The following is a 53,840-nucleotide window of genomic DNA, read 5'->3' as shown; positions in this document are numbered from 1 at the left end:
GCGCAGCAATTGGCGCAGGGCAAGGCTGAACAGGCGTAACAGCGGCAGACGTGCCATCAAGGCTCCAGGGGCTCGACCATCAGGCCGGCTTCAAGGCGGATCAGGCGTCGGCAGCGGTGGGCCAGGCGCTCGTCGTGGGTCACCAGCACCAGAGTGGTGCCGTTTTCTTTATTGAGTTCGAACAGCAAGTCGCTGATGCGCTCGCCGGTATGGCTGTCGAGGTTGCCGGTGGGTTCATCGGCAAACAGCACGTCCGGCTCGGCGGCGAACGCCCGGGCAATCGCCACTCGTTGCTGCTCGCCACCGGAGAGCTGGCGGGGCGAATGGGTCAGGCGCTGGCCCAGGCCGACCCGTTCGAGCAAGTGCCGGGCGCGTTCGCGGGCGTCCTTGCGCCCGTCCAGCTCCAGGGGCAGCATGACGTTTTCCAGGGCGTTGAGGCTGTCGAGCAATTGGAACGACTGGAACACAAAACCGACGTGTTCGGCGCGGATGCGTGCCCGCTGGTCTTCATCCAGGAGGCTCAGGGCCTGGCCGGCGAGGGTGACTTCACCGCTGCTGGGCAGGTCGAGCCCGGCCAGCAGGCCAAGGAGCGTGGATTTTCCGGAGCCGGAGCTGCCGACGATAGCCAGGCTATCGCCCTTGTTCAGTTCCAGGCTCAGTTCGTGCAGGATGGTCAGTTCACCTTCCGCGCTGGGAACCACTTTGCTAAGGTTCTGCGCGGTGAGAATGCATGCGCCCATGGAGAATCCGATGCGAATATGGTTTTTGAGTGCTGGCCTGGCCCTGATGTGCATGGCCCAGAACGCAGCGGCGGGTACTGTCCTGATCGTTGGCGATAGTATCAGTGCCGGTTTCGGCCTGGATACCAGCAAAGGGTGGGTGGCGCTGCTGGAGCAACAGCTCAAGAAGGAGGGTTTTGACGACAAAGTGGTCAACGCCTCCATCAGCGGCGACACCAGTGCTGGAGGCCTCGCGCGGCTGCCGGCGGCGCTTGCAGAGCATAAGCCAGACGTGGTGGTTATCGAGTTGGGTGGTAACGACGGCTTGCGCGGGCAGCCCCCGGCGCAATTGCAACAAAATCTTGCGTCGATGATTGACCAGTCCAAGGCCGGCGGTGCCAAGGTGCTGCTGCTGGGGATGCAGTTACCGCCCAATTATGGCCCGCGATACACCAAGGCATTTGCCGAGGTCTATGGCGTGTTGGCCAAGGAAAAAAACGTTCCCCTGGTGCCGTTTTTCCTTGAAGGCGTAGGTGGTCATCCGGACATGATGCAGGCTGATCAACTGCACCCGGCAGTCGGCGCCCAGGCCAAGTTGCTGGAAAATGTCTGGCCGACGCTAAAACCGCTGTTATGACGCTTTTCTAGCAGCGGTCTTTCGGCTAAGGTGGCGCCCCCGATTTGGAGCCCCCGATGTCGTCGCGTCCTGCCTGGTCCCTGTTTGCCTACCAACTGATCGAGCCCGACGAGCAGTTGGATCTGTTCGCCTGCCAGGAAGTGAAGGTGCATCTGGTGACGCGCCAATTGGAGCTGGGCGGCACCATCGACCGCACGCTCTGTGGCACATTGCTGCCTGCCCAGCCACGCTGGTCCTCGGTGGATCGCTCGATCTTCCAGGATCAGCGCCTGTGCCCCCTGTGCCGGGCGATTCTTGAATCGCAAAAACGCGGCACACCGCCTATCTGGCCTGAGCTGCGCTTCGAGCTTTAAGGGCCGCTACACGCTACAATCGCCATTTTACCCCCCGTCGATCTGCGAAGGATTTCCCGGATGTTGTCGCGCCTCCCTGTCGTCACCCGTTGCCTGTCTCTCGCTGCCTTGTGTGCAGCCGGTCCTGTTGCAGCCCTGCAACTGCCCCTGCCACCGCCGGGTGAAGACATTGTCGGCCAGGTCCAGGTGATCAAGGCCAAGTACGAAGACACCTTTGCCGACCTGGGGGTGACATATGACCTGGGCTATTCGGAGATGGTCGCGGCCAATCCGGGTGTCGATGCCTGGCTGCCGGGGACCGGCGCCGAGATTGTATTGCCGACCCGTTTCATCCTGCCGCCGGGCCCCCGGGAAGGCATCGTGATCAACCTGGCCGAGTACCGCCTGTACTACTACCCCAAGGGTCAGGACGTGGTGTACACCTTCCCGCTCGGTATCGGTCGCGAAGGCTGGGGCTCGCCGATTGCCCATACCAGCATCATCGCCAAGACCCCCAACCCGACCTGGACCCCGCCTGCGTCGATCAAGGCCGAGCACGCGGCTGACGGTGACCCGCTGCCCAACGTGGTGCCGGCAGGTCCCGACAACCCCCTGGGGCCATTCAAGTTCACCCTGGGTACGCCGGGCTACCTGATTCATGGCTCCAACAAGAAGTTTGGCATTGGTACCCGTACCAGCCATGGCTGCTTCCGCATGTTCAACAACAACGTGCTGGAGATGGCCAAGATGGTTCCGGTGGGTACGCCTGTGCGGATCATCAATGACGCCTACAAGTTTGGCATCAGCGGCGGCAAGGTTTACCTGGAGGCGCATGCGCCATTGAACGACGATGGCACGCCGTCGGTGGTCGACAAGCACACGGCCGTCATCAACGCGATGCTCAAGCGCGAAGACCTGGCCAACAACCTGCGGGTCAATTGGGATGAGGTGCGTGATGTCGTGGCGGCCGAAGATGGCTTGCCGGCGCAAATCGGCGAGCCAGGCGAGGCACCTATGGTCACCAGCGCGCCGGGCGACTTGCTGCAATAACGTCACCCAATAGAAGCCCGCCACGGATTATTCCCTGGCGGGCTTTTTATTGCCTGGGATCCGGTGCCGAATTACGGGCAATAAAAAGCCGATCCAAAAATGGATCGGCTTGATAACAATCCCGAGGGATTATTACTTGCGGCTAGCTTTTTCAAGCATGCGCAGAGCGCGCTCGTTAGCTTCATCAGCAGTCTGTTGTGCTTTTTGAGCAGCAGCCAGAGCTTCATCAGCTTTACGGTAGGCTTCGTCTGCACGGGCCTGGGAGCGAGCTGCTGCGTCTTCAGTTGCAGTCAGACGAGCTTCGGTTTCTTTGGAGACGCTGCTGCAACCGGTAGCCAGAACTGCGGCCAGAGCCAGAGCAGAGAATTTCAGAACGTTGTTCATCGTGTTCCCCTTCAAGGACTTTCTATTTAATGGCTACTATCTCAGAGTGAGCTAATAGCCGGCGTACATACTACCCATTACTTGTAGTAAGTAAACTGACGTAGCGCAAGAAGCAAAAAAAATTCTTGTACCGCATCTATTTTGGCTAATCTTTAGCGAGTTTGTATAAAAAACGTCCAGTCTTTGATGCGCAGTCAAAGATTGGATCCAGGCTGAAAGCGCCAGCTGGCAAGTGTTAAACGTTGTAAGCGCAAGTCAATTTATATATCAAGGCGAACACTATTGTTCAGAATTTCCTGGCGTTGACGGGCATCTTTTGCGCATGTAGAGGTGACTTTAAGAGCCGCTGTTCGTCTCAAGCTTCAACTGCCGGCAATGTTCAGGCTATCGACCAGCGGATGCTCGATCAGCCCTTTCTATGTCCGCCAGCCCCATGGATGACAAGCGTCCCTTGAGCAATGACAGGATTGGTGCCTACTATTCCTGGGTGCGGGGCGTGAGTGCTGTAGGGCTTTTCTCGTTGTCGAAACCGGCACGGGGTGGCGTAGATGTTCCTTCGCCGGAAAAACATCGGTAAGGTAGGGGTCAGAAACCAAGACCCGCGAGGAGTAGTGATGAGCGAGGCGTTGTCCATCCACCATGACCAGGCTGGTCATCAGTTCGAGACCAATGTGGACGGTCATCGTGCCTATCTGACCTACATGGACCTGGGGAAACAGACCCTGGATATTTATCGCACGTTTGTGCCCAATGCCTTGCGTGGACGCGGCATTGCTGCTGCGCTGACCGAAGAGGCACTGCAATACGCCGAGAGCATGGGCTACACGGTGATCCCGTCCTGTTCCTACGTCGAGCGCTACATGGAGCGCCACCAGCGCCATGCCGCGAAGCTGTGAAAGCCGATAGACACGCATAAAAAAACGCCGGGCTTAGCCCGGCGTTTTTGTGTGCGTCAGGTACGTTTGCGTTTGGGCAATACGTCCTTGAGCTTGGCGTGCATGCTGCGCAGGGTAGTCTCGGTGGCGGACCAGTCGATGCAGGCATCGGTGATCGACACGCCGTACTGCAGGTCGGCCAGATCCTTGGGGATCGCCTGGCAGCCCCAGTTCAGGTGACTCTCGACCATCAGGCCGATAATCGACTGGTTGCCTTCCAGGATCTGGTTGGCCACGTTCTCCATCACCAGCGGTTGCAGGGCTGGGTCCTTGTTGGAGTTGGCGTGGCTGCAATCGACCATGATGTTCGGCTTGATCTTCGCCTTGGTCAGCGCCTGTTCGCACAGGGCCACGCTGACCGAATCATAGTTGGGCTTGCCATTGCCGCCACGCAGTACCACGTGGCCATAGGCGTTGCCCTTGGTGGTGACGATGGACACGCCACCTTCCTGGTTGATCCCCAGGAAGCGGTGTGGGCTGGAAACCGACTGCAAGGCATTGATCGCCACGGTCAGGCCGCCATCGGTACCGTTCTTGAAACCCACGGCCGAAGACAGGCCGGAGGCCATTTCGCGGTGGGTTTGCGATTCGGTGGTACGCGCACCGATCGCCGACCAACTGATCAGGTCCTGCAAGTACTGCGGGGAAATCGGGTCCAGGGCTTCAGTGGCCGTGGGCAGGCCCATTTCAGCCAGGTCCAGCAGCAGCTTGCGGCCGATATGCAAGCCGTCCTGGATCTTGAACGAGTCGTCCAGGTATGGGTCGTTGATCAGGCCTTTCCAGCCGACGGTGGTCCGTGGCTTCTCGAAATACACGCGCATCACCAGATACAAGGTGTCAGACACTTCTGCAGCCAGCACTTTTAGGCGCTCGGCGTACTCGTGGGCTGCCTTGAGGTCGTGGATCGAGCAAGGGCCGATCACCACGAACAAGCGGTGGTCAGTGCCGTCGAGGATGTCACGAATGACTTCGCGGCCCTTGGTGACGGTCTGCAGTGCAGCGTCGCTCAAAGGGATTTCGCGTTTGAGCTGATCGGGCGTGATCAGGGTCTCGTTGGATTCGACGTTTAGGTCGTTGATCGGTAAATCAGCCATCGTGTTACTCGTCAGGGTCACGGGTGCCGGCCGCCAGCGAACCCCGTGCGGCGGAGCACAGCATGATTTAAATGCAGCGGGGAGCCGAACCTTAGCGCGTACACGCCGGCTCGACAATGGGCAATTGCGCGCAGTGGCGTACGGCCTGATAGTGTGTTGCCTGGTTAAAGGGCGTGGTGTGGATCGAGTGAAAGCGTTTGAATTGACGGATTTGGATATCGACCAGCAGTTACTGACGTTACCGGGCACTTCGCTGCTGGTGTTTACCAGCGTCGGCTGTTCCAGTTGTCGTTGGGCACGCCAGCAGATACCGGGTTGGAACCTGCCGGTGGCGCGCATCTGCTGGGTCGACGCTGGGCACAATGGTGGTGCGGTGGAGCGCTACGGGATCTTTCATTTGCCGGCTTTATTTGTAGTGTGCGAGGGTCAACTCCACGGTGCACTGCAGGTGGGCCTGAACCCCAGCGACCTCAGCGACGCTATAAATGAGGCGCTCAAACAAGAACCAGAGGAGTTGCCATGACGAGTGCAGTTGAGCCTGGCCCGCGCATTGGGATTATCGGCACCGGTGCCATCGGTGGTTTTTACGGGTTGATGCTGGCGCGCGCCGGTTTCGACGTGCATTTCCTGCTGCGCAGTGAATACGCGGCGGTCAGTGAGCGTGGCTTGCAACTCAATAGTGCGGTGCATGGGGCCTTGAGCCTGCACCCGGTCCAGGCCTACGCCAATGCGGCCGACATGCCGCCTTGCGACTGGCTGCTGGTGGGCACCAAAACCACTGGTAACGTTGAGTTGGCGCCGACGATTGCCCAGGTGGCGGCGCCGGGTGCCAAGGTCGTGCTGTTGCAAAATGGCCTCGGTATCGAGGATGACCTGCGCGAACATTTGCCTGAGTCCCTGCATTTGCTCGGTGGGCTTTGTTATATCTGCGTACACCGTTCCGGGCCGGGGATTGTCGAGCATCAGGCCATGGGCCGGGTCAGTCTTGGCTATCACAGTGGCAGTGCCACTCATGATGCTGCACGCCGCCAGGCGATTGTCGAAGAGGGCGCCGGGCTGTTCCGCGAGGCCGGGATCGACTCCCAGGCCATGCCCGACCTCGACCAGGCACGCTGGCACAAACTGGTGTGGAATGTGCCGTACAACGGCCTGTCGGTGCTGCTCGGTGCGAACACCTCGACGTTGATGGCCGACGAATCCAGCCGGGAGTTGATCCAGGGGTTGATGGCTGAAGTGGTGCAGGGCGCCCGGGCGTGCGGTCATGAGGTCGCGCCTGGCTACGCCGAGCAGATGTTCAACATGACCGAGCGTTTGACGGACTACTGGCCAAGCATGTATCACGATCATCAGCACCAGCGCCCGCTGGAACTGGCCGCGATCTACGCCCGCCCGCTGGCCGCTGCCAGGGCCGCAGGCTGTGAGTTGCCGCGGATGCAGGCGCTGTACCAGGCCCTGAGCTTTATCGATCGACGCAACGGCTGAGGAACTGACATGGCCAAAGGGATAAGCGACAAACTGGTGCTGGCGATTTCCTCGCGAGCGCTGTTCGACCTGAGCGAAAGCCACAAGATCTACCTGGCCCAAGGCGTCGAGGCGTACCGCAAATACCAGATTGAGCACGAGGAAGAAATCCTTGAGCCGGGAGAAGCCTTTGCCTTGGTCAAGAAGCTCCTGAGCCTGAACGCCAGCCTCGGGCGGGCTCGGGTCGAAGTGGTACTGGTGTCGCGCAACAGTGCCGACACCGGTTTGCGTGTGTTCAATTCGATCCAGCATTACGGTCTGGATATTTCCCGTGCCGCGTTTGTCGGTGGGCGTAACCCGCACCCTTACCTGGCCGCGTTTGGCAGTCACTTGTTCCTTTCGACCCACGCCGAAGATGTGCGCAGTGCGCTGGACGAAGGTTTTGCCGCCGCGACTATTTTGTCTGGAGGCGCGCGGCGGGCCTCCAGCGCCGAACTGCGGATAGCCTTCGATGGCGACGCGGTGCTGTTTTCCGATGAGTCCGAGCGTGTCTACCAAACCGGTGGCCTGGAAGCGTTCCAGGCCAGCGAGCGGCAGTCGGCCCGCGAGCCTCTGCGCGGCGGTCCCTTCAAAGGCTTCCTGGCGGCGCTCAATCTGCTGCAGCGCGAATTTTCCGACGAGTCATGCCCGATCCGCACGGCGCTGGTGACGGCGCGTTCGGCGCCGTCCCACGAACGGGTGATCCGCACCTTGCGTGAGTGGGATATCCGCCTGGACGAGTCGCTGTTTCTGGGTGGCCTGGAGAAATCAGCGTTCCTTGAGGCGTTTGCTGCCGATGTGTTTTTCGACGATCAGGCCGGTCATTGCGAAAAAGCCAGGGCGGTGGTGGCCACCGGGCATGTGCCCCATGGCATCAGCAATGAACCAAAAATCCAGGTCGAAAGCTAAGTCCATCGCAGTCGCCAAGGCGCTGCTAAGCTGAAGCAATCCCCGCCATCCTGGCAGTCCAGGAGGTTTTATGATCGGTTCGATGTTGTACGCCACTGACTTGGGTGTTTATGCGCCTTATGTGATGCAACATGCGCTGGCGATGGCGCGAACGTTCAAGGCTGATCTTTATGTGATTCATGTTGTAGAGCCTATCGGGCTGTTCGCCGAGTCGGTGCTGCAAAGCTACCTTGATGAGCATGCACTGAGTGAATGGCAGACCCAGGGATTGGACACAGTGATGGCGAGTATTGAGCAGCGGGTACTGGACAGCTTTCGCGAAGAGCTGGACGACGACGCCCAGGATTTGAAACTGATTCGCTCGGTGCGGGTGATCCAGGGGGATCCCGCCCAAGTGATTCTCGACCAGGCGCAGAAACTCTCGGTGGATTTGTTGATCGTAGGAAGTCATAGCCAGGGCACGGGGGCCTCCACGCCACTGGGACGTACGGCGGCGCGGGTGTTGCAGTTGTCCCAGGTACCGGTGTATCTGGTGCCTTTACTGCAGCGTCGGCGCAGTGATGATGTGTGATGGGGCGTAAACGATAAAAAGTTCTAGATTTATCACTAAAACCTTTAATATAGTTATATACCGTCGCTGATATCCGTGGCGTCTATCTGCTTTGAGGGACACATATGAAGCTTCAACAACTGCGCTACATCTGGGAAGTGGCGCACCACGACCTCAACGTTTCCGCCACGGCTCAAAGCCTCTACACCTCGCAACCGGGTATCAGTAAACAGATCCGCCTGCTGGAAGACGAACTGGGCGTCGAAGTGTTCGCCCGCAGCGGCAAACACCTGACCCGCGTTACGCCAGCCGGTGAGCGCATCATTACCACGGCCGGCGAAATCCTGCGCAAGGTAGAAAGCATCAAGCAGATCGCCCAGGAGTTCTCCAACGAGAAAAAAGGCACCCTGTCGATCGCCACCACCCACACCCAGGCGCGTTATGCGCTGCCGCCGGTGATCAGCTCGTTCATCAAGCAGTACCCGGACGTGGCCTTGCACATGCACCAGGGCTCGCCGATGCAGATCGCCGAAATGGCGGCTGACGGCACCGTCGACTTCGCCATCGCCACCGAAGCCCTGGAGCTGTTCGGTGACCTGGTGATGATGCCGTGCTATCGCTGGAACCGCTGTGTAGTGGTCCCTCAGGGGCACCCATTGGCCAAACTGCCGAAGCTGACCCTTGAAGCCCTGGCCGAATACCCGATTGTCACCTACGTGTTCGGCTTCACCGGCCGCTCCAAACTCGACGAAGCCTTCAGCCATCGCGGCCTCACGCCCAAAGTGGTGTTCACCGCGGCTGACGCTGACGTGATCAAGACTTACGTGCGCCTGGGCCTGGGCGTCGGCATCGTGGCCAAGATGGCTGTCGATACCAAGCTCGACAGCGACCTGGTGGTGCTCGATGCCAGCGAACTGTTCGAGTCCAGCGTGACCAAGATAGGCTTTCGTCGTGGCACGTTCCTGCGCGGCTTCATGTGCGATTTCATCGAGAAGTTCGCCCCGCACCTGACCCGTGAAGTCATGGCCAAGGCGATCCAGTGCCACAACAAGCAGGAACTGGAAGAACTGTTCGACGGCGTTGAACTGCCGGTTCACTGATCGGCTCAGCGGGCCTCGGTCACGGTGAACTGTTGCCGGGCGCCCGCCACCAGAATCTCCACCTCATCCCCTTCGAACTTGCCCGGCAGGCTTTTGCCCAGCGGCGAGCGAGGGGTGATGACGGTCACCAACTGCCCCACCACGTAGACTTTCAAGCCTGCCGCATCCGGTGCGAGGAACAGCCATTGCTGGCGACCATTGTCGTCTTCCAGGCCGAGCAGGGCGCCCACTTCGATACCTCGTTGCTCATCGTAGGGCCGCAGGTTGAGGTTCTGGCACAGCACCAGTGACTGTTTGATCTCCTCGACGCGCTTGGCCTGTCCGGCGGCAAGGTAAGACGCCTCCAGGCCCAGGGTGTCGTATTTGTTCTCGGCGATATTTTCTTCGTGGGTCGCGGTTTCGTACGCGGTTTGCGCGGCGCGTTGGGCCACATCCAGATCGGCGGCGAGTTTTTCCAGGATCAACTGGAGGACGGCGTGTTTATTCATGGGGGCTTGCGGCTCAATCACACAATTGCAGGACGTTGGCCCGGCTCTTGTCGCTGGGGGCGTTCTGGTCCTGCTGGAGCCAGAACTGGCATTTGGGGTTGGACAGGTTGCGCGGGTTGGCGCGCGCCTGCTCCATCGCCTGTTGTTGCTCCTGCTTGTGCAGGTTTTGCTGGTATTGCTCGAACATTTGGTTCGGCGGTTCAGGCGTCACGGCAGGCGGCTTGCCCAACTGTTGCACGACCTGGGCCACGGGCTGTTCAAACAGGTAGCGCGAGGCCAGCCAGCCTGTCAGCACGATGGCGACAAAGCCCAGCCACAGGCCCAGGGCCACGGCAATACTGAGTTTGAACATCGACAGCGGGCGATCGGACATGGCGGCCTCCTGGCGGGCGGTTGCGGTGAGTTGCGGATTGTCGCACAGCCGGCGTGCAGAATAATCGCGATCAACCCTTCTGCATGGCGGCATTTATGCGGACAATCGAGCCTTTCAATGATGGAGCCCGGAATGAAAGCCCGCTGGGATATTTTTTGCAGCGTCGTCGATAACTACGGCGACATCGGCGTGACCTGGCGCCTGGCCCGGCAATTGGCAGCGGAACACGCCTGCGTGGTGCGCTTGTGGGTCGATGATTTACGGGCGTTCGAACGCATGTGCCCAGAGGTGGATGTGCGGTTGGACCAGCAGTGGCAAGAGGGTGTCGATGTCCGTCACTGGTCGCAGGAGTGGGTTGCGACGCCGGCAGCCGATGTGGTGATCGCCGCCTTTGCCTGCCAATTGCCCCATGACTACATGGAGGCCATGGCTGGGCGTGAGCTCCCGCCACTGTGGATGAACCTCGACTATTTGAGTGCCGAAGAATGGGTAGTCGGTTGCCACGGCCTGCCGTCGGTGAAGTTCAAGGGCGTGCAAAAGTATTTCTTCTTTCCCGGATTTCGTCCTGGTACGGGCGGCTTGCTGCGTGAGGCCGGGCTGATCGAACAGCGGCAGGCCTTTGGGCGTGATCGGCAGGCTCAGCAACAATTCCTACAAGCGCTGGGCGTCTTTCCCGCAAAGGGCGCGCGTTTGATGTCGTTGTTTGCCTATGAAAACGCCGGCTTGGCCAGTTGGCTGGACGTGTTGGCGTCTGATGGGCAAGCCACTCATCTGCTGGTGCCGGAAGGGCGCATCCTTGGCGACGTGCAACGCTGGTTGAGTATCGAGACGTTGGCAGCGGGGGATGTTCATCTGCGCGGTACCCTGACGGTACAGGTGCTGCCGTTCGTGCGGCAGGAACAATACGACCGCTTGCTGTGGTGCTGTGACTTCAACGCCGTACGCGGCGAAGACTCCTTTGTGCGGGCGCAGTGGGCAGGACGTCCGTTGCTATGGCATATCTACCGACAGGATGACGACATTCACCTGGACAAGCTCGATGCCTTCCTCACGCTCTACACCCAGGATCTGTCTGCACTGGCGAAAACTGCGCTGATTGCCCTATGGCAAGCCTGGAACACAGACAGCGATATGGCCTCAAGCTGGAAAATGCTGCTTGAACATTGGCCGGAACTGACCACACACGCCGAAAAATGGTGTCTGGAACAGGCCTTGCAAGCCGATCTTGCGACGGCGCTGGTACAGTTTTATGAAAATTGGATATGATACGCGACCTTGATTTTTGTAAATCCCATCCAAATTTCGGATATTCGTAATGAAAACTGGTAAAGAACTGAAACCCGGTACCGTGATCCGTATCGACAACGACCCTTGGTTGGTTCAGAAAGCTGAGTTCACCAAGTCTGGTCGTAACAGCGCAATCATGAAGACCAAGCTGAAGAACCTGCTGACCGGTTACAAGACCGAAACCGTATACAGCGCCGATGACAAACTGGACGACGTGATCCTCGACCGCAAGGAAGCGACCCTGTCCTTCATCAGCGGCGACACCTACACGTTCATGGACACCACCGACTACACCATGTACGAGCTGAACGCTGAAGACATCGAAGCCGTTCTGCCGTTCGTGGAAGAAGGCATGACCGACGTTTGCGAAGCCATCTTCTTCGAAGATCGCCTGGTTTCCGTAGAGCTGCCGACCACCATCGTGCGTAAGGTTGCCTACACCGAAGGTTCCGCTCGCGGCGACACTTCGGGCAAAGTGATGAAGCCTGCCAAGCTGGCTAACGGTACCGAGCTGCAAGTGGCTGATTTCATCGAAATCGACGACATGATCGAGATCGACACCCGCGAAGGTGGTTCGTACAAAGGTCGCGCCAAGAAGTAATTCTGGCGTTACTGACAAAAACCCGACCAAGAGTCGGGTTTTTTTATGCCTGTTTCCCGTCACACAGTGATATGCAAGCGCACATCGACATTGCCACGAGTGGCATTGGAGTACGGGCAGACCTGGTGTGCGGCATCCACCAGGCTTTGTGCCTCATCCGCGGCCAGGCCGGGCAGGGATACGTGAAGGTCGATGTCCAGGCCAAAACCACCGAGGATCTGGCCGATGCCTACATGGGCAGTGATCGAGGCGTCATCGGGGATTTTGCGTTTGCTCTGGCTGGCGACGAATTTCAGGGCACCGATAAAGCAGGCCGAGTAGCCAGCGGCGAACAGTTGTTCCGGGTTGGTGGCTTGGCCGCCGGCGCCGCCCAGCTCTTTTGGGGTGGCGAGCTTGACGTCGAGGATGTTGTCGCTGGAAACGGCGCGACCATCACGGCCGCCGGTGGCGGTGGCTACTGCGGTATAGAGGGTTTGCATGGGTTTTTCCTCGCTTCTTCTACACTAAAAGTTAGTGCGATAAATAGTTGGCGAGATAAATCTATCGTGCAAATATTTTGCGCGCAATATATTTTTTAAATGACCACGATTACCTGTAGGAGCCAGCTTGCTGGCGAAAAACCTGAGCGCGACGCGGGGCACCTGGCCCCCCGCATTATCGTTGGCGATTTTCGCCGGCAAGCCGGCCCCTATAGGGGCCTATGTTCGGTCGAAAACAGTGAGAGGGTCAGACGCTACCCTGCAAGTTCCTGCGCAATTGCAGCAAGTCCGCCTGCAGCTTCTGCAGTTGCTCCACCTGCAACCCGCTGGCGCCGAAGATGCATGGAGGAACATCCATAGCCTTGTCTCGCAACGCTCGACCTGCCTCGGTCAACTCCACCACGACCACGCGCTCATCGGCACGGCTGCGCGTACGGCTCAACAGGCCTTCGGCCTCCAGGCGCTTGAGCAGTGGCGTCAGCGAGCCCGGGTCGGTGAGTAGGCGGTTGCTGATTTCGCCCACGGTCAAACCATCCTTTTCCCACAACACCATCATGGCCAGGTACTGCGGGTAGGTCAGGCCAAGGGCTTGCAGCAGGGGTTTGTAGACCTTGGTCATCAACAACGACGTGGAGTGCAGGGCGAAGCACAGTTGGTTGTTCAGAAGCAGGGCGTCGCAAGAGTCTTTCATGGCAGTGCCTTAAAGCGTATTTGATCTGGAATCTAGCGGCCAAATCTTTAACGCGCCAGATAATTCTGTGGCAGTTGTCAGCCCCAGCCGCTTTGCAGTGCCAGATCCCAAGGCGGGACGGGGCTGAAACGGCTCTTGAGGTACTCCAGCAGCAGGCGGCTGCGGGCGTTGGCCTGCTGCTCCAGGCGCAGGGCGTAAATACCCGCGCTTTCGGCGGTAGGCAGGCCGTTTTCGCAGAACAACGGTACCAGTTCGCCGCGCACAAGGTATTCACTGGCCAGCCAGGTCGGCAGGTGAGCGATGCCCAGGCCGGCCAGGGCACCGGACAGCAGGGCTTCGGCATTGTTGGCGCTCATGCGGATACGCTGTGGGCGGTAAGTGTTCTTGCGCCCATCGAGTTCAAAGCGCCAGGCGAACATCGGCGCCAGTCCTTCCCAATCCAGGCCATCGTGTTCGTTGAGTTGGCTGGGGTGGGTCGGTGTACCACGGTTTTTCAGGTAGGCCGGACTGGCACAGGCGATTCGCACGATGCTGGCCAATGGCGTGGCGATCAGCCGGGTGTCGACGATATGTCCCGCGCGCAGCACCAGATCCACCTTGCCCAGGTGTTCGCCTTGCATGTCGACAAAGCTGTCGATCAGGTGCAGGTGCACGTCCAGGCCCGGGTAGACGGTCAGAAAGTCCGCAATGGCCGGCGCCAGGTGTCGCCGGCCAAAGGCGGCGGGCGCGTCCACGCGAATCAGGCCCTCGGGCGCATGGCTCAGCGACACGGCTTCGGCCCGCGCCAATTGCAACTCCCGGACAATCCGCCGCGCGCGCTCGGCAAACGCCAGGCCGGCGGGGGTGGGCAGCACCGCATGGGTACTGCGCAGGAATAACTGGCTGCCCAGGGCGCCCTCCAGGCTGTCAATCCTACGGGCAACAGCGGAAGGGGTCAGCGGATGGCGGCGCGCGGCTGCGGAAAAGCTGCCGGCCTCCAGCACATCGAGGAACAGGCCCAGCTGGTCAGTCAAGGTCGTGGGGTTCATGGGGGATTCGCTTGTGCGTATTTGGCATAGCCATTGTGCGTTGCTATGCGTTTCCATGCCAGAGTGGACTGCGTAGCATGCAGAGCTTGAGTCAGTGCGGGAGTGTAGCTGTGGTGGATATGGCGATGTATGTGGTGCTGGGCATAGCCCTGGGTACCGTCGGCGGTCTGTTTGGCATTGGTGGCGGGCTGATCGCGATTCCGGTGCTGGGCGTGCTGTTTGGCCTCGATCAGCAAATCGCCCAAGGCACGGCGCTGGTGATGGTGGTGCCGAATGTGATGCTGGCCTTGTGGCGTTATCACCAGCGTAATCGCATTGAGCTGCGCCATGCCTTGCCCCTTGGCGTCACGGGTTTCTGCTTTGCCTGGCTGGGTTCGATCTGGGCGGTAGGCATCGATGCGGGCGTCATGCGTATTGGCTTTATTGCGTTTTTGGTGGCCCTGTCGGCGTACAACTTGTTGCGTATGGTCACCAGCAATGCGCCACCCAGTGCGCAGATGCGTTACTCCTGGCCGTGGCTGGGGGTGTTGGGAGCGGCGTCGGGTTCCATGGGTGGCCTGTTCGGTGTCGGCGGCGCGGTGGTTGCGACGCCGGTCTTGACCAGTGTGTTCGGCACCACCCAGGTGGTCGCCCAGGGCCTTTCCCTGGCATTGGCCTTGCCTAGTACAGGCGTCACGCTGGTGACCTATGCCTGGCACCACGAAGTGGATTGGCTGATCGGCGTACCCCTGGCCGTCGGCGGGTTGCTCAGCATCAGTTGGGGCGTGAAAATCGCCCACGCATTGCCGGAGCGCCTGTTGCGCGGTTTGTTCTGCGGCTTCCTGGTGATGTGCGCGGTGATGTTGACCTTTAAAGTCTGAAACCCTCCAGGATGTATTCCGCCAGGCATTCGGTGATGGGGGAGGACATGCTCGGGTTGCGCAGCAGTCGCAGGTTGACCGTGTGCAGGGGGCCGAAACCTTCGTCACTGCCGAGTATGCGCAGATCTTCGGTGACCAGGCTTTCCATCATGACCGTCACCGCCAGCCCCGCACCGACCACCGCCTGGATCGCCGCGCCGTTGGAGCTGTGATAGGCCAGGCGATACTCGCGCCCTACGGCATCCAGCGAAGCGCGGGCCCATTGGGTGCAGAAGCTGTCCATGCCGGAAATCGCCAGGGGCAGGGCTTCGTGTTCATCCACGCAGAAGCAGGGGGAGGCCACCCAGACCATGCGTTCATTACGCAACAGCTCGCCGATTTCATTACCCGCCTCGCGGCTGACCACCGTGAGTGCCAGGTCGCGTCGCTGCATCAGGATGGGTGTTCCTTCGCAGTGCATCTCGATCTGGATCAGCGGGTATGCCTTGGAAAACCGCTTGAGAATGCCCGGCAGGTAGCGCATCACATAGTCATCCGGGGTGCCGATCCTCACCAGCCCGACCATGTGCGGTTCGCGCAGGGTGTTGAACACCTCGCTGTGCAGTTTCAGGATGCGCCGCGCATACCCCAGCAACACCTGGCCCTCGGGTGTGAGCCTGACCTGCCGCCCATCGCGCTCGAACAGCTTGCGTTGCAGCACGTCTTCTTCCAGGCGCTTCATCTGCATGCTCACGGCGGACTGGGTGCGATTGACCAACTCGCCGGCGCGGGTGAAACCGCCCTGGTCGGCGATGGCGACGAAGGTGCGCAGCACGTCGGTGTCGATGCTCGGGTAGTTGGACAATTGATCAATCTCCGAGATGTATAACATAAGAAACATTCGTTGGATTGATCATAGCCGCAGGCACAGACTTCAGTCATCCCCACTGGAGGGCGAGATGATGAAAGGTCAGAAAGGTTTTGTGTTGATGGTAAGGCGGCCGTTTTCCGGGCTGTTTCAACGAGTTTCTCGTTGGTATGCCCTGCATTGCGAACGTCAGTTGCTGGCAAGCATGAGTGATGAGTCGCTCAAGGATATCGGTTTGACGCGTGCCGATGTGGAGCAGGAGCGCCACCGGCATTTCTGGAATGATCCGTTGGGTAAATGACGGGCATCGCGCTACAGTTCGCGGGCGTAATCAGGAGATGCACATGCCCGCAGAACTGAGTTTTTCCCTCAAGCAGGCGCGCCGTCTGGCGCTGGCGGCCCAAGGTTTCAGCGGGCGCCAGCCGCCGGCGCAGGTCAAGGCCGCGCAGGTCAATCGCCTGATCGAGCGCCTGGGCGTATTGCAGATCGATTCGGTCAACGCAGTGGTGCGCTCCCACTATCTGCCGCTGTTTTCCCGCCTGGGCAATTATTCCCCGCTGCTGCTCGAACAGGCCGCCTGGAGCCAGGGCCGACGGCGCACGCTGTTTGAATATTGGGGGCATGAAGCCTCCCTGCTGCCCATGGCACTGTATCCGTTGATGCGCTGGCGCATGCAGCGCGCGTCCGAGGGGCAGGGGATCTATCAGCAGATGGCGCGTTTTGGCCGCGAGCAGCAGGCCACCATCCGCCGCGTGCTGGCTATCGTCGAACAACAGGGCGCGCTGGGAGCTGGCAGCCTGTCGACCCGTGAAGAGCGCGCCGGGCCCTGGTGGGACTGGAGTAATGAAAAGCACGCCTTGGAGTGGTTGTTCGCCGCGGGCTGGGTGACGGTGGCCGGGCGGCGGGGTTTCGAGCGGTTGTACGACTTGCCGGAGCGAGTCATTCCAGCGGCCATTCTGCAACAGGCGCCCTTGAGCGAAGCCAGCGCCCAGCGTGGTCTGATAGTGCATGCCGCAACGGCGTTGGGTGTCGCTACGGAAAAGGACCTGCGCGATTACTTCCGCCTGGAACCCGCGCAGAGTCGCGGGCGCCTCGCCGAATTGGTCGAGGATGGGCAATTGCAGGTCTGCCAGGTTCAGGGTTGGAAGCAGCCGGCTTATTGCCTGCCCGAGCCAAGCGTCCCGCGCAAGGTGGTGGCCAGTGCCTTGCTGTCGCCCTTCGATTCACTGATTTGGGAGCGTAGCCGCACCGAACGATTATTCGACTTTCGCTATCGACTGGAAATCTACACCCCGCAGGATAAACGGGTGTATGGCTATTACGTGCTGCCGTTTCTGCACAACGAACGGATTGCTGCGCGGGTGGACTTGCGGGCCGAGCGGGCCAATGGCCGGCTGGCGGTGCATGCCGTGCACGAGGAAGAACCGGGGTTGGACGAGGCGGGGATGCTGGCGTTGGCGTTGAACTTGCGGCAGATGGCCGATTGGCTGGGGTTGGCGCAGGTGCAGATCAACTGTCAGCGGCACAGTGCGGCCCGGTTGCGGGTGGCGATGCTGGCGATGGAAGTTGCCAGGTAGGGCGCTATCGCGGGCTTACCCGCGATAGCGGTGGATCAGGCCACCACCGCTCTAGCGTTTGACCTGTTTCAATGTCTCGGCAATCAGGAACGCCAATTCCAGCGACTGATCGGCGTTCATCCGCGGGTCGCAATGGGTGTGGTAGCGGTCCGACAAGCCATCCTCGGTAATCGGCCGCGCGCCACCAATGCATTCGGTAACATTCTGTCCGGTCATTTCGATATGAATCCCTCCGGCATAAGTGCCTTCGGCTTCATGAACCTGGAAGAATTCCTTCACTTCGCTGAGGATCTGCGCAAAGTCCCGGGTCTTGTAGCCGCTGCTGGCCTTGATGGTGTTGCCATGCATCGGGTCGCTGCTCCACAGCACCTGCTTGCCTTCACGCTGTACGGCGCGGATCAGGTTGGGCAGATGGTCGCCGACCTTGTTGGCGCCCATGCGCGCGATCAGGTTCAGGCGGCCGGGGTCGTTGTCCGGGTTGAGGATATCGATCAAGCGAATCAGGTCGTCGGGGTTCATGCTCGGGCCGACCTTGACCCCGATCGGGTTGTTCACCCCGCGCAGGAACTCGACGTGGGCGCCATCGAGCTGGCGCGTGCGGTCGCCGATCCACAGCATATGGGCCGAACAGTCGTAGTAGTCGTTGGTCAGGCTGTCGCGGCGCACGAAGGCTTGCTCGTAGTTGAGCAGCAGGGCTTCGTGGGCGGTGAAAAAGCTGGTCTCGCGCAATTGGGGCGAGGTGTCCATGCCGCAGGCACGCATGAAGGCCAGGGTCTCGTCGATGCGGTCTGCCAGTTGGCTGTACTTGTCGGCCAGGGCGGAGTTGGCAATAAAGTCCAGGTTCCACTTGTGCACCTGGTGCAGGTCGGCAAAACCGCCCTGGGCGAAGGCCCGTAGCAGGTTCAGGGTGGCGGTGGACTGGTGGTAGGACTGCAGCAGGCGGTCGGGATCCGGGACGCGGCTTTTCTCGTCGAAACCGATGCCGTTGACGATGTCGCCACGGTAGGCGGGCAGGGTGATGCCGTCGATGGTTTCATCATTGGCCGAGCGCGGCTTGGCGAATTGGCCGGCCATGCGCCCGACTTTTACCACTGGGCAGCCGGCGGCGAAGGTCATGACAATGGCCATCTGCAGCAGCACTTTGAAGGTGTCACGGATCTTTGCGGCGGAGAATTCGGCAAAGCTCTCGGCGCAATCGCCACCTTGCAGCAGGAACGCGCGACCCTGGGTCACCTCGGCAAACTGGCGGCGCAGCTCCCGGGCTTCGCCGGCGAAGACCAGCGGCGGGTAACTGGCCAGGCTCTGCTCGACCTGCAACAAGTGTGCGGCGTCAGGGTAGCGGGGTTGTTGCTGGATCGGCAGGGCGCGCCAGCTGTCAGGGCTCCAGGGTTGGCTCATCGTGAACTCGAATGAATGTCGGGGACGTGCATGTTATCAGCAATTAGTGCGTGACCTGCTGGCGCTGCTTGGCCGACAATCGCGCCTTTCCCGCCTGGTACCAGGCGGCTTGCACCCGTGCCGGGGCCATTAGGAGATGAAATGTCTGAGGAGCGCGTCGAGCGCCTGCTGGCTGAGGTCCATGACGACTTCGGCATGATCCGTGTGCTGGAAGTGGCCGATTACCGCTTTCTTGAGTTTGGCGATGCCATCGAGCAGAGCTGTGTGTTTACTGCCGATCCGAGCTGGCTGGAGTATGACTACACCCGTGCCATGCTGATTGGTGCCCTGTGCCATGAGCAGCCCGAAAGTGCGCTGTTCCTCGGCCTGGGTGCCGGGACCCTGACCCAGGCTTGCCTCAAATTCCTGCCCCTGGAAGATGTCGAGGCCATTGAGTTGCGCCCGGACGTGCCGCGCCTGGCTATCGAGTATTTAGGGCTCGATGATGACCCGCGGTTGTACATCCGCGTGGGCGATGCACTGGAGTTGCTGGAGACGGCAGAGCCGGCAGACCTGATTTTCGTCGACCTGTATACCGATGTGGGGCCGGGGGTTGGCCATCTGGCCTGGACCTTCCTGGAAAATTGCCAGAAAAAACTCAACCCCGGTGGATGGCTGGTGATCAACCAGTGGGCGACCGATGATGGCAAGCCGCTGGGTGCTGCACTGTTGCGCGGGCTTTATCATCGGCACTACTGGGAGTTGCCGGTGAAGGAGGGCAACGTGATCCTGCTGGTGCCGGCGGATCTGGAGCAGACGCTGGACCTGGCGGCGGTTTCAGCGCGGGCCGAGGCGCTGGCGCCGCGCCTGGGGTATTCGTTGCAGGCGTTGATCAAGGCTGTTCGTCCGGCGACCTAGTTGCCTGTACTGGCCTCATCGCGGTCAAGATGACCGCGTACACCTGTGGGAGCGGGCTTGCCCGCGATGAGGCCATCACATCTGCTCACAATCCCTTGAACACCCCCGGCCGCTTCTCCAGCATCGCCCGCACCCCTTCCTTAGCATCCTCGCTGTTAAGCAGTTTCTCGACCAGCACTGGCAGCCCGGCCGCCGCAGCGGTCTCGCCTTCATCCCGCGCCTGGCGTGCCGATGTCAAAGTCGCCTGCACCCCCAGCGGCGCCTGGCTGGCGATCCGATTGGCCAGGGCCAGCGCCCGGGGCAGCAGGTCTTCGCTGGCCATGACCTCCTGCACCAGCCCCAGTCGCAGCGCTTCATGGGCATCGAACTCATCGCCCGTCAGCAACCAGCGCATGGCATTGCCCCAGCCGGCGATCTGGTGCAGGCGCAGGGTGGCGCCGCCAAAAGGAAAGATCCCACGCTGTACTTCCATCTGCGCAAAGCGCGTATTGCTGGCGCACAGGTTGATGTCCGCCGCGAGCATCAATTCGATACCGATGGTCAGGCAATAGCCCTGCGCGGCAACGATCACTGGTTTGCTGACCCTGGGCCCGGCGAACACGCCCCATGGGTCGCAGCCTCCCAGCGGCGGTTGCCAGCCTTGCGCCATGGTGTGGGCGACGTTGATCAGGTCCAGCCCGGCGGTGAAGTGGTCGCCATGCCCGAACACCACGGCCACGCGCGCTTCTTCATTGCGATCGAACTCGCCATAGGCCAGGCTCAGTTCGTTGAGCAGGTCGAGGTCAAAAGCGTTGCGCTTGGCGACCCGATCAAGTCCCAGCAGCAGGACATGCCCTTGTAGTTCACGGCTGACGCGGCTACTGCTGGCTTGTTTCATGGGTGGATCCTCGGGCGCGAAAGGCAGTTTCGGACCGAAGGGCCCACTGCAAAAGGTGAAGCGTTTAAGCGCAATGACCAACAGGGCCGGGCCTTTGAAAAATAGACGTTCCTGCGAGGATGCGCAAAGCCTGTGACACAGAGCAGTTGAATGGCCTTTTCCGATAAAAAAAGCTCCCTTTTTCAGGGATTTCCGGTATAGTGCGCGCCGGCCTTTAACCGGGCCGCGTTTAGGTAGCGCAATTCCCCGAAGTCAGCTTCGGCTGCACGTCCGCACAGCGGACTCTTCCTTGACGAATCTTTTTCATTCATTCGTTTTCGCAAATCCCCGCCGACAAAGCAGCCAGGGCGACTCTTGAGTCTCAACACGGCATGCGCAGCTTTGGAGCATGGGTCTTTGCGGATGCACTTAGAGGCAGACCCATGACCCAGGAAACCGGCGGCTTCGCCGCTTTTAATCTTAACCCGAACATTCTTGCTGCCGTCATCGCGACTGGCTACGAAGAACCTTCGGCTATTCAGCAGCAATCGATCCCGATCATCATGGCCGGCCAGGACATGATTGGCCAGGCGCAAACCGGTACCGGTAAAACCGCCGCGTTCGCCCTGCCTATCCTGCACTGCATCGATCCTGCCAAGCGCGAGCCGCAAGCCCTGATCCTGGCGCCAACCCGTGAGTTGGCGCTGCAAGTAGCAACCGCTTTCGAAACCTACGCCAAGCAAATGCCGGGCGTTACCGTTGTGGCCGTTTACGGCGGCGCCCCTATGGGCCCACAACTGAAAGCCATCCGTAATGGCGCACAGATCGTTGTCGCCACTCCGGGCCGTCTGTGCGACCACCTGCGTCGTGACGAAAAAGTGCTGTCGACCGTGAACCACCTGGTTCTCGACGAAGCTGACGAAATGTTGAAGCTGGGCTTCATGGATGACCTGGAAGTCATCTTCAAGGCGCTGCCACCGACCCGTCAGACCGTATTGTTCTCGGCCACCCTGCCGCAGTCGATCCGTGCTATTGCCGAACGCCATCTGCGCGATCCGCAACACGTGAAGATCCAGACCAAGACCCAGACCGTTACCGCGATCGAACAGGCTCACCTGTTGGTTCACGCTGACCAGAAGACCTCGGCTGTATTGAGCCTGCTGGAAGTCGAAGACTTCGATGCCCTGATCATGTTCGTGCGCACCAAGCAAGCGACCCTGGACCTGGCCAGTGCCCTGGAAGCCAAAGGCTACAAAGCCGCTGCGCTGAACGGTGACATCGCCCAGAACCAGCGTGAGCGTGTGATCGACTCCCTCAAGGATGGCCGTCTGGACATCGTTGTGGCGACCGACGTTGCTGCTCGTGGCCTCGACGTTCCACGTATCACCCACGTGTTCAACGTTGACATGCCGTACGACCCAGAGTCCTACGTTCACCGTATCGGCCGTACCGGTCGTGCGGGTCGCGAAGGTCGTGCATTGCTGCTGGTGACTCCGCGTGAGCGCCGCATGCTGCAAGTGATCGAGCGTGTAACCGGTCAGAAAGTTGCCGAAGTCCGCCTGCCGGATGCCCAGGCCGTTCTCGATGCGCGCATCAAGAAACTGACCAACAGCCTGTCGCCGCTGGTGGCTGATGCTGAATCGACCCACGGTGATCTGCTGGACCGCCTGACTGCCGATATCGGTTGCACCCCGCGTGCCCTGGCTGCAGCCCTGCTGCGCAAGGCTACCAACGGTCAGGCCCTGACCCTGGCTGCGATCGAGAAAGAACGTCCACTGGTGCCGAACAACGCTCCACGCGGTGATCGTCCAGAGCGTACCGGCGACCGTCCGGACCGTGGTGATCGCGAGCGTCGTGCTCCGGTTGCATTGGCTGAAGGCCGTGCTCGTTGCCGTACCGCGCTGGGCGCACGTGACGGTATCGCCGCCAAAAACCTGCTGGGCGCTATCCTCAACGAGGGTGGCCTGGCACGTGAAGCAATCGGTCGTATCCAGGTGCGTGACAGCTTCTCCCTGGTGGAGCTGCCGGAAGATGGCCTGGAGAAGTTGCTGGCCAAGCTCAAGGACACCCGCGTTGCCGGCAAGCAGCTCAAGCTGCGTCGCTATCGCGAAGATTGATCGACCTTAGGGTTGATTGATCGAACATAAAAAATCCCCGACTGGTTCGGGGATTTTTTTTTGCCTGGGATTTGGGCCAGGACTGTAGGCGCGAAGTTATCCGAAGCGGTAGATGTCCATCCCCAATGCGCCCAGGGTGAAGCCTTGGTGCGCGATGCTGAACTCGCCTCCGGCCCCGCGCGCGAAATACAACGGTAACAAGTGCTCATCGCTGGGGTGGCTGCGCACCGCAAAAGGCGCTTGCTTGCGGTAGTCGTGCAGCGCGGTCTCATCCTGTGCCGACAGTTTGTCGACCACCCAATCGCGAAAGTCCCCCGCCCAGGGCTCAATGCTTTCCGGCCCGGCTCGCCAATCCAGCTCACCGAGGTTATGGGTGATGCTGCCGGAGCCGATCAACAGCACGCCTTGTTCACGCAAACTGCGCAGTGCCTGCCCGATCCGGGTTTGCAACGCAGGGCCCATATGGCTAGGTAGCGAGACCTGTACCACTGGGATATCGGCCGCCGGATACATCAGCGACAGCGGCACCCAGGTGCCATGGTCAAACGGGCGCTGGTTATCGAGGCGGGCAGGCAAGCCATCGGCTGCGAGCAGTTCGACGATCTGTTGCGCCAGTGCTGGGTCGCCGGGCGCTGGATATTGCACCGCAAACAGTTCGCGGGGGAAGCCGCCGAAGTCGTGCCAGGTTTCTGGGGCAGGGCTGCCACTGACCAGTAGCTCGCGACTTTCCCAATGCGCGGACATCACCACGATTGCCCTGGGGCGTGGCAAGTCAGCGGCCAGGCGCTGGAGTGCCGGGCCGCTGGCGCCGGGTTGCAGGGCAAGCATGGGGGAGCCGTGGGAAATAAACAGGCTGGGGAGCATGAGCAGGGCCCTCAAGGTTAAGATGGCACCATCTTCAATCAGATCATTGATCTAAATCTAATATAAGTTTTAGCGCTATTTGATCAAGTTTTCAGGGGTATTCATGGATTCCACTTTTTGGCATGACCGCTGGGCACGCAATCAGATCGGCTTTCATCTGCCAGAGGTCAATCCCTATTTGCAGCGACACTGGCCGGGTTTGGGGTTGGCCAGTGGGGCCAGGGTGTTGGTGCCGCTGTGTGGCAAAAGCCTGGACCTGCTGTGGCTGGTGCAGCAGGGGTATCGGGTCCTGGGTGTGGAGTTGTCGCAAAAGGCTGTTGAAGAGTTCTTCCAGGAGCAACACCTGACTGCGCAAGTCAGCCAGCGGGGGGATTTCAAGGTTTATCAGGCGGACGCTATCGAGTTGTGGTGCGGTGATTTCTTCCAATTGAGCGGTGCTGATGTGGCGGGATGCACTGCACTGTACGACCGTGCGGCGCTGATAGCCTTGCCGCCGCCGATGCGTGAGCGTTATGTCGCGCATTTGCAGGCGATTGCACCTCAGGTGCAGGACGGCCTGTTGATCAGCCTGGATTATGAGCAGGCCCTGAAGGCAGGGCCGCCATTTGCAGTGAGCGACGATGAGGTTCGGGGGCTGCTGGGAGTGCACTGGCGCCTGAGTGTCCTGGAGCAGCGGGATATCCTGGCCGAGAGCCCGAAGTTCGCCCAGGAAGGCGTCGCGCGGCTGGAGGAGCGGGTTTACCAACTGACGGGGCGGTAAAACACGCGAGCACAAAAAAGGGGCGATTCAATCGCCCCTTTTTGACCTGCTTGGCTGTCAGCCGCGACGACGCAGTGCGTCGATCCGCTCTTCCAGCGGCGGGTGGCTCATGAACATCCGCGCCAGGCCTTGCTTGACGCCACCGTTGATGCCGAAGGCATTCAGGGTGTCAGGCATATGCACCGGCAGGCCCTGTTCGGAGCGCAGGCGTTGCAGGGCGCCGATCATGGCGGCAGTACCGGCCAACTGGGCACCGGCTTCGTCGGCGCGGAATTCGCGTTTGCGCGAGAACCACATCACGATGGAGCTGGCGAGGAAGCCCAGGACCAGTTCGGCAAAGATCGTCGCCACGTAGTAGGCGATACCCTGGCCGCCTTCGTTCTTGAAGATCACCTTGTCGACAAAGTTGCCGATGATCCGTGCGAAGAACATCACGAAGGTGTTCACCACGCCCTGGACCAGTGCCAGGGTCACCATGTCACCGTTGGCGACGTGGCCGATTTCGTGGGCCAGCACGGCCTTCACTTCGTCGGGCGAGAAACGCTCCAGCAAACCCTGGCTGACGGCAACAAGAGCATCGTTCTTGTTCCAGCCGGTGGCAAAGGCGTTGGCCTCGTAGGCCGGGAAGATCCCGACTTCGGGCATCTTGATCCCGGCTTCGCGGGACAGTTGCTCGACGGTCTGCAGCAGCCATTGCTCATGCCGGGTGCGCGGCTGGGTGATGATCTGGGTGCTGGTGCTCATCTTCGCCATCCACTTGGAGATGAACAGCGAGAAGATCGAGCCGGCAAAACCAAAGACGGCACAGAAAACCAGCAGCTGATTGAGGTTCAGATCAACCCCGTTGGCCGCCATGAACCCGTTGAAGCCGAAAAGGCTCAGGGTGATGCTGGCAATCAGCACGACCGCCAGGTTAGTGGCCAAGAACAGCAGGATGCGCATCATGGTTGTAGAATTCTCCTCATGCTTAATATGTCGCGTACTGCGGGGTATATAAGGTGCGGCACTGGGCTATTCAACCGGGCGACTATTTCAAACTGTGTCCTACAGCTTGAATGTAGAGCCTTGAAGGTTTTTTCTGACTCTGAATGCCGAGGGAAATTCCCGTTCGACAGCCTTGGGGCCCTGTGATTGTTGGGGACTACAGAGTCGATGGGGCGTGGGGCGGGGCAAGAAGGTGTTTCTGCCTGGCGTGGGCACAGATGTGTTGCCAGATACTCGCTGTACGACCTGTGCCGGGTCGTACAGCGAAAGCAGGGTTACTGGCGATAGGACTTCAGGAAGTTGCCGATGCGGCCGATGGCCATGTCCAGGTCGTCCACACGCGGCAAGGTCACCACGCGGAAGTGATCAGGCCACGGCCAGTTGAACGCGGTGCCTTGCACCACCAGCAGCTTTTCCGACAGCAGCAGGTCGAGGACGAACTTCTCGTCGTTGTGGATCGGGCAGACTTTCGGGTCGATCCGTGGGAACGCATACAAGGCGCCCATGGGTTTGACACAACTGACGCCAGGAATATCGTTGAGCAGCTCCCAGGTGCGGTTGCGCTGTTCCAGCAGGCGGCCGGCTGGCAGCACCAGGTCGTTGATGCTCTGGTAGCCGCCCAGCGCGGTCTGGATCGCGTGCTGGCTGGGTACGTTGGCGCACAGGCGCATATTGGCCAGCATGTCGATGCCTTCGATGTAGCTCTGGGCATTGTGCTTGGGGCCGGAGATGGCCACCCAGCCGGAGCGGAAACCCGCCACCCGGTAGGACTTGGACAGGCCGTTGAACGTCAGGCACAGCAGGTCCGGGGCCAGGGAGGCGGTGCAGATGTGCACGGCATCGTCATAGAGGATCTTGTCGTAGATCTCGTCGGAGAACACCACCAGGTTGTGCTGGCGCGCCAGCTCCAGCATGCCCAGCAGCACTTCTTTGGAATACACCGCGCCGGTCGGGTTGTTCGGGTTGATGATCACCAGCGCCTTGGTGTTGGGCGTGATCTTGGCCTTGATATCGGCCAGGTCCGGCCACCAGTTGGCTTGCTCGTCACACAGGTAGTGCACCGGGTGACCGCCGGCCAGGGTCACGGCGGCGGTCCACAGCGGGTAGTCAGGCGCTGGCACCAGCACTTCGTCGCCGTTGTTGAGCAAGGCCTGCATGGCCATCACGATCAGCTCGGAGACGCCGTTGCCCAGGTAGATGTCCTCGATGCCGACACCTTCCACCTGTTTTTGCTGGTAGTACTGCATCACCGCCTTGCGTGCGCTGAACAAACCTTTGGAGTCGCTGTAGCCCTGGGCGGTGGGCAAGTTGCGGATCACGTCCTGGAGGATTTCGTCCGGCGCTTCGAAACCAAAGGGCGCCGGGTTGCCAATGTTCAGCTTGAGGATGCGATGGCCTTCCTCTTCCAGGCGTTTGGCGTGCTTGAGCACTGGGCCGCGAATGTCGTAGCAGACGTTGGCGAGCTTGTTCGATTTGCTGACCTGCATGGCGATGTGATCCTGAAAATGAACGATCCAGACGATGTGAAGACTACCGTGCTGGGAATCCGGCGTTTGGCTTGACCCATAAATACGTTTGAATGCCGATAACGCGGGTGCCAGACTGGCGCTTTGAAGAGGCGCAATCATACGTGCCGCCTGATCCATGGAAAAGACACAGATCAGGCTTTTTCAGTTGTCGAGGTGTATTGATGGAAAAGTTGGATAAAACCCTGGATGAATGGCGGGAAATGCTCGACCCGGCGCAGTATCAAGTGTGTCGCCTCAAGGGCACCGAGCGGCCGTTTTCCGGTAAGTACAACGCCACCACCACAGACGGTGTGTACCACTGCATCTGCTGCAATGAGCCGCTGTTCGACTCCAGTACCAAGTTCGATGCCGGTTGTGGCTGGCCCAGTTTCTATGAGCCGATTGCCGATAGCGCGATGATCGAGATTCGCGATGTCAGCCACGGAATGATTCGCACCGAAGTGACCTGTGCCAAGTGCGATGCGCATCTGGGCCATGTGTTCCCTGATGGGCCGCCGCCTACTGGCTTGCGCTATTGCATCAACTCGGTGTGCCTGGACCTGGTTCCCCGCGAAGATCGTTAACGGTGACGCGGGTTGCTTGGGTGAACGCGGCGTCTGGGCGTTTTTCGCGGGCAAGCCCGCTCCTACAGGGGAGAATGTTGGGGTATCAGTTTGGTCAATTACATTGTGTGCAATTGAATTGCTCGCTATGTTTATCTTGTCTTCCCTACTTCTTGAGGCCTTGTCATGAACGACAACCTGCTGACCATCCCCTGCACCACCATCAAGGGCGAGCAAAAGACCCTGGCGGACTACGCCGGCAAGGCGATCCTTGTGGTCAACACTGCCAGCAAGTGCGGGTTCACCCCACAGTACAAAGGCCTTGAACAGCTCTGGCAGCAGTACAAGGACCAGGGCCTGGTGGTCTTGGGTTTTCCGTGCAACCAGTTCGGCAAGCAGGAGCCGGGCAACGAGGGGGCCATTTCCGAGTTTTGCGAACTGAATTTCGGCGTCAGCTTTCCCTTGTTCAAGAAGGTTGATGTCAACGGTGGCGAGGCCCACCCGTTGTTTGTGCAATTGAAGCAGCGGGCGCCGGGGCTGCTGGGTTCCAAGGGCATCAAGTGGAACTTCACCAAGTTCCTGATCGGGCGCGACGGTCAGGTGGTCAAGCGTTTTGCCCCGACCACCAAACCCCAGGAACTGACTCAAGAGATTGAAGCGCTGCTCAAATGACGGACTTGCCTGCCACATCCCTGGCCCTGGATGACCAGCTGTGTTTCAAGCTCTACGCCGCCTCTCGAGCGGTGACGCGGGCCTATAAACCCATGCTTGATCAGTTGGGCCTGACGTATCCGCAATACCTGGTCATGTTGGTGTTGTGGGAGTGGCATACCGCCGCGCCGCTCCAGCCGACGCTCAAGGCGCTGGGGGAGCGCTTGCTGCTTGATTCCGGCACGTTGACGCCGCTGCTCAAGCGCCTGGAACACCTGGCGCTGATCACGCGCCGTCGTAGCGCGGTCGATGAGCGTGAAGTGCACCTGCGCCTTACCGACGCGGGCCAGGCGTTGCGTGAGCGCGTCCAGCCACTGAAGGCCCGCCTGCTGTGTGACAGCGGAGTCGATCTGGGCCAGGCCGACGTTTTGCGTCAGGGCCTGGACCAGTTGCTCCAGCAGGTCAGAGGGTTGTCGTAGTCGGCACCCAGAGGTCGAGCAGGGCGTTGAGCTCTTCGCGGCGAAAGGGCTTGGCCAGGTAGTCGTTCATGCCGGCCGCCCGGCAGCGTTCGCGCTCTTCGGCCAGGGCATTGGCGGTCAGCGCGACAATCGGCAGCTCTGGCCAGCGTCCGCTGCGGCGGATCTGCCGGCTCGCCTCGTAGCCATCCATGACCGGCATGTTGCAGTCCATCAGCACCATATCGAAACGTTGTTCGTCCAACTGTTTCAGTGCCTCTGCGCCATGGGCCGCTACAACGACCTCGCAGCCGAGCTTGCCGAGCATGCCTTTGGCCACCAGTTGATTGACCAGATTGTCCTCTACCAGAAGGATGCGCGCGCGATGCGCAACCGGGCTGGTTTCCAACTGGACAAGGTCGAGGACGATTTCGCTGTCGGCGCGCAGGGTACGGTGCAGCACCTGATACAGCGCGGCGCGACTCAGTGGGCGCGCCTGTTGTTGCAAGGGGGCCAGGGCGACCACTTCTTCGCTGGGCATGAAGTTGCCGTAGGCGGTGACCAGCAGGATCGGTGCGCTGACGGTCGGGCGCAGGCGGAACAGGCATTCGGGGCAATCGGTGATCAGGATGTCGGGTGCCAGGCCACTCAAGTCATCGTCGATCGTTTTGCAGTACGGCGTCAGTCCCCAGTGCGGTAGCAGGGTGAGCAGCAGTTCTGCCAGGCCACTGCTGGCCCCGGTAATGACAGCAACCTCGCCCTTCAACGGCCCCAGCCGCGCCGCCGGTGTGTGGGCGGGCAGTGGCAGTTCGGCACAGAATTGGCTGCCGAAGCCGGTTTCCGAGCTGATGGTCAGCCGGCCGCGCATGGCCTCGCAAAGATTGTGGGTCAGTGCCAGGCCCAGGCCGGTCCCGCCAAATTGGCGGGTAATGCCGGCACCCGCCTGGGTGAAGGGGTTGAAAATCCGCGCCTGGGCCTCCAGGGCAATGCCGATCCCGGTGTCGCACACTTCGATCCGCACGCCATCGGGGTGCGCACTGAGGCGTACATCAACGCGGCCGAAACGGGTGAACTTCAAGGCATTGGACAACAGGTTGCTGACAATCTGCCGGACCCGGGTTGGATCACCCACGACCTGGGCAGGAAACTGCGGATCGATCAGGCAGGTCAATTCGACGCTGGGCGCGGCGTTTTGCGACAGCAGGTTGGCAGTATCTTCCACCAGGGAGCCGAGGTCGAAGGGAATGCTCTCCAGTTCCAGTTGCCCGGCATCGAACTTGGACAGGTCGAGAATATCGTTGAGCAGTTCCACCAGGACTTTGCCGGAGTCATGGGCAATCGACAATTGTTGGCGCTGCTCGGCATTCAACGCGCTGTCCAGGGACAGGGCAATCATGCCGAGCAGGCCATTGAGCGGGGTGCGGATTTCATGGCTCATGTTGGCTAGGAAGGCCGCGCGTGCCTGGGCCATGCCCAAAGCGGTCATTTTCGAGGCTTCCAGTTCTTCGTTGGATTGGCTCAGTTGCTGGTTGATCGCCTTGAGTTCGGTGGTACGGCTCGAAACAATGCTCTCCAACTGGCCAAGGTACTCGGTCAGGCGGTCCTCGGCGTGGCGCCGTTGCTGGATCTCGGTCTCCATATTCTCGAATTGCTGGTTGGTGACGTTGACCAGCACGCCGATCTCGTCGTGTTCGTGCCCGGGTGGGCAATCCAGGCGAGTCAGGGGTGCACTGCCGGGGTTGCGGGTGCTCAGTTCGCGGATGATCCGGATCAGCGGCTGGGTCAGCATCACATAGAACAGGCCCAGCAGGATGGCGGTCAGGATCAGGCTGCGGGCAAAGCCATTAAGCAGCGTGATCTCTGCACGGCGCAGGAAACGGCTGCCAAATGCGTAGGTATCGACGTCAAGGCGTAAGACGCCCAGGGATTCACCGGGCATGTGCGTGAGGTAGAGGCGGTCTTCGAACTGGCGGTTGGCGCCAAACAAAAAGTCGCTGACAGGGCGGTAGGGGCTCTCCTTGCGAGAGCGGCCAACGTCAGCCAGCACCAGGCCATTGTTGTCGACCAACTGTGCCCGGATGATGGCGGGGGAGTGCAGCAGGCCCAAGGTCAGTTCCTGGGCCAGTTCAGCGTCGATGTTGTAGGCGATACGTGAGGCAGGGTTGTGACTGATTTCAAGCAGCGCGTGTATTTCACGGTTGATGGACGTGTCTTCGCTGGCATAATCAATGCCGATTTGGATCAGGCTGAGCAAGGTTCCCAAGACGAAACCGACCAGCACAGTCAGTCTGGCTTGTTTATAAGACAAGCGGTGGGCGAACTTGATATCCATTGGGTGCTGAACCACTTTACGTTTCCCTTCGCCCGGCAAGCATAGCTGAACATCCTCTGCGCCAGCCTTGCCCGGTATGAATGGTTTTTCAGGTGCAGTTGTCTGGCAACTGCGTCAGGGTTGCCAATACGCCATTTTTTATAAGAACTTGCCACAGGAATAGTCATGGATTCTCGATTGAATGCCTTTCTTGAACGGGCCGATGCGGTGCTCGCTCGTCTGGAACCCCTGTTGCCAGCGCCTCGCGAGGTCATTGACTGGAACCACTGCCTGGCGGCCCGCTGGCAGCGCGAGGGCCGCAGCGGGTTTTTGATGCCGCTGGAGGTCAGCCTGGATATGCGTCTGTCCGACTTGATCGGTGTCGACAAGCAGCGCGAGCAATTGGCACGCAATACCCAGCAGTTTATCGATGGCCTGCCTGCCAACCATGCATTGCTCTGGGGCTCGCGTGGCACGGGCAAATCGTCCATGGTCCGCGCCTTGCTGGCCCAGCATGCCAAGGCCGGCTTGCGCCTGATCGAAATCGAGCGTGATCACCTGGCCGATCTGCCGCGTGTGGTCGAGCAACTGCTCAAGTTGCCGCAGCGTTTTATCCTGTTCTGCGACGACCTCTCGTTTGAGGCCGGCGAAGGCGATTACCGTGTGCTCAAGAGCGTGCTGGACGGCTCGCTGGAGCAGGCCCCGGAAAACGTGCTGCTGTATGCCACGTCCAACCGTCGTCACCTGGTGCCGGAAAACCAGAGCGACAACGACAACTGGAAGCGCGTGGACGGTGAGCTGCATCCCAGTGAGGCGGTGGAAGACAAGATTGCCTTGTCCGACCGGTTTGGCTTGTGGTTGTCGTTCTACCCGTTCACCCAGGAGCATTTCCTGGATGTGGTGGAGCATTGGATCGGTGAGCTGGCGAGCAAAGCGGGTCTGCAGTGGCAGCGCGATGAGGCCCTCGACATCCTTGCCGTGCGCTGGGCTACCGGCCGGGGCAATCGCAATGGCCGCTGTGCTTACCAATTTGCCCGTTACTGGGTGGGACTTAAATTGCTGGAGCGTCAGTCTTGATCGATCTGCAACAGGCCGGTAACGGCCTTGATGGGTACGCCATGCTCTGTGCGCAGCTGGAGTCGCTGCTGGCTGATGAGCGCGACTTTATTGCCAATGCGGCGCAGTTTTCCGCGTTCCTGTTCAACCAGCTCGATGATTTGAACTGGGCTGGTTTTTATCTCAATCGTGATGAAGAACTGGTGCTTGGGCCGTTCCAGGGGCAGATCGCCTGTGTGCGGATTCCGTTTGGCCGAGGTGTGTGTGGTGCGGCGGCGGCTTCGCGGCAAACCCAGCGGGTGGAGGATGTGCATGCGTTTGCCGGGCATATTGCTTGCGACAGCGCTTCCAATAGCGAGTTGGTGGTGCCCTTGATCAAGGCGGGGAGGTTGATTGGGGTGCTGGATCTGGATAGCCCGAAACTGGCGCGTTTCAGTTCTGAGGATCAGGTGGGGATTGAGCGGCTGGCCGCGATTTTCCTGCGGTTGACGGAGTGCTGAGAGAAGCGCGCTTAAGCCTTTTGGTAGGCGCGAGCTTGATCGCGAAGAGCTTGATAACGCCGCGTTTATTCAGCAAGCCTGGGTTATCGTTGACGTCCTTCGCGAGTAAGCTCGCTCCTACAGTGGATGAGCGTTCAATCAGTGTGGTGGCAGGCTGTCCAACTGTTGTTGCAGCACCTGCTCAAGGTCGAGCATGGCTTTCTCGATGGCCTTGACCCAGGTGTCGACCTGCTCCTGGTCAGTATCCTCGCTAGCCTGTTCCAGCCTCTCGCATTGCTCGGCCAGTGCACGGGCCTGGACGATCCTGGCAGCGCCCTTGATCTTGTGGGCCTGGTCGATCAGGTCCTGGTGAGCGCCTTGTACGAGCAATGCCATGAGTTCCTCGCGATCACGACGGCTACTGCTCAGCAGTTCTTCCAATAGACGCTGGCTTAACAGTGGATCACCGCCGGTGAGGGCGTTCAGGCTTTCGAGATCGAAAATCCGCGCTGGCGACAGCGGGGTGATCTCGGCCAGGTGGCGTTCCAGCGTCGTAAGGCTGATGGGCTTGAACAGGCAGTCATTCATGCCTGCATCCCGGCAGCGCTGTTTTTCCTCCGGCTGGGCATTGGCGGTGAAGCCCAGGATGATGCAGGGGGTGATGTTCTCCCGTTGCTCCTGTTCACGGATCGAGCGGGCCAGTTCATAGCCGTTCATGACTGGCATATTGCAGTCGGCGATGATCAGGTCGAAATGTTCCTGGCGCCAGGCCTGGAAGCCCGCTGCGCCATGTTGGACTGCGGTGAAGCGATGCCCGAGGAAACCCAATTGCTGGCACATAAGCAAGCGGTTTGCCGGATGGTCGTCCACCACCAGCACATTCAACACCGCTGCAGCATCCTGTGCCGCGGGCTTGAGTTCTATCAGCGGGTAGGCCGGTGGCAGGCTGGTCATCTGCAGCGAGACAAACACCTGGGTACCGACGCTGGCTACGCTGCTCAGGGTCAGTTGCCCGCCCATCATCTCGCACAGGCTGCGACAGATCACCAGCCCAAGACCGGCGCCGCTCCTGGCCAGATGCCCGGAATTGTCGGCCTGGGAAAAAGGTTCGAACAGGCGTTGCTGATCATCCCGGCTGATACCGATACCGGTGTCCTCGACCACCAGTTTCATCTGGATCTGTTGTGGCTGCCCGGTGGGCTGGATATCCACCTTGATCTTCACCTCACCCTGCTCGGTGAACTTGATGGCATTACTTACCAGGTTGGACAAGACCTGTTTGAAGCGCAGGGGATCGATCTGCACGTCGCGTTCTTCGACGCCGGGATTGAACTCCAGTAACAGGTTGAGATTCTTCTGGCGGGCCAGGCCATCGAACACACGCACGACTGACTCGATCAGTTCCCGCAGGTTGACGCGTTCCGGCGCCAGGCTCAGACGGCCCGATTCGATGCGCGCGATGTCGAGGATATCGCCAATCAACTCCAGTAGATCCTTGGCCGAATTGTAGGCGACCTCGATGGCCGGACGATCCAGGTGCCCGTGGTCGGCGCGCTTGAGGGTCAGCTCCAGCATGCCGATCACCGCGTTCATGGGCGTGCGGATCTCATGGCTCATGGTCGCCAGGAACGTGCTTTTTGCGCGGTTGGCCTCATCGGCGCGATCCTTGGCGGCGCGCAGGTCATCGAACAATTGGCGACGTTCGCTGATGTCGATCCAGCCGCCGATGATGCCCTGGACTTCACCGACGGAGTTACGGTACGGCAGGATCCAGTGATAGATCGTCAGGTGTTGCTCGTGAATATGCAACGGGCGGTCAAGGATCAGCGGCTTGCCTTCGGCCACCACCCGCAGATAGTCGGCATGGTACTGCTTGGCTTGGGCTTCGTTGGCCAGGCTGCTCTGTATGACACTCTTACCGATGACCTCTTCGCGCTTGACGCCAAAGACCTGCAAGTAACTGTCATTGCAGGTCTGTAGCAAACCGTTGCGATCACGCACGTAGATCGGGTGAGGGGTTTCATTGACCAGGGCGCGCATGAATTCGTATTGATCGCTGAGGGCTCGCTCTGCCATCTGCCGATGCTTGATCTGCCTGCGCATGTAGCCGTTCCAGGCCAGTGACGTGAGCAGCAGTAGCCCGGCGGCGCTGATGATCTGGATGATCAGGCGGTGGTAGTTGCGCCAATAGCTATCGGATGCGGCTGTGTAGCCACGCCAGCGGTTGTTGATCACGCCAAGTTCATCCGGCGCGATGCTGAGCAGGGCCTTGTCAAGAATGGAGGCCAGTTCGGTGGCGTTGCGTGACGTGGCCAGGGAAAAAGACGCCAGTTGCGTGCCGATACTCGAACTGATCTGCAATTGGCCTTGGAAAAAGTGTGATGAGAGGAAATAGTTGGCGACCACCAAAGAGTTGACGGCCCCGTCTACATGCCCCTGGGCCAGCATTTCTGAGGCCTTGAAGGTATCGCTGGCCTGCACCAGGGTGATCTGCGAAAAATTCCGACGCAGATAATCCACCAAGGGGTTGCCCTCGGTGATCGCCAGTTTCTTTCCTGCCAGTTGCTCAAGGCTTGAGGGGGCTCCAGGCTCCTTGCGTGTCAGCAGCACGTAGGAGTTCTGCAGGTAGGGCCGGCTGAAGTTGAGCCTGGCTTCGCGTTCGGGGCTTGGGCTGATGGCGGCAATGATGTCCGCGCTGCCATTTTCGACCTGCTCGATCATTTGGTTGACGTTGCGGGTGTGCTGGAACTCCAGGCGCAAGCCCGTACGCAGCCGGATCAACTCCAGCAGGTCGGCGGTCATGCCCCGCATCTGGCCGTCTGAATCGACGAACGTCAAGGGGGCGAAGGTTTCGTTGATGACCACTTTCACCACCGGGTGGTCCTTGAGCCAGCGCTCTTCACGTTGGCTCAACTGCAACTTGTGGTCGGTCAGCAGGATAGCGCTGCCTGCACTCCAGCGTTTGGCGATGTTTTCTCGCTCGTAGGTACCGATGCCCGTGAGGACCGTATCGACGATGCCCAATAGGGTTTGCTGGTCGCGGTGTACGGCGAAGCTGAAGCCGTACGCTTCGTGCTTGCCGAAATTGGCCATGCGGATGTTCTTCAGGTAGCCCTTGTTGATCATGTAATGGGTGGAAATGGTATCGCCGAGAAACACATCGGCCTGGTCGAAGGCCACGGCGTTCAGCGCATTCAAATAGGACGGATAGACCTGGATGATCGCATTGGGGTAAAGCGCTTTGACTTCCTTCAACGGCAGGTAGTGGTAGACAAGGCTCAAGCGCATGCCCGCCAGCCCGTCATTGAGCGGGCGGGTTTCTGCGTCACGGGTGACCAGTACGGGTTGGTCGACCGCGTAGGGCGTTGACAGGACGATCTCGGCGTTGTTCGCTTCAAAACCGTTGGCGCTACCCAGTAAATCGATTTTCCCGTCTTTCAGCGCCTGGATGGCTGCCTCCCGTGACGGGTAGCGCATCACCGTCACGGGTAATGCCAGGGCTTTGGCCAGGATGCCTGCGTAATCTGCAGTAATACCTTCATAGTCATGACCGCTGGCGGTGATGTCGAAGGGGGGGTAGTCGGGTGTCGAGGTTCCCAGCACCAGTTCGCGTTTGTTCTGTAGCCATTGGCGCTGCGTGTGGTTCAGTTGAGTGTCCAACTGAACGATGCCGGCACGACTCAGCAGTGAGTAGCGTTCTGGAGCGGTTTGAGTGGCTGGCACGGCTGTACTCAAGCACAGTCCGGCACTCAAAATGATTAGATAGTCCTTTAAACGCCTTGGCATCCTGTTTCTCACACTAACGCGTTGCGTTTTGCCATCTCGATAAGCTCTACCAAAGACTTGGCCTTGAGTTTTTGCATCAGTCGTTTTTTATAAGTGCTGACAGTTTTGTTGCTGAGAAACATGCCTTTGGCAATTTCCTTGTTTGTACGGCCTTGCGCAAAAAGTTGTAAGACCATAAGCTCTCGGTCGTTGACTGATTTGAAAAGATTTAATTCTTCGTTTTCGCCGAGCTCGGTGCCATTGGTGTTCAATGCCTGACTTGGAAAATAGTTGTAACCTGAAAGTACGGCCCTGATGGCACTTAACAACTCACTTAGGTCGCCTTCTTTACAGACATAACCATCGGCACCTGAACGCATGCAGCGTGTGGCAAAAAGTGTCGGGGACTGGGCTGTCAGAATCAGGGTTTTCATTGGGGTGCTCATGGCATTGAACCTGCAGAGAACCTCCAGACCGTCGAGTTTTGGAATGCTGATATCAAGTATGATGAGGTCTGGAAGACATTCGCGGACCATTTGTATTGCATCACAACCGTTATCTGTTTCACCCACTACTTTGTAACCTTCATGTTCCAGCAACATTCTGATTGCAAGTCGAATAACCGGGTGGTCGTCAATAATAAAGACTGTATTCATGAGCCAATTCCATACTAGTGCAAATAAGCGCGCACAGTAGCTCAGAAGGTGGGGTAGGAGCATGAAGGGAAGGCTGAGCAGATATAAAACAGGAAAATTCCTACGCATAAAAAGGTGTTGGACTACGATGCGCTAAGGCTTTGTTGGCTGCGCTGTAAGAGTTTCTTGGGTGAAAGGTTTTAAAGTTGTGCGGTGTTGTTTGCAGGCTGAATAGAGGTGACATTTCATTTGTGTGAGCGTTTAGTATCCTACGTTAAATGTTGAAAAATACCTGAGCAATCAACAGGGTGTTGGTGTCGTGGAGCACTTCAGGTTTGTCAGGCAATTTGTGGTCAAGTGCAAAACAGTACTTTTTAATCGTAGGCAAGCCCTGATTGGCTGATCAACTCGATCCAGGCTTCTTTGTTCAAGGGCTTAGCCAAGTATCCAAGCAGACGCAAGTCACGTTGTATTGCTAAGGTTTTCAGATGTTCCAGTTCGAGGGCGGGTAGTCCACTTAGCAATACAGCACTTTTGACAAAGCCTGCATGGCTGGCTATCTCCACCAGCTCCAACCCGGTAAGGTCGGGCAGGCATTGATCACATAACATCACATCGAAGGGGACTTCGGTTGTTCTCATCAACTTGATCGCCTGCTCGGCATTCTCGGCAGGTGTCAGTTGATTGAAGCCGAAACTTTTGAGCAGGCACTGAAGGGCCAGGAGTTGAAAAGGATGATCTTCCACCAACAGGATGCGCAATTGTCGTTCGGGCATAGGAAGTTCCGTGGACGTAGCTAAAGCCGGAAAATACCAGCCAGTGCCAATGACGATTTGCCCAGTGAACCAGGCGCTGGGCGATCGAAGGTTTGCGTGAATGTAGGAGCTGATCGCTGGGGTGGATCAGAGAGGGGTGATTATTCATCGGGTGTTGGGGCGAATTCGATCAGGCCGCTCTGGAGCCTGTGTAGGTCAATTCTTTGAGGCAAGCACCCAGGCAGGAAAACCTGCCTGGGTCACGGGTCACTGAGGGTGCGAACGTCCAGTCATCTCGCGGGCCATTTCGCTGGCGTAGCTATCGGTCATGCCGGCGATGAAGTCGATCATGCGCAGAAACGAGCGATGCAGCGACCAATCAGGATGGGGGGCGCTATTACCCAGTAAATCCAGGACGCGCCGATTCTTGAAGGATGGGGTGCGGCCGCCATGTTGTTCCAGGGCTGCGCCACAGAAGGTGTTCAGGAGGATCTCCAGGGTGGTGTAGGCGCCGATCTCATGCAGGGTCTTGCGTTTGTCCTGGAAGATTTTCTTGCGCGCCATGTCCTTGGCATTCAGTACACAGCGTTTGGCCGGGCCATGCATATGCTCCACCAGATCCCCTTGCAGGGTCCCGGCCAGCAGCGCGGGTTGTTGCTCGACGAACGCCCGCGCGGCGGCGTTGGTCAGGTGCTCGATCGCCTTGCCGCGTAGGATCGCGAGTTTGCGTCGCCTGGAGTCCAGGGGCCCCAACTGCCGGTAGGTTTCCGGCAGGTCATCGCCTACCAGGTTCAGCAGCAATGATTCGACCTCGGCGTACTCCAGCAAGTCCATTTCCAGGCCATCTTCAAGATCGATCAGGGCGTAGCAGATATCGTCGGCCGCTTCCATCAGGTAGACCAGCGGGTGGCGCGCCCAGCGTTGTTCCTCAAGTTGGGGCAGGCCAAGCTTCTGGGCGATCTGCTCAAGGATCGGCAGCTCGCTCTGGTAGCAGCCGAACTTGTGTTTCTTGTAGCCCAGGGAGTCGGCGTGACGGGCGGTCCATGGGTACTTCAGGTAAGTACCCAGGGTGGCGTAGGTCAGGCGCGTGCCGCCGTCGAACTGGTGGTATTCCAATTGCGTCAGGACGCGGAACCCTTGCGCATTGCCTTCGAAGTTGAGGAAGTCATTGCGCTCGGCGCCGCTCATATCATCCAGCCAGCCACGGCCGGCAGCCTGCTGGAACCAGTGGCGAATCGCATCTTCGCCGGAATGGCCGAACGGTGGGTTGCCGATGTCGTGGGCCAGGCAGGCCGATTGCACGACCATCCCCAGGTCACTGGGGTCGCACCAGTCGGGCAGGGCGCTGCGGATGGTCTCGCCGACGCGCATGCCCAGGGAGCGCCCGACGCAACTGACTTCCAGCGAGTGGGTCAGCCGGGTATGGATATGATCGTTGCTGGTCACCGGGTGGACCTGGGTCTTGCGACCCAGGCGACGAAAGGCCCCGGAGAAGATGATCCGGTCATGGTCTTTGTGAAATGGGCTGCGACCCAGCTCTTCCGGGCTGTGCAGGGGTTTTCCAAGGCGTTCGCGGGTAAGCAGGGTAGGCCAATCCAAGGCGAGGGCTCTCCGTGGGATGAATGTCGACCCCAAGCTTCCCGGTTCGGCGTGCCCGGAGCAAGCGAAAAACTACAGGCCGGCGGCGTCAATATCGATTAGCAGCAAGCGCTGACCGTTATCGAAGAATTGTCCTGCTGTCAGGCAGTATTGATTGGTTGTGGCATCGCGGTAGGTGGTGGAGAGAATCACGCGGCGTTCTTCCCAACCTTCGGCCAGCAGGTGATAGAAATAGGGGCGCCACGACCAGTTGTGACCCAGATAGCGGCCGTCCGCTTGCCAGGCATCCTGGCGCCACTCGAAGTTGGGAGTCAGTTGGGTGCCGTGGCGATCGCACTGATAGAACCGCAGCAGCCTGGGGAAACCCGGCAACCATGGCAGTTGATTGAGCGGCTCCTGGGCCAGCACCCAGCCTTGCAGGATCTGCATCAACTCGATCAGTTGCTGGCGCAGCAGCATGATTCGCCCGCGCTCTGCCAGTTTCTGCTGCACATATGCCTGGCGCAGCACGGCGAAACGCGAGACGAAGGCATCGGCTGCGAACCAGTTCAGTTGCGCCTGGGCAAACAGGTAGCCTTGGACATAGCGCGCGCCACATTCAAGGGCAAAGTTCAGTTGCGCTTCGGTTTCCACACCTTCGGCAATGATCCAGCACCCGGTTTTTTCCGCCATTTGGGCCAGGGCGCGTACCACCTCACTGCTTGGGCCTCCCAGGGCCGCAGCCTGGAACAGGCGCATATCCAGCTTGAGGATATCCGGGCGCAAGGCCAGGACCCGATCCAGTTGCGAATACCCGGCACCAAAATCATCAATGGCAATCCGTGCACCGGCCTGACGGTAGCGTGCGACGACTTCAGCCAGGCGCTGGCTGTCACCTCCCAGTTCGGTGATCTCAAACACAATGCGTTTTGGATCGATGTCATGGGCCTGCAACTGTTTCAGGCTGGGCAGCGGTTGGCCCGGTCGCAGCAGGGTGATCCAGCGGGGGGAGATATTGAGGCTCAGGAACCAGTCTTCAGGTGCTTCATGCAGGCGGCTCAGGGCATTGTCACGGATCTTGCGGTCCAGGCGGCGCAACGCCGAGGTAGGCGTACGGGCATCGGCGAACAACGGGCCGACCGACAGCAATTGCCCGTCTGTCTGTTGCAGGCGGCCTAGTGCTTCCACCCCGGCAATACGGCCGGTGGCGGTGTCGATAAACGGTTGGAAAAAGGCGAGCGGTTGCCCGTCAATCACAGAGCCTCCTTAGGATGCTTCGGTATGAAAAAGGCCCGGCCCCTACAGAGAGGGCACCGGGCCTGATCCATTTGCAAGAATGCAGCCAGTTGCGTCAGGGCTTGCGGGCGGCACTCTGCATGGCGAGCTTGATCAAGGGGATCAGTCCTGCACCGAGTCGTACCAGACGGGTCATGGTGCCGATTCCGCCACTCTTGGCGCCTTTACCGGTGAAAAACCCCAGCAGGGTCACCGCCGCGACGCCCCACAGCGGCGCATGCTTGATACCGAACCCGTCCTGCCAGCTCTGGCCCATGTTGCGCACCTTATGCAGGGGCAGCAGCAATTGCTGGGATTCGTGGCGAATTTCCTGGCGGTGCATTTCCATGCGCAGGCGGATCAGTGCCTTGCGCATTTCCCGTCGGGAGTTGGTTTGCGGCAGTTCAGTCAGGCTCATGGCAGCAGGCGCTCCCGGTCGTTGGCCAGCTCTTCGAGGGTGGCGTGGAAAGGCGTGGACTCATCGAATACCGCGGCCTTCAAGCGCAGCCCGCAGAACGCTGCGGCGAGTACATAAAACACGCATAGGCTGATGATCCCGGTCAGGCGATAGGTATCCCAGACCAGGATCATGACCAGCGCCGATAACCCCACCAGCAGCAACAGGGCAAACACCAGCGCCAGGCCGGCAAACAGCAGCAGGCTGACAGTGCGTGCCTTCTGTTCCTGCAACTCGATGCCGAACAGCTCGACATGGCTGTGCAGCAAGCCCAGGACAGCCGCGCCGAGGCGCCGCGAGGTGGAGCTTGGGCCCGTGGACGAGCCGGTTTCGCCATTAGACATGATTAGCGCCTTGTAGCCAGCAGGCCGATCAGAAAGCCCACGCCGGCCGCGATACCCACGGACTGCCAAGGGTTGGCCTGTACGTAGTCTTCGGTGGCGGTGACTGCCGCCTTGCCGCGTTCGCGCAAGGAGTCTTCAGTCAACTTCAGGGTTTCCCGGGCCTGCAGCAGGCTGTCGTGGATTTTCGAACGCAGTTCATCAGCCTGGTCACCGGCCAGAATCGCGGTGTCGTCCAGCAGCTTTTCGGTATCGCTGACCAGGGTCTGGAAATCTTCCATCAGTATTTCTTGAGCAGTCTTTGCCGTTTTTCTGGCCATGGTTAACTCCGTGAGTGGCTGTCTGATGCTTTTGCAGGGTTTTGGTTGAGAGTCGCCGGTATCGGTGAAGGTTCACTGCAATTGTCTGGTACAGCTTTTGCTTTGCCTTGGTGCGCGAGCCGCAAGGCTTGCGCGCAATGTGGGCGGTTTCGGCAAAAGCCTTGAAAAACCTTACCCTAAATCACTAAAACCCGTGGAAAAACCCACAAGTCACTGCCTTCTTCATCTGTCGTCGCGCCAAAGCGGTTCAAACCCTCTCAAGAAGGGTGGAACGCGTGGTGCCAATTTAGTGCGCGACCGTTGGCAATGAACTGATTTGGTGCTTTTTCCTGAACTGCAGGCCTGCCAATTCCCATGGAAAATGTGCAAAGCGCGGTGGACACCCTGGTCCACAGCTCCAATACGCTGTTTATTCTGATTGGCGCGGTAATGGTCCTGGCGATGCATGCCGGCTTCGCGTTTCTGGAAGTCGGTACGGTGCGGCAGAAGAACCAAGTCAACGCGTTGTCGAAAATCCTCAGTGATTTTGCGGTCTCGACCCTGGCCTATTTCTTTATAGGCTATTGGATCTCCTATGGGGTCAGCTTTATGCAGCCGGCCGCAGTGCTCAGTGCCGACCATGGCTATGGCCTGGTGAAGTTCTTTTTCCTGCTGACCTTCGCGGCTGCCATCCCGGCGATCATCTCCGGAGGCATTGCCGAACGTGCACGCTTTGCTCCACAGCTGTGCGCTACGGCGTTGATCGTGGCGTTCATCTACCCGTTTTTCGAGGGCATGGTGTGGAACGGCAACTTCGGTCTGCAAGCCTGGTTGCTGGCGACCTTTGGCGCGACGTTCCATGACTTTGCCGGTTCCGTAGTGGTCCACGCCATGGGCGGGTGGCTGGCGTTGGCTGCGGTGCTGCTGCTGGGCCCGCGCCAGGGACGATATCGCGATGGACGCCTGGTGGCGTTCGCGCCTTCGAGCATCCCGTTCCTGGCGCTGGGCTCGTGGATATTGATCGTCGGCTGGTTCGGTTTCAACGTGATGAGTGCGCAGACCCTTTCCGGTGTGAGCGGGCTGGTGGCGGTCAACTCGCTGATGGCGATGGTGGGCGGTACCGTGGCGGCGCTGGTGATCGGGCGTAATGACCCGGGCTTCTTGCACAATGGTCCGTTGGCCGGGTTGGTGGCGATTTGCGCCGGTTCCGACCTGATGCACCCGGTGGGCGCATTGATCACCGGCGTGGTGGCCGGTGGCTTGTTCGTCTGGTGCTTTATCGCCGCCCAGGCGCGTTGGAAGATCGATGATGTGCTGGGTGTCTGGCCGCTGCATGGCTTGTGCGGTGTGTGGGGCGGGATTGCCTGCGGGATTTTCGGGCAGAGCGCCTTGGGTGGGCTGGGCGGCGTGAGCCTGATCAGCCAGTTGATCGGCACCGGCCTGGGGGTGGTGGTGGCCTTGGCTGGCGGGTTGCTGGTGTATGGCGTGCTCAAGCGCATCTGCGGCCTGCGCTTGAGTCAGGAAGAGGAGTACTACGGCGCGGACTTGTCGATCCATAAGATTGGTGCGGTCAGTCAGGATTGATCGGCGCCTGCCGGCTGTCGTCGGTGTGCTGGTAGAAACCGTGAAGCAAGCGGTAACGGTTGCGCCGCACTTCGTCGACCCGCTCGCGCACCTGTTGGTCAGGCTGGCCGAGCATGATCAGCGCGTGTGACGCGAGCATCAGGCTCGACTCCAGCAACTCGGGCACCACCTCGCTGGCTCCGGCAGCCTTCAGTTCGGTCAGTTGGCTGTCGTCGCGGGTGCGCACCAGGATCGGCACCTTGTGGTTGATCCGCCGCGCTTCCTTGAGCACCACCAGGGCTACATCTGCATTGTCCACGGCAATCACCACCAGGCGCGCGCGCTCCAGGCCGACCGCGCTGAGCAAGGCGCCGCGTCGGCAATCGCCATAATGCACGCTGCTGTCCTCGGTGGCGGCTTCCTGTACGCGCTCGGGGTCATCGTCCAGGGCAATGAACGCCTGTTGTTCACGGCGCAGGAAACGCCCGATGGATTGACCAACGCGGCCATAGCCGCAGATCAGCACGTGCCCGCGCAGTTCGGCGTTGAGCGCGGTGATTGCTTCCAGTTGCACTTGCTGGTTGGGCTTGCGATGCAGGCGCAGCGCGATAGCGGGCGCGGCCCGCAGCAGCAAGGGCGTCAGCAGCATGGAGCAGAATGTCGCTGCCAGCAGCAGGCTGCTGATTTTGCCTGGCAGCATATTGCTCAGTTGCATCTGCGCCATCAATGCAAAGCAGAATTCACCACCCTGGGCCAGGGCCAGGCCGCTGCGCCAGGCGGTTTCGCTGTCGCTGCCGCGCAGCTTGACCAGTGCGGCAACGACGCAACCCTTGATCAGCATCAGCGCGAGGGTCAACCCGAGGATTTGCAGGCTGTGACTGATGAACAGTTGCAGGTCGATCAGCATGCCGATACTGACAAAAAACAGCCCCAGCAGGATGTCGCGAAACGGCCGGATATCTGCTTCGATCTGGTGCCGGTAATGACTTTCCCCCAGCAACATGCCCGCCAGGAATGCGCCGAGGGCTGGCGACAGGCCCAGCAGGTGCGTCAGCCAGGCCGTAAGCAGCACGATCACCAGGGCCAGCAGCACGAACAGCTCCGCCGAATGTGAGGCGGCCACTTCGTGAAACAGGCGCGGCAACAGCCAGCGGCTGGCGAGCAGCAGGCCGAGAAACAGCACCACGGTCTTGCCCAGGGTCAGGGGCAGCGCCCAGTACCAGGCTTGTTCGCTGCTACCGGCGAACACCGGTACCAGGGTCAGCAACAGTACCGCGACCACGTCCTGGAACAGCAGCACGCCAATCGCATTCTGCCCATGACTGCTGAAAATCTCCCCCAGGCTGGTCAGCTCCTTGCTCACAATGGCAGTCGATGACAGGGCCAGACCGGCCCCTAGCAGCAACGCGGCCACCGGCGACATGCCTATCAACAGCAGCAACCCGCCCAGCAATACCGAGCAGCACAGTACCTGCAGGCTGCCCAGGCCAAACACCACCCGGCGCAGGGTGAGCATCTTGGACAGGGAAAACTCCAGGCCCAGGGAAAACAGCAGGAATACCACCCCCAGTTCGGCGAGGTCTGGCAGGTCTTCGCTGTCATTGACCCAGTCCAGGGCCGTTGGCCCGACGGCCAGGCCCACGCACAGGTAGCCGAGCACCGGCGGCAGCTGCAGCCGGCGAAACAGCGCAATGACCACCAGGGATGAGGCAAGAATGATCAGCAGGTTGGCAAACACAGACATCTCCGTCGGGGTGTTGCGGGAAAAAAGCCGCGAGAATCGCTGAATCAGTTATAGGCCATGGTGATCTGGATCAGGTGTTTGTCGTGACTTGGCGAGGTTTTTCCGACGGCCTAGAATGAACGCCTGTTTTCTATCGGGTCTGTTCATCATGCCTCCTGAATGCCAGCTGTTCGGCACCTTGGCCTGCCACCTTTGCGAGCTTGCCGAAGAAGAAATCATGCCGTTGGTCGAACACGGACTGTTGGTTGAGCTGATGGATATCAGTGAATCCGAAACCCTGTTCGAAGCCTATGGCCTAAGGATTCCGGTGCTGCGCCGGGTAGATACCGGGGCGGAACTGGATTGGCCTTTCGACACTGAGCAAGTGGTTGCCTTTCTACGTTAGCGCTAATCCCATGGCAGGTTGCCGATTATTCGGTTACTGTATGTTTGTACAGCGATTGAGTGAGAGGGAATGCCCGTGGTGAATGTTGAACAATTGAAAAGCAGCGTCAACCGCATGTCCGTCGATATTGTGCGCGATGCTGTGAATGAGCTGCGGCTCGATGGCCTGGTCACGGAAGGCAAGACGCCGTTCAACAAAGTGCATTTCAATACCTGCTTTGCCGAAATCGAGGCGCTGTTCCAGCGAGCCGGCTATCACAAGCAACTGGATGTGGTGGGTTACCAGGGTTTGCTGTATGCACTCTATGACCCTGGCCGCTGGGAGGCAGTGGATGTACTGCGCTGGCTCAAGGAGTTCACCGAGGCGGCCAGTGCCTCGCCGGTACTGCGGGCCGAGTTGGTCAAGGCTTGAGAATTTGGGGGATAATGCCCCCTTGGTTTTTCAAGTCTTGAGTGTGTGCATGTCCGATACCGGTTTTTCCGCGGCCCAGAACCAAGCCAGTACGTTGTACCTGCCACCTGGCTCTTGGGCGACGGTGCTCGATTGTCTGTGCGGGCACTTTCGTGCCATCGGCCGTGAGCAGTGGCTGGACCGTATTGCCCGTGGTCGGGTGCTGGATGGCAATGGCCAGCCCATAGGCGTGGACCTGGCCTACAAGGAAGGCTTGCGCATCCACTACTTTCGCGAAGTGCCGGATGAAAAACCGATCCCGGTGCAGGAGACCATCCTGTACGCCGATGAGCATCTGGTGGTGGCCGACAAACCGCATTTCCTGCCCGTCACTCCCGCCGGCGAATACGTCGAGCAGACGCTGCTGCGCCGCTTGATCCGCCGCCTGGATAACCCGTCACTGGTACCGCTGCATCGGATCGATCGCCATACCGCTGGGCTGGTGCTGTTCTCTGCCAACCCACAAAGCCGCTCGGCGTATCAGCAACTGTTCCCCACCCGTCAGATCGATAAATTCTACGAAGCCATTGCACCGGCCTTGCCTGGGCTGACATTTCCGTTAGTCCACAAGAGCCGTCTGGTCGATGGCGAACCGTTTTTCCGCATGCAGGAAGGGCCCGGTGTGAGCAACACGGAAACGGCAGTGCAGGTGCGTGAGAAGAACGGCGACCTGTGGCGCTATGGCCTGTTTCCGGTGACGGGCAAGAAGCATCAACTGCGCGTGCATATGACGGCGCTGGGTGCGAGTATCTGCAATGATCCGTTTTACCCCCAGGTTATCAAGGATGCCGTGGATGATTACGCCAACCCGCTCAAGTTGCTGGCCCAGGGTGTACGGTTTATCGACCCGGTGACGGGCGAGGAGCGCAGTTTCAGCAGCAGGATCAAGCTTGAGTGGTGATGTTTGCCACACGCCAGATACAACAAAGCCCGCTCAAAAGCGGGCTTTGTTGTATCTGGCGTTAAGACTTACAGGTCTTTAACGGTGCGAACCTGATCCTTGTTGATGCGGGTGCGCTTGCCATCCAGTTGTTCGAATTCGTAGAAGCCCGAATCCTGATCGAATTTAGGGGTATCGACAGCCTGGATTTCGCGACCGTCATTCAGGGTGATCACTGTTGGCGAGGCGCAACCGGCGAGGGTAGCAAGGCCCAGTGCAAGCATGAGAGCGGCGATGGTCCGTTGGGTCATGAGTCTTCTCCGAAAGTAATGCTGTATTGAGTTCTGACCTTGTGACGTGTGCAACGTCGGCAAAGTTCCTTGTCTAGCGCTCATTCTGACACGCTAGGGCGTGGGTGCAACAACTCTGGCGTATTGAGGTTGGCCAGGCGTGGGTCGTTTTCTGCGCAATCGAGCGCCTGTGCCCCCAGTTTCAGCAGGATCTGGCGCGGGCTGCGCTCTGCAGCCAGCCAGGCGTTTTCTACCGCCTCGCGCAGATGCGTCGGTATGACGCAGAGCAAAGGTTCCCAGAACGCGCCGTGGCGGATCATCACCGGCACCTGTGGGTGTTGCCGTGCGGTTTCGAGCAGGTCGGCCAGCAGTTGCCCATCGATGTGCGGCACATCACAGGGCAACACCAGTAAGTGCTCATGGCGTGCGGCAGTCAGCCCGGCGCGGATGCCGGCCAAGGGGCCGGGGAAGTCTGCACTGTCGTCACTGACCAACTGGTCGCCATAGGGGGCGTACTGCGCCTGATTGCGGTTGCAGGAGATGATCAGGTCGTCGGTCAACGGCCGCACCAACTGGTGCAGATGGGCAATCAGTGGTTGCCCGTGCCAGTCGAGCAGGCCCTTGTCCAGCCCGCCCATGCGCTGGCCGCGACCGCCGGCCAACAACAGAATCGAGCAGGGCAGGGGCGAAGAATTGAATGGCATGACGGCTCCGCAGGGGCAGTGAAATAGGGGGCTGTGATATAACATCGGGCTGTTCCTTCGACAACCGGACCGAGCCATGAAAGCCAAGGCTGATGCGCCTTTCGTACCTCTGAACATCGCTGTACTGACCGTCAGCGACACCCGTACCCTGGAAACCGACACCTCCGGGCAGGTCTTCGTCGACCGCCTGCTCGCGGCGGGCCATCGCCTGGCCGAACGGGTACTGCTCAAAGATGACCTCTACAAAATCCGTGCGCAAGTGGCGCACTGGATCGCCGAGGATGTGGTGCAAGTGGTACTGATCACTGGCGGCACCGGCTTCACTGGTCGCGACAGCACCCCGGAAGCCGTCAGTTGCTTGCTGGACAAGCAAGTGGACGGGTTTGGCGAGCTGTTCCGGCAGATATCGGTCGCCGATATCGGCACCTCCACCGTACAGTCCCGCGCCTTGGCCGGCCTGGCCAATGGCACCCTGGTGTGCTGCCTGCCGGGCTCCACCAATGCGGTGCGTACCGGTTGGGACGGGATCCTCGCCGAACAGTTGGATGCGCGCCATCGCCCGTGCAATTTCGTGCCGCACCTCAAGCTCGCCGAACCGTGTGAATCTCGTGGATAAGCCCGGCAAAACCGGTGCGTTGATGCCCGTAGAAGAGGCCCTTGAGCGGCTGTTGAGCATGGCCGAGGCTGCGCCGATCCGTGAGCAGGAACACCTGCCCTTGGCCGAGTGCGACGGGCGCGTGCTGGCCGAGGCGCTGGTGTCCACCCTCGACCTGCCGCCCTGGCCCAACAGTGCCATGGATGGCTACGCCTTGCGCACGGCCGATTGGGCGGGGGAACCGCTGGTGGTGAGCCAGCGCATCTTCGCCGGCCAGGCCCCTGAGCCCTTGGCGCCAGGTACCTGTGCGCGGATTTTCACCGGAGCCCCGGTACCCGAAGGGGCCGACTGCGTGGAAATGCAGGAAAACGCCGAGGTGCAGCCCGATCAGCGCGTGAGCTTTACCCAGGCGCTGCACCTAGGGCAAAACATCCGCCCCAAAGGCCAGGAGACAACTGTCGGTGAAGAAGTCCTGGCTGCCGGCACGCGTCTGGGGCCGATTGAGCTGGGCCTGGCAGCCTCCTTGGGGCGCGACCGACTGCCTGTGGTGCGCCGCGTGCGTGTGGCGGTGTTGTCGACGGGCGACGAGTTGATCGAGCCGGGCCTGCCGTTGGGGCCGGGGCAGATCTACAACAGTAACCGCCGAGTATTGTGCAGTTGGTTGCAGCGCCTGGGCTGCGAGGTGATCGACGCCGGTATCTTGCCCGATGACCTGGAGTTGACCCGTACCCGCCTGGGCGCACTGGGTGCGGTGGATTTGATTCTGTCCACCGGCGGTGTCTCGGTGGGGGAGGCCGACTTCCTCGGTATCGCTCTACGCGAGGAGGGTGAGCTGGCCTTGTGGAAGCTGGCGATCAAGCCTGGTAAACCGCTGACATTCGGCCATTTTCGCGGTGTGCCGGTGATCGGTCTGCCGGGGAATCCGGCGTCCACCCTGGTCACGTTCTCCCTGCTGGCACGGCCCTACCTGCTGCGCCGCCAGGGTGTCGAAGCGGTGCAGCCCTTGCGTTTCGAGGTGCCGGTGGGATTCGTCTGGGCCAAACCGGGCAATCGTCGCGAATACCTGCGCGGGCGCCTTGAGCAAGGGCGGGCGGTGATCTACCAGAACCAGAGTTCCGGTGTATTGCGCAGTGCCGCCTGGGCCGAGGGTTTGGTAGAAGTCCTGGAAGGCACCACATTGGCCATCGGTGACCGGGTGAACTTCATTCCCCTGAGTGAACTGCTGGGCTGAAGAATTAATTGACAGCCCAATGGCTTTTTTCCGCTTGCCGAAGGTCAACATCCCTCAGGTCCCCTGCAACGATAGGAGCTTCACCCCATGAGCACACCCAAGGCACTGCTGATTCTGCACGGCAAGCAAGCCCTCAATGAAGACGTGCGGGCGGCAGTGCAAGGTAAGCGTGAGCAGGGCTGGGAGCTGGCGGTTCGCGTCACCTGGGAGGGCGGCGATGCCCAGCGCCTGGTGGGCGAGGCGCTGGAGGCCGGTTACACACGCCTGATCGCGGGTGGCGGCGACGGCACGTTGCGCGATGTGGCCGAGGCCATGGCCCGCGCCAAGACTGACGCCAGCCTGGTGTTGATGCCCCTGGGCACCGCCAATGATTTTGCCCGTGCGGCCGGTGTGCCGCTGGAGCCGCGCCTGGCCCTGGAACTGCTGGACGTTGCACCGCACGCCATTGACCTGGGGGAAGTGGGCGGGCAGGTTTTCCTCAACATGGCTACCGGCGGCTTTGGCAGCCAGGTCACGGCCAACACCTCCGAGGATCTGAAAAAGGTGCTGGGCGGCGCGGCCTACCTGTTTACCGGCCTGTCGCGTTTCAGCGAGTTGCGGGCGGCCTACGGGGAACTGGTGGGGCCGGACTTTCATTGGCGCGGTGAGTTGCTGGCGCTGGGGATCGGTAACGGTCGCCAGGCCGGTGGCGGGCATGAACTGTGTCCGGGCGCGCTGGCCGATGATGGTTTGCTGGATATCAGCATTCTGCCGGCGCCTCAGGAAGTGGTCGGCACCTTGCGCAGCCTGATGACCGACGGCTGGGGCCTGGACAACCTGTTTGTGCGGGCACGCCTGCCGTGGGTGGAAATCAAGGTGGCCGAAGGGCTGGATATCAACCTCGATGGCGAACCGCTCAAAGGCAATGATCTGCACTTTCGTGCCTTGCCCAAGGCTCTGCAGGTGCACTTGCCGTTGGACTCACCGTTGCTGGCTAATCGTCCAGGCTGATGATCTGCTCGCGCACGGCAAACAGCACCAGGCCGGCGACATCGAAAATCTGCAGGCGCTTCATGATTTGCGAGCGGTGAGCTTCCACGGTCTTGATGCTCAGGCCCAGGCCGTGGGCAATCTCCCGGGTGGACTTGCCGCGCACGATCAAGCGCAGGATTTCCAATTGGCGTGCGGTCAGGTTGTGGCGCTGCACCGGCTGCGTGGTTTGCGACTGGCTGTGGATCAAGGCCTGGTTGATCACCGTGTGCGCGATGGCCGGGCTCAGGTAGCGCTCGTTATTGCGCAGGGCCAGCAACGCATGCTCCAGCTCGTTGGCGGTGGTGTCCTTGAGCAGGTAGCCGTGGGCGCCTGACTCCAGGGCACGCATGATCAATTGCGGGTCGGTGTGCATCGAGAGGATCAGCACTTTGCTCTTGGGGTAGGCGTGCTTGAGTTGCTGCAACGCATCCAGGCCGCTGGTGTGTTTCATCGACAGGTCCAGCAGGACGATATCGGGCTGCAAGGCAGTAAATTGTGCCAGCACCTGCGCGCCATCATTGGCTTCGCCGATCACGGCGTAGCCGGGGATATCGAGGATCAGTGCACGCACGCCGGCCCGGATCAGTGCGTGGTCATCCACCAGGAGTAAATTGCAGGTCACTCTAAAACCTTAGGCGGACTGGCCCGTTCGAGGGCGCGGGGCGCCCAGGGGAAAAGCGCCTCGATCCGTGTCCCGAAGCCGGGTTGGCTCCTGACAGACAACGTGCCTCCCAGTTGATCAATGCGCTCGGACATGCCCGCCATGCCTCGTTGCCCCTCCAGGCCGGGGTCGGTAGCGGGCGAGAATCCCTGGCCGTCATCACTGATAAACAGCGACAACCCCTGGGGCAGGCGTTGCAGGCGCACCAGCAGGTTGCGTGCCTGGGCATGGCGCAGCATGTTGGTCACGGCCTCCTGGGTGATACGAAAGGCCGCCACCGCCATCTCTTCCGGAATCCCGGCCAGGCGTTGCTGGCATTCCAGGCTCCAGTGCACAGGAGTGTTTTCCAGGGTCTTGAGCAGGTGCGCGCGCAGGCTTGCTTCCAGGCCCAGGCTGGCCAGCTGCCGGGGGTTGAGAATGGCCGAGACGTCGCGCACCTTGGCCAGGGTTTCGTTGAGGGTGTTACACAGCACAGTGCACTGCTCCTGCAACTCTGCCGGCAGGCGACGCTGGAGCCAGTCGCCTTGCAGCTTGGCGGCGGTCAGCAGTTGGCCGATATCGTCATGCAGCTCGCGGCTGAGGCGATGGCGCTCGTTTTCCTGGACTTGCAACAGGCGGTCGGCCAATTCCTGGGGTTGAAACTTGATGGACTTGCGCGAGCGCCAACGCTGCAGGCCAACGGCGGCCAGGATGGCCAGGTTGAGCAGTAGCAGGAGTATCGGCAGCGGAGCCTGGTGGGCATATACCCACAGGCTGACAAGGGTCGCGCACAGGCACAGGCCAAGCGTGATCCAGCGAGTACTGCTTCGGGATCCGAACCTGGCGATAAGTGACTTGGGGCTGGTGTACATAGCAGATGGAGCCGATGGGTGTTCGCTGCGGGTAGACCGGTCACGACCGCTGACTGGGCTCTGTTTGAAAAGCATATTGAGTCTGATAAGAGTTCGAAGGCGTTCTCGGGGTTTTTACAGCATGCCGGTCAGCCACTTCGAACGCGGCAATAGTACCATCAACAATTACCGCTGGTCGCCTGGAACGGTGCTTAGTTCAACGATGTCTAGTTGTATTATTAATTTTGTCTTGCATCGTTATTACCAATGCTGGCTCATTGATAGTTGGCTGGCTAAATACCTCCTCGGGCACTAGTTGGGCACCCGCTGGCATGCCCGGATTAACCGCGAGGCCGGTTCAGGAGGCGTGGGGCACGGATTGGCGATAGGCGCTGCCAATGTCCTTCTGTGGGATCTGCCGGGCGACGGTTTCAATCAGCGTGGTTTGTTCCGCTTCATCCAGGCTGAGTTTGCCGGTCTTGATATCGATCAATTCCAATTGCCAGGCCAGTAATGTCAGGCAGTCATGCAGGGCTGAGAGCGCCGCATCGTGCAGTTGCACCGGGTTCTGGGCATTGCTGATCAGGACCTGGATATGCCGCGAAAAATTGCCGATGACCTCCAGCGCCATGGCGTCGGCTTTCTCGGCCAGTCGGGTCAGGCTGTTTTTCATGCAGTCGATGGCATCGTTGTCGTTGCGGATCAAATGCAGGTGGCTCAAGCATTCCTCCGACTTGGCCAGCAGCATTTCGGCCTCCAGAAGGAACTCGGGAAGTGCATCTTGCCACTCTTTACCGTCGTTCATCATGAAAGTCTCCACAACATACGGTCAGATAGTGAGATGTAGTACTGGCGTAATAGCTGCAAACTAGCGCCGAAATATGACCGGAATCTGTAGTTCGTTTCTGATTTTTTAGTAGTACTTTTATTTGGCTGATGAGCGTCGTGACTGCTGGCGCTGCTTGCAGTAGAAACATTCAGAGGCATTCGCATCACTTCGATTGCCCAGGTGTTAATGCCTGGAAGGCCCTTGGGCCGTGGGCTTGCGATAGCAAACAAAAGCCTGACTCCATTCATGCAATGAGAATGGCGTCACATTAATGGCTATTGGATATCGCGAATATCAGGTTGGACCCGATTGTGACTAGGGGAATCCCCTATGGCGTGGAACCTAGTGGTGTTTTGAGAGTCGCGCGTGGCTGACGGGCTGGCAGTGAGATGACTTCAGTAAAGCATGATGTCAGTGTGACATCAATGCATTTGCGTGGCATTTTAGCGGGGGTCAAGGTCTGGCACTGTTTGCCGATAACCTCTTCCAGTAAGCAGCAAATCTTTCAGCGCACCCCAGGAGTCTTCAATGGCCGGCATTCTCGACACGGTAGATCAACGCACGCAATTGGTGGGTGAGAATCGCCTGGAGATCCTCATGTTTCGCCTGGCAGGGCGCCAGCTGTTCGCGATCAACGTGTTCAAGGTGCAGGAAGTCCTGCAATTGCCCAAGCTGACGCTGATGCCCCAGCGCCACCCGTTTGTCTGCGGTGTGGTCAACCTGCGCGGCCAGACCTTGCCGGTGATCGACCTGTCCCAGGCCATCGGCATGCGCCCGCTGGTGCCGGGGCCTAACAGCACCATTATCGTTACTGAGTACAACCGTTCGGTACAGGCCTTCCTGGTGGGCGGCGTAGACCGCATCGTCAACATGACCTGGGAGTCGATCCTGCCGCCACCAGCCAGCGCCGGGCGCCAGCACTACCTCACGGCGATCAGCAAGGTGGATGAGCAGTTGGTCGAGATCATCGACGTGGAAAAAGTCCTTGCCGAGATCGTGCCCTACAACGCCAAGGTCTCCCGGGAAAAGCTCGAAGACCCAGTGCTCGAACGGGCCCGTGGCCGCGAAGTGCTGTTGGTGGATGACTCCAATGTGGCTTTGTCGCAACTGCGCGACACCCTGGGGCAACTGGGGGTCAAGATGCATATCGCCAGCGACGGCCTCAAGGCGTTGAACATGCTCAAGGCGTGGGCGGACAGCGGTGTGGTGATGACCGACAAAC

The 53,840-nt window shown here is 59.9% G+C and carries 59 protein-coding genes and 2 pseudogenes (2 of these 61 cut by a window edge); 30 read left to right on the top strand and 31 right to left on the bottom strand.

From position 1 onward, the window contains the following. Both BFQ03_RS04905 and BFQ03_RS04900 read right to left on the bottom strand, forming a co-directional pair. Positions 1-57, bottom strand: partial view of an ABC transporter permease gene (locus tag BFQ03_RS04905; RefSeq protein ID WP_065942590.1) — the 5' portion only. 2,454 nt of this gene lie to the left of the window's left edge; 57 of the gene's 2,511 nt are visible here — the first part of the coding sequence; the start codon lies at positions 55-57; its stop codon lies off the left edge, out of view. After that, positions 57-740 (bottom strand): ABC transporter ATP-binding protein, encoded by a 684-nt coding sequence (locus BFQ03_RS04900; protein WP_032863069.1) that lies wholly within the window; start codon positions 738-740, stop codon positions 57-59. Before BFQ03_RS04900 ends, BFQ03_RS04905 begins: the two co-directional genes overlap by 1 nt. Positions 741-750: 10 nt before the next feature. Between BFQ03_RS04900 and BFQ03_RS04895 the strand changes: the two genes are divergently transcribed. Genes BFQ03_RS04895 through BFQ03_RS04885 form a run of 3 tightly spaced genes read left to right on the top strand, consistent with a single transcriptional unit; the run spans position 751 to position 2,738 of the window. Further along, on the top strand, positions 751-1,356 hold the full coding sequence (locus BFQ03_RS04895) for an arylesterase (RefSeq protein ID WP_065942589.1): 606 nt from the start codon (positions 751-753) through the stop codon (positions 1,354-1,356). Positions 1,357-1,412: 56 nt separating this feature from the next. After that, positions 1,413-1,709, top strand: a complete 297-nt coding sequence (locus tag BFQ03_RS04890) for a hypothetical protein (RefSeq protein ID WP_029297976.1) — start codon at positions 1,413-1,415, stop codon at positions 1,707-1,709. A gap of 60 nt (positions 1,710-1,769) precedes the next feature. Beyond that, the gene (locus tag BFQ03_RS04885; RefSeq protein ID WP_032863065.1) at positions 1,770-2,738 is read left to right on the top strand and encodes a L,D-transpeptidase family protein; all 969 of its coding nucleotides are present in this window, start codon (positions 1,770-1,772) and stop codon (positions 2,736-2,738) included. A 132-nt stretch (positions 2,739-2,870) separates the two neighbouring features. On the opposite strand, the gene oprI is transcribed toward BFQ03_RS04885, so the two are convergent. Further along, on the bottom strand, positions 2,871-3,122 hold the full coding sequence (gene oprI / locus BFQ03_RS04880) for an outer membrane lipoprotei OprI (protein WP_003172710.1): 252 nt from the start codon (positions 3,120-3,122) through the stop codon (positions 2,871-2,873). Between the two features lie 614 nt (positions 3,123-3,736). Here oprI and BFQ03_RS04875 point away from each other — a divergent pair. After that, positions 3,737-4,018, top strand: a complete 282-nt coding sequence (locus tag BFQ03_RS04875; RefSeq protein WP_029297992.1) for a GNAT family N-acetyltransferase — start codon at positions 3,737-3,739, stop codon at positions 4,016-4,018. 56 nt (positions 4,019-4,074) lie between these two features. On the opposite strand, the gene BFQ03_RS04870 is transcribed toward BFQ03_RS04875, so the two are convergent. Next, the gene (locus tag BFQ03_RS04870; RefSeq protein ID WP_029297994.1) at positions 4,075-5,151 is read right to left on the bottom strand and encodes a 3-deoxy-7-phosphoheptulonate synthase; all 1,077 of its coding nucleotides are present in this window, start codon (positions 5,149-5,151) and stop codon (positions 4,075-4,077) included. 187 nt (positions 5,152-5,338) lie between these two features. Between BFQ03_RS04870 and BFQ03_RS04865 the strand changes: the two genes are divergently transcribed. From BFQ03_RS04865 to cysB, 5 genes are all read left to right on the top strand, one after another. Further along, positions 5,339-5,674: a YbbN family protein gene (locus tag BFQ03_RS04865; protein ID WP_050593441.1), complete on the top strand. Its 336-nt coding sequence runs from the start codon at positions 5,339-5,341 to the stop codon at positions 5,672-5,674. Then, complete coding sequence (locus BFQ03_RS04860; RefSeq protein ID WP_065942588.1) at positions 5,671-6,633, top strand: putative 2-dehydropantoate 2-reductase; 963 nt, start codon at positions 5,671-5,673, stop codon at positions 6,631-6,633. Before BFQ03_RS04865 ends, BFQ03_RS04860 begins: the two co-directional genes overlap by 4 nt. Positions 6,634-6,642: 9 nt before the next feature. Further along, positions 6,643-7,560: a 5'-nucleotidase gene (locus BFQ03_RS04855; protein ID WP_032863060.1), complete on the top strand. Its 918-nt coding sequence runs from the start codon at positions 6,643-6,645 to the stop codon at positions 7,558-7,560. Between the two features lie 70 nt (positions 7,561-7,630). Next, complete coding sequence (locus BFQ03_RS04850) at positions 7,631-8,131, top strand: universal stress protein (RefSeq protein ID WP_065942587.1); 501 nt, start codon at positions 7,631-7,633, stop codon at positions 8,129-8,131. Positions 8,132-8,235: 104 nt separating this feature from the next. Next, positions 8,236-9,210 (top strand): HTH-type transcriptional regulator CysB, encoded by a 975-nt coding sequence (gene cysB / locus BFQ03_RS04845; RefSeq protein ID WP_010176165.1) that lies wholly within the window; start codon positions 8,236-8,238, stop codon positions 9,208-9,210. Positions 9,211-9,215: 5 nt separating this feature from the next. Here the strand turns inward: cysB and BFQ03_RS04840 are convergent, their stop codons facing one another. Beyond that, the gene (locus BFQ03_RS04840) at positions 9,216-9,698 is read right to left on the bottom strand and encodes a GreA/GreB family elongation factor (protein ID WP_065942586.1); all 483 of its coding nucleotides are present in this window, start codon (positions 9,696-9,698) and stop codon (positions 9,216-9,218) included. Positions 9,699-9,711: 13 nt separating this feature from the next. Beyond that, positions 9,712-10,071, bottom strand: coding sequence for a hypothetical protein (locus BFQ03_RS04835; RefSeq protein WP_032863054.1), 360 nt, complete (start codon positions 10,069-10,071; stop codon positions 9,712-9,714). A 132-nt stretch (positions 10,072-10,203) separates the two neighbouring features. Here BFQ03_RS04835 and earP point away from each other — a divergent pair, with 132 nt between their 5' ends. Further along, positions 10,204-11,337 (top strand): elongation factor P maturation arginine rhamnosyltransferase EarP, encoded by a 1,134-nt coding sequence (gene earP, locus BFQ03_RS04830; protein ID WP_032863052.1) that lies wholly within the window; start codon positions 10,204-10,206, stop codon positions 11,335-11,337. Between the two features lie 49 nt (positions 11,338-11,386). Continuing rightward, positions 11,387-11,959: an elongation factor P gene (locus BFQ03_RS04825; protein ID WP_032863050.1), complete on the top strand. Its 573-nt coding sequence runs from the start codon at positions 11,387-11,389 to the stop codon at positions 11,957-11,959. A gap of 59 nt (positions 11,960-12,018) precedes the next feature. Here the strand turns inward: BFQ03_RS04825 and BFQ03_RS04820 are convergent, their stop codons facing one another. From BFQ03_RS04820 to BFQ03_RS04810, 4 genes and pseudogenes are all read right to left on the bottom strand, one after another. Next, positions 12,019-12,438, bottom strand: coding sequence for an organic hydroperoxide resistance protein (locus tag BFQ03_RS04820; protein ID WP_032863048.1), 420 nt, complete (start codon positions 12,436-12,438; stop codon positions 12,019-12,021). A 114-nt stretch (positions 12,439-12,552) separates the two neighbouring features. Beyond that, positions 12,553-12,639: pseudogene (locus BFQ03_RS30520) on the bottom strand (outer membrane lipoprotein carrier protein LolA); the annotation flags it as partial. 46 nt (positions 12,640-12,685) lie between these two features. Then, complete coding sequence (locus BFQ03_RS04815) at positions 12,686-13,129, bottom strand: MarR family winged helix-turn-helix transcriptional regulator (RefSeq protein ID WP_032863046.1); 444 nt, start codon at positions 13,127-13,129, stop codon at positions 12,686-12,688. 77 nt (positions 13,130-13,206) lie between these two features. Next, entirely contained in the window at positions 13,207-14,157 is a 951-nt protein-coding gene (locus tag BFQ03_RS04810; RefSeq protein WP_032863043.1) for a LysR family transcriptional regulator, read from the bottom strand. A 110-nt stretch (positions 14,158-14,267) separates the two neighbouring features. Between BFQ03_RS04810 and BFQ03_RS04805 the strand changes: the two genes are divergently transcribed. Beyond that, entirely contained in the window at positions 14,268-15,017 is a 750-nt protein-coding gene (locus BFQ03_RS04805) for a sulfite exporter TauE/SafE family protein (protein WP_032863042.1), read from the top strand. On the opposite strand, the gene BFQ03_RS04800 is transcribed toward BFQ03_RS04805, so the two are convergent. Further along, a complete protein-coding gene (locus BFQ03_RS04800; protein WP_032863036.1) occupies positions 15,007-15,888 on the bottom strand; it encodes a LysR family transcriptional regulator in 882 nt (293 codons plus the stop codon). The two genes, BFQ03_RS04805 and BFQ03_RS04800, sit on opposite strands and share 11 nt — an antisense overlap. 70 nt (positions 15,889-15,958) lie before the next feature. On the opposite strand from BFQ03_RS04800, the gene BFQ03_RS04795 reads away from it, so the two are divergent. Both BFQ03_RS04795 and BFQ03_RS04790 read left to right on the top strand, forming a co-directional pair. Beyond that, entirely contained in the window at positions 15,959-16,165 is a 207-nt protein-coding gene (locus BFQ03_RS04795; protein ID WP_032863432.1) for a DUF1127 domain-containing protein, read from the top strand. Positions 16,166-16,208: 43 nt separating this feature from the next. Then, positions 16,209-17,441, top strand: a complete 1,233-nt coding sequence (locus tag BFQ03_RS04790) for a winged helix-turn-helix domain-containing protein (protein ID WP_065942585.1) — start codon at positions 16,209-16,211, stop codon at positions 17,439-17,441. Between the two features lie 51 nt (positions 17,442-17,492). Here the strand turns inward: BFQ03_RS04790 and BFQ03_RS04785 are convergent, their stop codons facing one another. Continuing rightward, a complete protein-coding gene (locus tag BFQ03_RS04785; protein WP_065942584.1) occupies positions 17,493-18,839 on the bottom strand; it encodes a class II 3-deoxy-7-phosphoheptulonate synthase in 1,347 nt (448 codons plus the stop codon). A 141-nt stretch (positions 18,840-18,980) separates the two neighbouring features. On the opposite strand from BFQ03_RS04785, the gene BFQ03_RS04780 reads away from it, so the two are divergent. Next, positions 18,981-19,736, top strand: coding sequence for a spermidine synthase (locus BFQ03_RS04780; protein ID WP_032863032.1), 756 nt, complete (start codon positions 18,981-18,983; stop codon positions 19,734-19,736). Between the two features lie 85 nt (positions 19,737-19,821). On the opposite strand, the gene BFQ03_RS04775 is transcribed toward BFQ03_RS04780, so the two are convergent. Then, on the bottom strand, positions 19,822-20,613 hold the full coding sequence (locus BFQ03_RS04775; RefSeq protein WP_032863030.1) for a crotonase/enoyl-CoA hydratase family protein: 792 nt from the start codon (positions 20,611-20,613) through the stop codon (positions 19,822-19,824). 422 nt (positions 20,614-21,035) lie between these two features. Here BFQ03_RS04775 and BFQ03_RS04770 point away from each other — a divergent pair, with 422 nt between their 5' ends. After that, the gene (locus BFQ03_RS04770; protein WP_032863027.1) at positions 21,036-22,709 is read left to right on the top strand and encodes a DEAD/DEAH box helicase; all 1,674 of its coding nucleotides are present in this window, start codon (positions 21,036-21,038) and stop codon (positions 22,707-22,709) included. Positions 22,710-22,805: 96 nt separating this feature from the next. On the opposite strand, the gene BFQ03_RS04765 is transcribed toward BFQ03_RS04770, so the two are convergent. Then, positions 22,806-23,573 (bottom strand): DODA-type extradiol aromatic ring-opening family dioxygenase, encoded by a 768-nt coding sequence (locus BFQ03_RS04765; protein WP_065942583.1) that lies wholly within the window; start codon positions 23,571-23,573, stop codon positions 22,806-22,808. A gap of 103 nt (positions 23,574-23,676) precedes the next feature. Here BFQ03_RS04765 and BFQ03_RS04760 point away from each other — a divergent pair, with 103 nt between their 5' ends. Beyond that, positions 23,677-24,333: a thiopurine S-methyltransferase gene (locus BFQ03_RS04760; RefSeq protein WP_032863025.1), complete on the top strand. Its 657-nt coding sequence runs from the start codon at positions 23,677-23,679 to the stop codon at positions 24,331-24,333. A gap of 57 nt (positions 24,334-24,390) precedes the next feature. Here the strand turns inward: BFQ03_RS04760 and htpX are convergent, their stop codons facing one another. Continuing rightward, positions 24,391-25,278, bottom strand: a complete 888-nt coding sequence (gene htpX, locus BFQ03_RS04755; RefSeq protein ID WP_029298042.1) for a protease HtpX — start codon at positions 25,276-25,278, stop codon at positions 24,391-24,393. Positions 25,279-25,592: 314 nt separating this feature from the next. Beyond that, positions 25,593-26,804 carry a pyridoxal phosphate-dependent aminotransferase gene (locus BFQ03_RS04750; protein WP_029298044.1) on the bottom strand — a complete coding sequence of 404 codons (1,212 nt, stop codon included), beginning with the start codon at positions 26,802-26,804 and terminating at the stop codon, positions 25,593-25,595. 203 nt (positions 26,805-27,007) lie between these two features. Here BFQ03_RS04750 and msrB point away from each other — a divergent pair, with 203 nt between their 5' ends. The 3 genes from msrB to BFQ03_RS04735 all read left to right on the top strand — a co-directional run bounded on the left by msrB (position 27,008) and on the right by BFQ03_RS04735 (position 28,518). After that, positions 27,008-27,409 carry a peptide-methionine (R)-S-oxide reductase MsrB gene (gene msrB / locus BFQ03_RS04745; protein WP_032863024.1) on the top strand — a complete coding sequence of 134 codons (402 nt, stop codon included), beginning with the start codon at positions 27,008-27,010 and terminating at the stop codon, positions 27,407-27,409. Between the two features lie 165 nt (positions 27,410-27,574). Beyond that, the gene (locus tag BFQ03_RS04740) at positions 27,575-28,060 is read left to right on the top strand and encodes a glutathione peroxidase (RefSeq protein WP_065942582.1); all 486 of its coding nucleotides are present in this window, start codon (positions 27,575-27,577) and stop codon (positions 28,058-28,060) included. Continuing rightward, a complete protein-coding gene (locus BFQ03_RS04735) occupies positions 28,057-28,518 on the top strand; it encodes a MarR family winged helix-turn-helix transcriptional regulator (protein WP_065942581.1) in 462 nt (153 codons plus the stop codon). Before BFQ03_RS04740 ends, BFQ03_RS04735 begins: the two co-directional genes overlap by 4 nt. On the opposite strand, the gene BFQ03_RS04730 is transcribed toward BFQ03_RS04735, so the two are convergent. Further along, positions 28,502-30,826 (bottom strand): hybrid sensor histidine kinase/response regulator, encoded by a 2,325-nt coding sequence (locus BFQ03_RS04730; RefSeq protein WP_065942580.1) that lies wholly within the window; start codon positions 30,824-30,826, stop codon positions 28,502-28,504. The two genes, BFQ03_RS04735 and BFQ03_RS04730, sit on opposite strands and share 17 nt — an antisense overlap. Positions 30,827-30,991: 165 nt before the next feature. Here BFQ03_RS04730 and BFQ03_RS04725 point away from each other — a divergent pair, with 165 nt between their 5' ends. Continuing rightward, positions 30,992-31,882 carry an ATP-binding protein gene (locus tag BFQ03_RS04725; protein ID WP_032863020.1) on the top strand — a complete coding sequence of 297 codons (891 nt, stop codon included), beginning with the start codon at positions 30,992-30,994 and terminating at the stop codon, positions 31,880-31,882. Next, complete coding sequence (locus tag BFQ03_RS04720) at positions 31,879-32,361, top strand: GAF domain-containing protein (protein WP_032863018.1); 483 nt, start codon at positions 31,879-31,881, stop codon at positions 32,359-32,361. The genes BFQ03_RS04725 and BFQ03_RS04720 overlap by 4 nt, the downstream gene beginning before the upstream one ends. 138 nt (positions 32,362-32,499) lie before the next feature. Here BFQ03_RS04720 and BFQ03_RS04715 read toward each other — a convergent pair whose 3' ends face one another. The 8 genes from BFQ03_RS04715 to BFQ03_RS04680 form a co-directional block, all read right to left on the bottom strand. Then, positions 32,500-36,126 (bottom strand): transporter substrate-binding domain-containing protein, encoded by a 3,627-nt coding sequence (locus BFQ03_RS04715; protein ID WP_065942579.1) that lies wholly within the window; start codon positions 36,124-36,126, stop codon positions 32,500-32,502. Positions 36,127-36,134: 8 nt separating this feature from the next. Further along, positions 36,135-36,761: a response regulator transcription factor gene (locus BFQ03_RS04710; protein ID WP_032863015.1), complete on the bottom strand. Its 627-nt coding sequence runs from the start codon at positions 36,759-36,761 to the stop codon at positions 36,135-36,137. Positions 36,762-37,114: 353 nt separating this feature from the next. Then, complete coding sequence (locus BFQ03_RS04705) at positions 37,115-37,516, bottom strand: response regulator (RefSeq protein WP_032863013.1); 402 nt, start codon at positions 37,514-37,516, stop codon at positions 37,115-37,117. Between the two features lie 246 nt (positions 37,517-37,762). Then, complete coding sequence (locus BFQ03_RS04700; RefSeq protein ID WP_032863012.1) at positions 37,763-39,094, bottom strand: deoxyguanosinetriphosphate triphosphohydrolase; 1,332 nt, start codon at positions 39,092-39,094, stop codon at positions 37,763-37,765. Positions 39,095-39,166: 72 nt separating this feature from the next. After that, positions 39,167-40,330 (bottom strand): EAL domain-containing protein, encoded by a 1,164-nt coding sequence (locus tag BFQ03_RS04695; RefSeq protein ID WP_065942578.1) that lies wholly within the window; start codon positions 40,328-40,330, stop codon positions 39,167-39,169. A gap of 94 nt (positions 40,331-40,424) precedes the next feature. Beyond that, positions 40,425-40,766: a hypothetical protein gene (locus BFQ03_RS04690; RefSeq protein ID WP_032862787.1), complete on the bottom strand. Its 342-nt coding sequence runs from the start codon at positions 40,764-40,766 to the stop codon at positions 40,425-40,427. Further along, positions 40,763-41,149, bottom strand: a complete 387-nt coding sequence (locus tag BFQ03_RS04685) for a phage holin family protein (RefSeq protein ID WP_032862786.1) — start codon at positions 41,147-41,149, stop codon at positions 40,763-40,765. Before BFQ03_RS04685 ends, BFQ03_RS04690 begins: the two co-directional genes overlap by 4 nt. A 2-nt stretch (positions 41,150-41,151) precedes the next feature. Beyond that, entirely contained in the window at positions 41,152-41,466 is a 315-nt protein-coding gene (locus BFQ03_RS04680; protein ID WP_029298079.1) for an ElaB/YgaM/YqjD family protein, read from the bottom strand. A 354-nt stretch (positions 41,467-41,820) separates the two neighbouring features. Between BFQ03_RS04680 and BFQ03_RS04675 the strand changes: the two genes are divergently transcribed. Beyond that, the gene (locus BFQ03_RS04675) at positions 41,821-43,029 is read left to right on the top strand and encodes an ammonium transporter (protein ID WP_065942577.1); all 1,209 of its coding nucleotides are present in this window, start codon (positions 41,821-41,823) and stop codon (positions 43,027-43,029) included. Here the strand turns inward: BFQ03_RS04675 and BFQ03_RS04670 are convergent. Beyond that, positions 43,016-44,746: a cation:proton antiporter gene (locus tag BFQ03_RS04670; protein ID WP_065942576.1), complete on the bottom strand. Its 1,731-nt coding sequence runs from the start codon at positions 44,744-44,746 to the stop codon at positions 43,016-43,018. The two genes, BFQ03_RS04675 and BFQ03_RS04670, sit on opposite strands and share 14 nt — an antisense overlap. 154 nt (positions 44,747-44,900) lie before the next feature. Between BFQ03_RS04670 and BFQ03_RS04665 the strand changes: the two genes are divergently transcribed. The 3 genes from BFQ03_RS04665 to BFQ03_RS04655 all read left to right on the top strand — a co-directional run bounded on the left by BFQ03_RS04665 (position 44,901) and on the right by BFQ03_RS04655 (position 46,488). Further along, positions 44,901-45,137 carry a glutaredoxin family protein gene (locus BFQ03_RS04665; RefSeq protein WP_032862783.1) on the top strand — a complete coding sequence of 79 codons (237 nt, stop codon included), beginning with the start codon at positions 44,901-44,903 and terminating at the stop codon, positions 45,135-45,137. A gap of 75 nt (positions 45,138-45,212) precedes the next feature. Continuing rightward, positions 45,213-45,548, top strand: a complete 336-nt coding sequence (locus BFQ03_RS04660; protein WP_032862791.1) for a hypothetical protein — start codon at positions 45,213-45,215, stop codon at positions 45,546-45,548. A 49-nt stretch (positions 45,549-45,597) separates the two neighbouring features. Further along, positions 45,598-46,488 (top strand): pseudouridine synthase, encoded by an 891-nt coding sequence (locus tag BFQ03_RS04655; protein WP_032862782.1) that lies wholly within the window; start codon positions 45,598-45,600, stop codon positions 46,486-46,488. A 68-nt stretch (positions 46,489-46,556) separates the two neighbouring features. Here the strand turns inward: BFQ03_RS04655 and BFQ03_RS04650 are convergent, their stop codons facing one another. Both BFQ03_RS04650 and mobA read right to left on the bottom strand, forming a co-directional pair. Further along, complete coding sequence (locus BFQ03_RS04650; protein ID WP_029298091.1) at positions 46,557-46,778, bottom strand: YgdI/YgdR family lipoprotein; 222 nt, start codon at positions 46,776-46,778, stop codon at positions 46,557-46,559. Between the two features lie 80 nt (positions 46,779-46,858). Further along, a complete protein-coding gene (mobA, locus tag BFQ03_RS04645) occupies positions 46,859-47,461 on the bottom strand; it encodes a molybdenum cofactor guanylyltransferase MobA (protein ID WP_032862781.1) in 603 nt (200 codons plus the stop codon). 76 nt (positions 47,462-47,537) lie between these two features. On the opposite strand from mobA, the gene moaB reads away from it, so the two are divergent. The 3 genes and pseudogenes from moaB to yegS all read left to right on the top strand — a co-directional run. After that, on the top strand, positions 47,538-48,077 hold the full coding sequence (gene moaB, locus BFQ03_RS04640) for a molybdenum cofactor biosynthesis protein B (RefSeq protein WP_029298095.1): 540 nt from the start codon (positions 47,538-47,540) through the stop codon (positions 48,075-48,077). Further along, positions 48,061-49,287, top strand: a complete 1,227-nt coding sequence (glp, locus tag BFQ03_RS04635) for a molybdopterin molybdotransferase MoeA (RefSeq protein WP_090291513.1) — start codon at positions 48,061-48,063, stop codon at positions 49,285-49,287. The genes moaB and glp overlap by 17 nt, the downstream gene beginning before the upstream one ends. Positions 49,288-49,374: 87 nt before the next feature. Continuing rightward, positions 49,375-50,299, top strand: a pseudogene (yegS, locus tag BFQ03_RS04630) (lipid kinase YegS); the annotation flags it as partial. On the opposite strand, the gene BFQ03_RS04625 reads toward yegS, so the two are convergent. From BFQ03_RS04625 to BFQ03_RS04615, 3 genes are all read right to left on the bottom strand, one after another. Then, positions 50,261-50,920: a response regulator transcription factor gene (locus BFQ03_RS04625; protein ID WP_032862776.1), complete on the bottom strand. Its 660-nt coding sequence runs from the start codon at positions 50,918-50,920 to the stop codon at positions 50,261-50,263. The pseudogene yegS and the gene BFQ03_RS04625 sit on opposite strands and share 39 nt — an antisense overlap. Further along, entirely contained in the window at positions 50,917-51,810 is an 894-nt protein-coding gene (locus BFQ03_RS04620) for a sensor histidine kinase (RefSeq protein WP_032862775.1), read from the bottom strand. Before BFQ03_RS04620 ends, BFQ03_RS04625 begins: the two co-directional genes overlap by 4 nt. A 337-nt stretch (positions 51,811-52,147) precedes the next feature. Continuing rightward, complete coding sequence (locus tag BFQ03_RS04615) at positions 52,148-52,597, bottom strand: hypothetical protein (protein ID WP_032862774.1); 450 nt, start codon at positions 52,595-52,597, stop codon at positions 52,148-52,150. Between the two features lie 549 nt (positions 52,598-53,146). Here BFQ03_RS04615 and BFQ03_RS04610 point away from each other — a divergent pair. Beyond that, positions 53,147-53,840: the 5' portion of a chemotaxis protein CheV gene (locus BFQ03_RS04610; protein WP_065942574.1), read on the top strand. 242 nt of this gene lie beyond the right edge of the window; only the first 694 of its 936 coding nucleotides appear in the window; its start codon is at positions 53,147-53,149; its stop codon lies beyond the right edge, outside the window.

The organism is Pseudomonas sp. 25 R 14, from assembly GCF_900004755.1.
Lineage (GTDB): Bacteria > Pseudomonadota > Gammaproteobacteria > Pseudomonadales > Pseudomonadaceae > Aquipseudomonas > Aquipseudomonas brenneri.
Note: the sequence above shows the minus strand (reverse complement) of the source record. Positions and strands in the feature narration are given on the sequence as shown.

Excerpts from the sequence above, each read along its gene's own strand:
- BFQ03_RS04650 (WP_029298091.1), bottom strand. The coding sequence starts at position 46,778 with ATGACCCAACGGACCATCGCCGCTCTCATGCTTGCACTGGGCCTTGCT.
- BFQ03_RS04770 (WP_032863027.1), top strand. The coding sequence starts at position 21,036 with ATGACCCAGGAAACCGGCGGCTTCGCCGCTTTTAATCTTAACCCGAAC.
- BFQ03_RS04885 (WP_032863065.1), top strand. The coding sequence starts at position 1,770 with ATGTTGTCGCGCCTCCCTGTCGTCACCCGTTGCCTGTCTCTCGCTGCC.
- BFQ03_RS04750 (WP_029298044.1), bottom strand. The coding sequence starts at position 26,804 with ATGCAGGTCAGCAAATCGAACAAGCTCGCCAACGTCTGCTACGACATT.
- earP (WP_032863052.1), top strand. The coding sequence starts at position 10,204 with ATGAAAGCCCGCTGGGATATTTTTTGCAGCGTCGTCGATAACTACGGC.
- mobA (WP_032862781.1), bottom strand. The coding sequence starts at position 47,461 with ATGCCATTCAATTCTTCGCCCCTGCCCTGCTCGATTCTGTTGTTGGCC.
- BFQ03_RS04615 (WP_032862774.1), bottom strand. The coding sequence starts at position 52,597 with ATGATGAACGACGGTAAAGAGTGGCAAGATGCACTTCCCGAGTTCCTT.
- BFQ03_RS04655 (WP_032862782.1), top strand. The coding sequence starts at position 45,598 with ATGTCCGATACCGGTTTTTCCGCGGCCCAGAACCAAGCCAGTACGTTG.
- BFQ03_RS04740 (WP_065942582.1), top strand. The coding sequence starts at position 27,575 with ATGAACGACAACCTGCTGACCATCCCCTGCACCACCATCAAGGGCGAG.
- BFQ03_RS04870 (WP_029297994.1), bottom strand. The coding sequence starts at position 5,151 with ATGGCTGATTTACCGATCAACGACCTAAACGTCGAATCCAACGAGACC.
- BFQ03_RS04835 (WP_032863054.1), bottom strand. The coding sequence starts at position 10,071 with ATGTCCGATCGCCCGCTGTCGATGTTCAAACTCAGTATTGCCGTGGCC.
- BFQ03_RS04775 (WP_032863030.1), bottom strand. The coding sequence starts at position 20,613 with ATGAAACAAGCCAGCAGTAGCCGCGTCAGCCGTGAACTACAAGGGCAT.
- BFQ03_RS04715 (WP_065942579.1), bottom strand. The coding sequence starts at position 36,126 with ATGCCAAGGCGTTTAAAGGACTATCTAATCATTTTGAGTGCCGGACTG.
- BFQ03_RS04680 (WP_029298079.1), bottom strand. The coding sequence starts at position 41,466 with ATGGCCAGAAAAACGGCAAAGACTGCTCAAGAAATACTGATGGAAGAT.
- BFQ03_RS04875 (WP_029297992.1), top strand. The coding sequence starts at position 3,737 with ATGAGCGAGGCGTTGTCCATCCACCATGACCAGGCTGGTCATCAGTTC.
- BFQ03_RS04690 (WP_032862787.1), bottom strand. The coding sequence starts at position 40,766 with ATGAGCCTGACTGAACTGCCGCAAACCAACTCCCGACGGGAAATGCGC.
- BFQ03_RS04785 (WP_065942584.1), bottom strand. The coding sequence starts at position 18,839 with ATGAGCCAACCCTGGAGCCCTGACAGCTGGCGCGCCCTGCCGATCCAG.
- BFQ03_RS04860 (WP_065942588.1), top strand. The coding sequence starts at position 5,671 with ATGACGAGTGCAGTTGAGCCTGGCCCGCGCATTGGGATTATCGGCACC.
- BFQ03_RS04795 (WP_032863432.1), top strand. The coding sequence starts at position 15,959 with ATGAAAGGTCAGAAAGGTTTTGTGTTGATGGTAAGGCGGCCGTTTTCC.
- BFQ03_RS04620 (WP_032862775.1), bottom strand. The coding sequence starts at position 51,810 with ATGTACACCAGCCCCAAGTCACTTATCGCCAGGTTCGGATCCCGAAGC.
- oprI (WP_003172710.1), bottom strand. The coding sequence starts at position 3,122 with ATGAACAACGTTCTGAAATTCTCTGCTCTGGCTCTGGCCGCAGTTCTG.
- BFQ03_RS04710 (WP_032863015.1), bottom strand. The coding sequence starts at position 36,761 with ATGAATACAGTCTTTATTATTGACGACCACCCGGTTATTCGACTTGCA.
- BFQ03_RS04790 (WP_065942585.1), top strand. The coding sequence starts at position 16,209 with ATGCCCGCAGAACTGAGTTTTTCCCTCAAGCAGGCGCGCCGTCTGGCG.
- BFQ03_RS04780 (WP_032863032.1), top strand. The coding sequence starts at position 18,981 with ATGTCTGAGGAGCGCGTCGAGCGCCTGCTGGCTGAGGTCCATGACGAC.
- BFQ03_RS04820 (WP_032863048.1), bottom strand. The coding sequence starts at position 12,438 with ATGCAAACCCTCTATACCGCAGTAGCCACCGCCACCGGCGGCCGTGAT.
- htpX (WP_029298042.1), bottom strand. The coding sequence starts at position 25,278 with ATGATGCGCATCCTGCTGTTCTTGGCCACTAACCTGGCGGTCGTGCTG.
- moaB (WP_029298095.1), top strand. The coding sequence starts at position 47,538 with ATGAAAGCCAAGGCTGATGCGCCTTTCGTACCTCTGAACATCGCTGTA.
- BFQ03_RS04825 (WP_032863050.1), top strand. The coding sequence starts at position 11,387 with ATGAAAACTGGTAAAGAACTGAAACCCGGTACCGTGATCCGTATCGAC.
- BFQ03_RS04760 (WP_032863025.1), top strand. The coding sequence starts at position 23,677 with ATGGATTCCACTTTTTGGCATGACCGCTGGGCACGCAATCAGATCGGC.
- BFQ03_RS04855 (WP_032863060.1), top strand. The coding sequence starts at position 6,643 with ATGGCCAAAGGGATAAGCGACAAACTGGTGCTGGCGATTTCCTCGCGA.
- BFQ03_RS04730 (WP_065942580.1), bottom strand. The coding sequence starts at position 30,826 with ATGGATATCAAGTTCGCCCACCGCTTGTCTTATAAACAAGCCAGACTG.
- BFQ03_RS04810 (WP_032863043.1), bottom strand. The coding sequence starts at position 14,157 with ATGAACCCCACGACCTTGACTGACCAGCTGGGCCTGTTCCTCGATGTG.
- BFQ03_RS04765 (WP_065942583.1), bottom strand. The coding sequence starts at position 23,573 with ATGCTCCCCAGCCTGTTTATTTCCCACGGCTCCCCCATGCTTGCCCTG.
- BFQ03_RS04890 (WP_029297976.1), top strand. The coding sequence starts at position 1,413 with ATGTCGTCGCGTCCTGCCTGGTCCCTGTTTGCCTACCAACTGATCGAG.
- cysB (WP_010176165.1), top strand. The coding sequence starts at position 8,236 with ATGAAGCTTCAACAACTGCGCTACATCTGGGAAGTGGCGCACCACGAC.
- msrB (WP_032863024.1), top strand. The coding sequence starts at position 27,008 with ATGGAAAAGTTGGATAAAACCCTGGATGAATGGCGGGAAATGCTCGAC.
- BFQ03_RS04800 (WP_032863036.1), bottom strand. The coding sequence starts at position 15,888 with ATGTTATACATCTCGGAGATTGATCAATTGTCCAACTACCCGAGCATC.
- BFQ03_RS04735 (WP_065942581.1), top strand. The coding sequence starts at position 28,057 with ATGACGGACTTGCCTGCCACATCCCTGGCCCTGGATGACCAGCTGTGT.
- BFQ03_RS04705 (WP_032863013.1), bottom strand. The coding sequence starts at position 37,516 with ATGCCCGAACGACAATTGCGCATCCTGTTGGTGGAAGATCATCCTTTT.
- BFQ03_RS04675 (WP_065942577.1), top strand. The coding sequence starts at position 41,821 with ATGGAAAATGTGCAAAGCGCGGTGGACACCCTGGTCCACAGCTCCAAT.
- BFQ03_RS04665 (WP_032862783.1), top strand. The coding sequence starts at position 44,901 with ATGCCTCCTGAATGCCAGCTGTTCGGCACCTTGGCCTGCCACCTTTGC.
- BFQ03_RS04685 (WP_032862786.1), bottom strand. The coding sequence starts at position 41,149 with ATGTCTAATGGCGAAACCGGCTCGTCCACGGGCCCAAGCTCCACCTCG.
- BFQ03_RS04850 (WP_065942587.1), top strand. The coding sequence starts at position 7,631 with ATGATCGGTTCGATGTTGTACGCCACTGACTTGGGTGTTTATGCGCCT.
- BFQ03_RS04895 (WP_065942589.1), top strand. The coding sequence starts at position 751 with ATGCGAATATGGTTTTTGAGTGCTGGCCTGGCCCTGATGTGCATGGCC.
- BFQ03_RS04840 (WP_065942586.1), bottom strand. The coding sequence starts at position 9,698 with ATGAATAAACACGCCGTCCTCCAGTTGATCCTGGAAAAACTCGCCGCC.
- BFQ03_RS04725 (WP_032863020.1), top strand. The coding sequence starts at position 30,992 with ATGGATTCTCGATTGAATGCCTTTCTTGAACGGGCCGATGCGGTGCTC.
- BFQ03_RS04900 (WP_032863069.1), bottom strand. The coding sequence starts at position 740 with ATGGGCGCATGCATTCTCACCGCGCAGAACCTTAGCAAAGTGGTTCCC.
- BFQ03_RS04815 (WP_032863046.1), bottom strand. The coding sequence starts at position 13,129 with ATGAAAGACTCTTGCGACGCCCTGCTTCTGAACAACCAACTGTGCTTC.